The following is a 57671-nucleotide window of genomic DNA, read 5'->3' as shown; positions in this document are numbered from 1 at the left end:
TCAAACAAATAAATGCACAAGGTGTTTCACCCCACTTTTCATCTTTCTTCGCGACAACAGCCGCTTCTAAAATAGCGGGATGCATATACAACACGCCCTCTATTTCAACGGAGGAGATATTTTCTCCGCCAGAAATAATAATATCTTTTGAACGATCACGAATTTCAATATAACCATCAGGGTGCTTAACCGCTAGATCACCGGAATGAAACCAACCATTTGCAAAAGCTTCTTCTGTGGCTTTTTCATTTTTCAAATAGCCTTTCATCGTAGTATTACCACGAAACATTATTTCACCGATAGTTTCACCATCAGAGCGAACGGGTTCCATGGTGTCGGGGTTAAGTACATCAACTTCTTCCTGAGTAGGATACCTTACACCTTGACGTGCTTTTAATGCCGCACGTTCATCAGCACTTAACGCATTCCATTCATCTTTCCACTCACTAACTACACAAGGCCCATATACTTCAGTTAAGCCATAGCTTTGTGTAATTTCAATACCTAAACTTTCGATACCTTTAATGACGGCCGCAGGTGGTGGAGCGCCAGCCGTCATGGCTTTAATATTTTGAGGCAATTGGGTTAGTAAGCTTTGATCAGCATTTAAAATCATATTAAGTACAATAGGCGCTCCACAGAAGTGACTCACCTTATGTTCGATCATCGCATTGACAATTGCGCCAACCTCAACCTGTCTTAAACAAACTTGCGTGCCCCCAACTGCCACAATAGTCCAAGGAAAACACCAGCCATTGCAATGAAATAAAGGCAAAGTCCACAGGTAAACTGTATTACTATCTGTTGGCCAAATAAAATTATGTCCAATCGCATTAAGGTAAGCCCCGCGATGAGAATAAACGACACCTTTTGGATTGCCCGTTGTACCTGAAGTATAATTTAGCGCTAATGCTTGCCACTCATCATCAACGTGAGATTCAACAAAGTTTTCATCTCCTTGCGCTAATAAGTCTTGATACTCCATGGTACCAATTCGTTCACCACCAGGACCTTCAATATCATCAATATCAATAACGAGAGGTTGTCGCTTAGAAAGTGCCAATGCTTGTTTAATAACACCAGAAAACGCAGTATCAGTAAGCAAGACATCACATTCACCATGATCCATAATAAAAGCAATGTTTTCAGCATCAAGGCGAATATTAATCGCATTTAGCACGGCCCCAGTTAAAGGCACGCCATAGTGGGCATCAAGAAAAGCAGGAATATTTGCCGCCATAATGCTAACGGTTTGTCCCGGCTTTACGCCATGTTTAATTAATCCAGAGGCTAAACGACGAACATTTTTTCGATACTCATCATAAGTAATTCTTTGCTTGCCATGAATAATCGCTATTTTTTCAGGGTAAACATCCGCAGTACGATTTAAAAAATTAATTGGCGTTAATGGTTGGCTATTAGCAACAACCTTATCTAAACCTTGGTCATAAATATTACTCATGCTTTTCCTCACTTACTTATCGAAGTAACCTTGTAGATAGCAATTTAAACAATACATAATTTAGATATTGTTTAAACCAGTAAAGTACGGTCACCTTAATTATATTTAGCCTACACATGAAAATAATAATACGCGGATAATAAAATTAAAAAATCATCCTTTGGTCTACATCCGTGGTATTTAATACTGTTATATGAATGCCGTGCAAGATTTGTCATTTCAGAATACTTTTAAACACGTTATAATATTGAGCTAAATTTCGCCTAATCGTTAAATAATATCAGAGAAAGCATTCACTCTATTAATATAAGGTTAGGTTTAAAATCACATCATCAAAAGGCACTAAGTATATGAAAGTTGGAATTATCATGGGGTCAAAGTCGGACTGGCCGACAATGCAGCACGCTGCTGATATGTTAGATTTATTTAACGTTCCTTATGAAACAAAAGTAGTTTCAGCACATAGAACGCCTCACTTACTTGCTGAATATGCTGAAAGCGCCAAAGCCCGTGGCATTCAAGTGATTATTGGTGGCGCTGGTGGCGCTGCACACTTACCCGGTATGACCGCTGCATATACCAGTCTGCCTGTTTTAGGTGTGCCTGTTCAATCGAAAGCCTTAAGCGGCCAAGACTCTTTACTCTCTATTGTTCAAATGCCAAAAGGAATTGCTGTTGGTACTTTGGCAATAGGTACAGCTGGCGCCGCAAATGCAGGTCTATTAGCCGCACAAATCATCGGCCTCACTGACCCTGCTGTGCAAGCGGCGGTTGAAAAATTTAGAACTGAACAAACACAAACCATTCTTGACAACCCAAACCCTGCACAATAAGGCTAACTAAATGAATGTTTTAGTATTAGGTGCAGGCCAACTGGCTCGAATGATGGCATTAGCAGTCAAGCCCTTGAATATTAATATCAGAGCTTTCGACGTTAGCTCTGGCAATGTCGTCGATCCACTAACAAGTAACATTATATTTAATGACTTAGCTCAAGGTATAGAGTTTGCTGACTTTATCACCGCAGAATTTGAGCATATCGACCACCAAACACTTGCTACGTGCCAAGCTTCAGGAAAGTTACGACCTGCAAGCCAAGCGATTAAAGTTGGTGGCGATAGACGTTTAGAAAAAAGCTTGCTAACTCAGTGTGCTGTAGCCAATGCACAACACAAAATTATCGAAACTAAAGCCGACTTTGATCAAGCTTTGAATCAACTATCTTTTCCTTTAATTTTAAAAAGTGCTCTCGCTGGCTATGACGGTAAAGGCCAGTGGCGCTTAAAAGATAAAACCACAGCTGAAGAGGTTTGGCTTGATATTAAAGCTTTTTTCGATGGTGGGGAGCAAGGCGTAAAACATGCGGTTATCGCAGAACAAATGGTGCCATTTGATCGTGAAGTCTCTTTAGTAGGTGTTCGCGACAGTCAAGGTAATACCCTTGTTTACCCTCTGACTCAAAATCATCACAGTAAAGGCGTGTTAAGTGTATCTATTGCCACTCACGTAAATGAGATATTACAAACACAAGCGCAACAAGTATTTGACAGCATTGCTAAAGAATTAGATTACGTTGGTGTGTTAGCGATTGAATTTTTCCAAGTTGGTGAACAATTATTGGTTAATGAAATTGCTCCTCGTGTGCATAACTCTGGGCATTGGACACAACAAGGCGCAGATACTTGTCAATTCGAGAATCATTTACGCGCAGTTTGTGACTTACCATTAGGTAGCACTGAATTAATTCGCCCAACCGCTATGATCAATATCTTAGGTGAAGACAGCGTACCTAACGAGATATTAAACGTCGCAAGCACAAAATTACATTGGTATGGAAAAAGCAAACGAGCAGGTCGTAAGATGGGACATATTAATGTTTCAGGTAAATCTGAAGCGCAATTAGCCTCACGATTAATGCTATTAGCTAATTTATTACCAGAAGCAGCATTTGATGAACTTAAGCCTTATATCGCCGGCTACCAAAACAGTTTAAGCAGCTAAAATTAATGATTAAAAAGCCAGAAGTAAAACACTGGCTTTTTATTTAGCCATAATAGCAACCGTTATATTTTTTGAAAGTGTCCGCAAGATTTAGCAGCGCACTGTAACTTCTCACCAGCTGCCATTTGTCTTTTTAGCAACAAACCAAAGCCACATTTTTCACATTCACCGGCTACAGGTTGATGATTCACAGCAAACTTGCATTTAGGATAACTATCGCAAGCATAAAATGTTTTACCGAATCGACTAGTTTTTGACTGTAGGTGCCCTTTCTTACATTGCGGGCAAGTAACATCTTGCTCTGCTATAGCATTATCATCTTCATGAACAATATGATGACAGTCTGGATAGTTAGTACAACCAATGAACATGCCATAACGACCTTGCTTAACCGCAAGTTCATTGCCACATTCAGGGCATTCACTTCCAACAAGTATTTTATCATCAACCCGTTCGTGTTCGACAACAGGCCGAGTATATTGACAGTTTGGGTAACTAACACAACCAAAAAATGAGCCTGATTTACTGTGCTTAATAACTAACTCAGAGTCACATTGCGGGCAAGTTTCAGTCGTTTTTTCTAAGGCATGTTCATGGCGTGAAAATAGCGGTTTTTCGGGGTTTGACATAATAAATGCACCTAAAAAATTAAGTGCATATTATGCCATATTTTAATCATATAACTGTAGTGTAATTTTCAAGCAAGTTAATGGCTGCGTAACGCTAGTGTAATGGTCCTTCCCGCTCATCAAATATTAAATCTTCCATTTGAGAGTAAGCACTTTCTTTACCTGGAACATTAAATAGCACCATTAGCACTACCCACTTTAAATCATCAATAGAGAAAAACTTAGTGTCTAGCTCCATTACTCGGTCGATAACCATTTCACGGGTAGTAAAGTCTAATAAATTCACTTGTTCTAGAAACATAAGAAAACCCCGACATTCTACATCGAGAATTTGACTTTCTTCACTGGTATAAATTCTAACCGACTGGTTGCCCACTCGGGTCAAATATGGATAAGTTTCAGTATCTTGTAAGGCCGCAAGTTTTTCCAGCCATGCAAGAGCTTTATATATTTCATCTTGGTGAAAACCAGCACGGGTTAATTCATCCGTCAGTAAATCATGATCTACCATTACTTCGGCTTCACTATGAATATAATTTTCAAAAAGGTACATCAAAATATCAAACATAACTAGCCCCTATTTAATTTAAGGTAGCCCCCTGGCACCGCAGATACAAGACCTTTCAATTCAAGCACTGTTAATCGAGTTAGTACTACATTTATGGGTAGTTTACTCCGAGACACCACCATATCTACCGGGGTGACTTCGTATCCCACACTAGCTAACATTGGATCGTTAAACAAGTCCTGTGGTTCATTTTTTTCTATCGAACTAGCTTTTTCATTGTTTCTACCTAAGTTTAGACTATCACTAATAACATCTTCAAACTCTTCTTCTATATCGGCAATAGTCTCAACAAGTTTAGCACCTTGTTTAATTAACCAATGGCAACCCTTTGCTTGCAAGTTATAAATTGAGCTTGGTACCGCAAAAACCTCTCTCGCTTGCTCTAACGCGCAGCGTGCAGTGATCAACGAGCCACTCTTTAATGATGCTTCAACCACTAAAACGCCTAAACTTAAGCCACTGATCAAGCGATTTCGTTTCGGAAAATGCCCAGCTTTAGGTGCTATACCAGGAGCAAACTCACTGATAATTAACCCCTTATTTTCAATAATATCTTGTTGTAGTTTTCTATGTCGAGCGGGATAAGTCATATCTAAGCCTGTAGCAACAACCGCAATGGTATAACCGGCTTGATGCAAAGCGCCTAGATGCGCCTGAGCATCAATACCTAGCGCTAAGCCACTGGTTACTACAAATTGTGCCGTTAATTGCCCAGCTAATTTATGGGCAATTTCTCGGCCAGAGACGCTAGCATTACGACTACCAACAATGGCTATTTTGGGAAGTAATAATAATTCGACATTGCCACGGACAAATAACACTAACGGAGGATCATAGATTTCTTTCAATAATGAAGGGTATACAGGATCATCATAAGCAATGACTTTACTTTGACAACGCTCTGATTCAGCAATTATTTTAGTAAAACTATGCCAGTCAGGTGAACTAATCGCCGCACGTTGCGGCCCAGTAAGGCCCGATTGACTTAAACTGACCTGCTGAGTAAATAATGCTTTTAAGCCAAATTTACTCACTAAAGCAATTTTTTTATGACTCGCTAGTCGTGGAATAGCTTTTACCGCTAGCCAATAATGCAAAGAAGTTAGCTCAGTTACTGCCTTATTATTGCTAGTATCTGTCACCGTCTTCTCCTTAAAAGTGACTAGCTATAAATATTATGGTGCTATAACGCCATCAAGCACACGTAATGCTTTTTCTGAGCGAATAACTAGCGCCATACTTACACTATCGTAAACTTTAAAAACCATCACTTGACCAATATTCTCAGTAGGCATGTCATAATCAGCACGATTATCACCACCTATTCGATTCCAACGCGAAGTATTATGCGTATATTCAGGACCACTATCAGTGTTGAGTACAGCTGGACTTTTTCGACTAACAGTCAATACATCGCCAGCTTGAACCGCTTGTTTCGTTCCTTGGTTTATCATTACCACATCAAATTTAGCAAACTCGCGCAGTTTTGTGACAGAGCTAATAATAAGACCTTTAGTATTTTTAGCACTGGCCCGCATAGTAAAAACAGCAGGATACTGCTGCTCGTCATTTACTGGCACTACAAAGGCTCCAGAATGGATTTCACGTTTTACACCATCAATATAAAGCGTACTTGGCAGCTTCTTGCTTATATCGCCACGTTCTACTGCTTTCCCAGTACCAACAAGTACGATGTTATAACCTAGGTTCTCTGCTGTGACGGGGTCAACAATAGCGCTACCTTTATGATAAATAGCATAGCTCTGACCAATAATAAGATCATTGTTTACATAAGCTTTAAAGCCATCGAGGCTAGATTTATAACCTTTATCACTACCAATAATATAGGGAAGATGTTCCAAATCAGCTAATGTTTTTACACTGTCATAGCGAATATAAGGCGCAATAGCCTGCAGAGGCAAGGTATTAATTGGCATTTGATTTTTTGATTGCTGACGAACTTTAGGTGACCATTTTAGCTCAGGCTTACCTTTGACTAACATGGGTTGACCTTGTGCATCAAAAACTAAACGTAGTTCATCACCAGGGTAAATTAAATGAGGGTTGTTAATTTCAGGATTAAGGCGCCATAATTTTGGCCACAACCAAGCTTGGTTAAGAAAAATACCAGATATATCCCAAAGGGTATCACCTTTTTTTACAATATAGGACTTTGGAGCATCAGGCTTTAATGTTAACTCATTAGCCAATAAAGACAGCGACATAAAAATGCCAAGTATTAGCGAAAAAATTCTTATTAGCATGTTAATCTGCCTATTATTATAGGTTTTATCCTAAACCACTATGATTAATTTCAATTAATGGCTAAAATTGAAACATAACACTCTATGCGATATTTCGCGAATTCTTTTGAAAATTTATGGCTATTTTACCTGTATTACGATTTCCTGATGAGAGATTGAGAACTAAAGCACAACCAGTAACTGAAGTTAACGATGAAATCCGTACTATTATCAATAACATGTTCGAAACCATGTATGCTGAAAATGGTGTTGGCTTAGCGGCAACTCAAGTTAATATTCACCAACGAATTGTTGTTATCGACGTCTCAGAAAACAAAGAAAAACCTTATGTTCTGATTAATCCTGAAATCACCCGCAAAAGTGATGAAACGCTGATTAATGAGGAAGGTTGTCTATCCGTACCTGGCTGTTATGCGAAAGTCGACCGTAGTGTCGATGTTACCGTTACGGCGCTTGATGAAAATGGTAAAGCATTCAGCTTAGATGGTGAGGAGCTATTAGCTATTTGTATTCAACATGAACTTGATCACCTTAATGGTGTGCTATTTGTTGATTATTTATCGCCACTTAAACGTCAGCGCATTAAAAAGAAACTAGAGAAAGAAGCGCGTTTAGATAATGCAAACGCGTAAAAACTGTCTTTTAAATAACTCACTTGTATTCAGGAAACTCCATTGTCCAACGCTGTAACTAAACCATTAAATATTATTTTTGCTGGTACCCCAGACTTTGCCGCCCAACATTTGGCAGCACTATTGCAATCAGATCACAATGTAGTTGCGGTATATTGTCCGCCTGATAAGCCAGCCGGTCGTGGTAAAAAGCTAACAGCTTGTGCAACTAAACTTTTAGCCTTAGCGCACGATATTCCAGTTGAACAACCTGAAAACTTTAAAGCGCAAGAAACACATACGGCATTAGCAAGTTATCAAGCAGACGTTATGGTTGTAGTCGCATACGGTTTATTACTCCCAACAGTGATACTAGAAACGCCAAGATTAGGCTGTATTAATGTTCACGGTTCTATTCTACCTAAATGGCGCGGAGCTGCACCCATTCAACGCTCTTTAGAAGCAGGTGATGCTCAAACGGGCGTAACCATAATGCAGATGGATAAAGGTTTGGATACCGGCGATATGATATTAACCTCAATATGTGATATCACGCAGGAAGATACCAGTGCGAGTTTATATGACAAGCTAGCCAAGCTTGGACCTCTTGCATTAATAGACACCTTAACCCTAATGGCTAAAGGTTCTTACACACGCCAGCCACAAGACGACAACCTAGCAACCCACGCCGCTAAACTAGACAAAGCAGACGCAGAATTAAACTGGCAATCACCTGCTAAGGTACTAGATCGTAAAATTAGAGCCTATATACCTTGGCCCGTAACACAATTTACTTTTAATGATGGTAGTAAGCTGCATCGTATACGTGTATGGCAAGCCAGTGCACTTGATATCAAGCATGAACAAAGTGTAGGTAATATTCTTAGCGCAGATAAACAAGGTATTGTTGTCGCAACCCTTGACGGCGCTCTTAGGTTAGAGGTTATTCAATTACCAGGGAAAAAAGCCATGGCTGTTGCCGATTTATTAAACGGGAAAGCGGATTGGTTTGCGCCAGGTGGCTCAATAAATGGTCTAGAAACAACACAAGGGCAACAGTAATTATGGCTGCAAACCTTAGAGCATTAGCTGCCCGATGCACTTTTGCCGTGGTCGATAAAGGTCGGAGTTTAGCTGACGAGTTACCCCAGCAACTAGCTAAAATCGAGGGTAAAGATAAAGGCTTACTGCAGGAACTTTGCTATGGAGTATTAAGGCATCTACCTGAATTAGAATATGACGTTCGTGAATTCATTAAAAAACCATTAACCGGTAAACAGCGCGTTGGTCATTTTTTAATGTTAGTGGGTATATACCAAATAAAATATACTCGAATTCCCGACCATGCTGCATTTAATGAAACAGTTTCGGCCTGTAAACCTTTGAAATGTGATCACTTAAAGGGTGTGATTAACGGCGTATTACGAAACTTTCAACGTCAGCAAGCCGCTCAAGATAATCAAGCCAGTTCTAACAAATTGCCCGACGCCGTAGCTTTTAACCACCCTTCTTGGTTTATTAAAAAATTACAAAGCGCTTACCCTCAACAGTGGCAAGCAGTATTAAACGCCAATATGCAGCGTCCACCTATGTGGTTACGAGTAAACCAGCTACACCATAGTGTTGATGAGTATTTAGTTTTACTTACTAATGAAAAAATTGAACACTTGCTAGTTGATAAAATATCTGGGGCTATCAGACTAACAGAAGCTATTGATGTCAATAAGTTACCTGGCTTCCAACTTGGTTGGGTATCAGTTCAAGATGGAGCAGCACAACAAGCTGCTCTTTTACTTGCTTGCCAACCTGGTGATAATGTCCTTGACTGCTGTGCTGCTCCTGGCGGAAAAACCTGTCATATTCTCGAGTACAGTCCTCAAATAAAGTCAATGACCGCTATTGATATAGAAGCCTCGCGCCTAGTGCGAGTGGAAGAGAATTTACAACGATTAAACTTACAAGCCAATGTAGTCGCTGCTGATGCGGCAACACCTGAGAAATGGTGGGACGGAAAATTATTTGATCGCATACTACTTGATGCACCTTGCTCTGGTACCGGGGTAATTCGACGTCACCCTGATATAAAATGGTTACGAAAAAGCCAAGACATTAGCGCCCTAACCGAGCTACAGCAGGATATTCTCAAAAACATATGGTCTTTGTTGAAGCCTGGTGGTACTTTGCTATATGCAACATGTAGTATTTTACCTGAGGAGAATAGTGAACAAGTTCAGCGCTTTATTAATGACAACCCTGATGCTGAGCATATCGCTATAACCGATCAGGTTAATGATATTGGCTGGCAAATATTACCCAATGACAATTCAATGGATGGTTTTTATTACGCTAAGCTAATTAAAAAATCACTGTAAAAACAACAATAAAAGCAATATTAAATGAAAATAATAATTATTGGTGCAGGACAAGTTGGTGGAACATTAGCTGAAAACCTCGTTGGTGAGCAAAACGACATCACTCTGATTGACACCAACAGTGAAACTCTACGTGAATTGCAAGATAAAATGGATTTGCGTGTTATTACTGGCCATGGCTCTCACCCAGATATCCTTAAACAAGCAGGTGCCGAAGATGCCGAACTTATTGTTGCGGTAACCAATGATGATGCGACCAATATGATCGCCTGCCAAATATGTTATTCGTTATTTAATACCGCTAATAAAATTGCCCGAATTCGCTCAAGTAAAATACTAAAGTATCAAAAAGAGCTTTTTCAAAATAAGAACATACCTGTTGATCATGTTATTGCACCAGAGCAACTCGTAACACGTGATATTGCCCGACTGATTGATTACCCCGGAGCACTGCAGGTATTAGAGTTTGCTGAAGGTAAAGTCAGCTTAGTTGCCGTAAAAGCTTATTATGGCGGCTTATTAGTCGGTCATGCCCTATCTACGCTACGTGAACATATTCCGAATATTGATACTCGTGTTGCAGCCATTTATCGAAACGGTAAACCAATAAGGCCACTTGGTACGACGGTTATTGAAGCTGATGATGAAGTGTTCTTTATTGCCGCGAGCATTCATATTCGAGCAGTAATGAATGAATTGCAAAAACTAGAAGCGCCCTATAAAAAAATAATGATCGCTGGCGGTGGTAATATTGGTGCAGGCCTAGCTCGGCTACTAGAAAAAAATCACCAAGTTAAATTAATAGAACACTCAGCTAAACGTGCTGCACATTTAGCTTCTGAATTAAATGATACCTTAGTTTTTGCTGGTGACTCTTCTGATCAAGAATTATTAATGGAAGAGCACATTGATCAATTTGATGTTTTTATTGCTGTGACGAATGATGATGAAGCAAATATTATGTCATCACTACTCGCCAAACGTTTAGGTGTACGTAAAGCCATGGTGCTAATTCAGCGAAGTGCATACATTGATTTAGTGCATGGTAGCAATATCGATATCGCAGTGTCTCCACAACATGCAACAATTTCAGCCTTATTAACCCACGTTCGCCGAGGCAATATTAATAATGTTTACAGTTTACGTGGCGGTGCAGCAGAAGCGCTAGAGATTGTTGCTAAAGGTGATGAAAAGTCATCTAAAGTTGTTGGTAAAAGTATCCAGCAAATTAAGTTACCACCTGGGACAACTATAGGTGCAATTGTACGTAATGATGAAGTGCTAATTGCCCATTCACATACGAAAATTGAAGCTGAAGATCATGTGATATTATTTTTAGTGAATAAACGTTATATCAACGATGTTGAAGCCTTATTCCAATTAGATGCGATAACATTCTTCTAAGCATTCAACCTGACTAACAGCCCGAACAAAAAAGATTATGTTCGCCAAAATGCTGGTGTGAATAATACCAGCAAGGTGAAAATTTCTAAGCGCCCAAATAGCATTGCAACAACTAACACCCACTTGCTAAAGTCGGTAATATCAGCGAAGTTTGCGGCAACCTGCCCTAAACCAGGACCTAAATTATTTAGACAAGCGGCCACAGCAGTAAATGCAGCTATATCATCCATACCGGCAGCTAAAAGCAATAGCATACAAATCACAAAAACAGCGGCATAGGCAGAAAAGAAGCCCCAGATTGCTTCAACAACACGGTTGGGTAAGGCCTTTTTACCTAATTTAATTGTAAATACCGCTTTTGGGTGTACTAATTTATTAAGTTCTCGAACACCTTGAAGGTAAAGGAGCAGAACTCTGATCACTTTCATACCACCACCGGCACTCCCCGCACAACCCCCTATAAAACTTGAAAATATTAATAATATCGGCAACAGCGTAGGCCAATTAGCAAAGGAAGCTTCATTAGCTGATGCTGCGGAAAACCCAGCAGTAGTACCAATAGATACCGCATGAAAAAGTGCTTGCTCAAAATTCTCAAAACCAGATTGATAAACATTAAAGCTCATCAAAACAACAAAGCAAATCAGTGTTAACACCAACTGAATACTTAAAAAGGCTTTAAATTCTGAATCATAAAAATAACTTCGTAAAGATCGACTGTTAACTACCGCAAAATGTAGGGCAAAGTTTACCCCTGCAACCAATAAAAAGAATACACAGATAAAGTTAATTAATGGACTGTCAAAGTAACCCATACTCAAGTCATGAGTTGAAAAGCCACCAATCGCGATAGTAGAAAACGCATGACAAATAGCATCAAAAAGATTCATGCCTGCAGCCCAATAACACAAAGCACAAGCAACAGTTAACGTTACATAAATCATCCATAAGTGCTTTGCAGTATCAGCAATGCGCGGGGTCATTTTGGAGTCTTTTACTGGGCCTGGCATTTCTGCACGGTATAATTGCATACCACCAATACCGAGCATAGGTAAAATAGCCACAGCGAGAACAATAATCCCCATGCCTCCTAACCACTGCAATTGCTGTCGATACCACAACACAGCATGCGGCAAACCATCAATTTTAGTTAAAATCGTTGCTCCAGTTGTTGTCAGCCCTGAAAAGGACTCAAAAAATGCATCGGCAACAGACAGATTAGGCTCATCTAATAGCAATAGTGGCACCGCAGAAAAGCTTGCCAAAACAGTCCAAAACAAAACAACAATTAAAAAGCCTTCACGTGCTCTCAAATCACTTTTTTCAGCACGATAAGGATACCAAGCCAGTAATCCCGCGATCAGACAAAAAACAAAGGACATTAAAAAAGAAACACCGCCACCATCACGGTAAACGAGAGAAACAAAAGCTGGCGGTAACATTGTCACACTTAATAAAGCGACGAGTAAGCCTAATATTCGGATGATATTTTTAAATTGCACGGTAGTTTATTGTTGCTTTTTAGTTGTCGGTTGTAGTGTTAACTGCCCAGCAGACATTGTTTGTAATTGCTGCTGGAAAAGCGCAAGCTTTTCGTCTGGTAATGACAATGTTAAGACAATGTTTTCATTGTAGTCTTGTTGAATAATCTCACCACCAAACTGCCCTAGATAGTACAAAACATCATTCATCTGGTTATATTGACACGCTAGTGTTTTACGTACCATAGGAATTTTAATTTTTGTCGGTAAAAGCGCCAATGCTTGCTTAACACTGCCACCATACGCTCGCTGTAATCCGCCAGGGCCAAGTTTAGTGCCTCCAAAATATCGCACAACAACAGCGCAAACTTCCCCTATTTGACTGCCTATTAGCATACTTAACATCGGCTTTCCCGCAGTACCAGATGGTTCACCATCATCAGAAAATCCATATAACTGACTATTTTCAGGTCGGCCAGCAATAAAAGCATAACAATGATGACTGGCCTGTGGATGTATAATTTGTAAGCTTTTGATAAAAACCTTAGCATCAGCGGCACTGGTACAAGGGTTAAGGTAGCAAATAAAGCGACTGCGTGTGACAATTGTTTCATCAATTACCGCTTCAGCCGCTATTTCATATGGTGTTGACACTTATTTATTCGCTTAATTTAATTCAAAGTCTCGTGTCATGTTTTCATTGTGTGATTGGTGAACAATAATATTATCTTCAATTCGAATACCGCCATATGGACGCATCGTATCTACTGCTTGCCAGTTAACCATTTTACCATTCGTAGATTGTTTTAAATCAGCAAGCAATGAATCGATAAAATAAAGTCCAGGTTCAATCGTAAAAACTTGGTTACTTTCTATGATACGTGATGTTCGTAAAAAGGCATGCTGCTCAGGGGTATTTACGTGAGTACCACGTTCGTCAGCCATAAAGCCACCAACATCATGAACTTGCAAGCCTAAGTGATGCCCTAATCCATGTGGGAAGAAAGTTGAAATTATGCCGCTATCGACCGCCGTATCAACATCGACATTAATAAAATTAAACTCTTTTAGTACTTTGCCTATTTCACGATATGTTGCAATGTGCAGATCAACGTAACTAAGCCCAGGCTTTAAGCCATCAACCGCATTTAGCATCAAACTGTCCATGCGAGTAATTAGTTCAGCAAACCTATCGCACTTAAAAGAGTAAGTACGTGTTATATCCGAAGCATAACCATGAAAATTGGCGCCAGCATCTAATAAAAAAGAACGATGCGCTTGCGGTACATCACGATCTAACGCGGTGTAATGTAAAATAGAAGTGTTTTGATTCAAGGCAACAATATTGCCATAAGGTGTTTCGCTTTCAACATGTTGTGTCGCTTTAAGGTAAGCATGTTGAATATCGTACTCTGAAGCGCCATCAAAAAAGGCAGCCTTTGCTGCTTTATGGCCTTTAACTGCAATAGCGTTAGAACGACGCATGCACTCTTGCTCATATGATGTTTTATAAGCACGATGGAAGTGTAAATAATTGATCAAGGGCTCAGGGTTGATATGTTCAAAGCCTAACGCTTTTGCCACTTCAATATGAGCACCAATATAAGCAAAGCTTTTTTTGTCATAAGGCAGTAGCTTATCAACCTCGCTAGCTTTAGCCAGAACTTTAATATCAAAAAACTCATTCCAGTAGCTATCAGCTAACTCAATAACTTTATGCCAAAAATCAACCGGTTGGTAATAAATTAGCGTTGGCTTATCGCTGCCATTCACCAATAGCCAACAATTAGGAATATCAACTAAAGGTAACCAAGCTTTAAAGTGAGGATTAACACGAAATGGATAGCTGTTATCGTCTAAAAAAGCCTTAATCTCTTGGCCAGAATGAATAACTAAACCTTCAAGGTTCTCTCTTGTTAATACAGCTTTAGTTCTTTTTTGTAATTCAGCAACATGAGCTGGATAGTGACTCGCTAGTGTATTCATCTGGTAACTCTCTAAATTTCTTGTTGTTTTAATTATACCGCGTTTAGCGCGATATGATAATCCTTATACCTAGGATACTTCAATATGAAGTGGCACCAATATATATTTGCTACTCATTTATATTCATAGCAATAATTTGATCAAATAACGAAGCCGTCTGCCCTACTTTGTGCTGATATATTTGTTGATATGCTAGAACACTTTTAACGTATTCTCGTGTTTCCTTATAAGGAATCGTCTCAATCCAAACATCTGCAGGTAGCGATTCAGCATTTTTTAGCCACGTTTTCACTCGATGAGGACCAGCATTATATGCTGCGGTTGCAAGCACAGAATTGCCATCATGACGATCTAATAGCTTTCGTAAATATTTAGTACCTAATTTGATGTTATTTTTAGCATCAAACAAATATTGATTCGAAACTGTTTTACGCGCTAATTGCTTTGCCGTACCAGGCATTATTTGCATCAAACCTTTAGCACCTGCAGATGAATTAGCATCAGACATAAATGAACTTTCACGCCGAGCAATAGCAAATGCCCATGCTGAGTTAATTTTTTGATCGCCCGCATAATGTTTAATCTCATCTTCAAAGCCTAATGGAAAACGTAAATCAACATCATCAAGATAGCCAACCTTGGCTAAGGTAAATATTGCTCTGTCATACCACTGCATCTCATTTGCAATTTTCGAAGCGACTAACTTATCTCGTTTATTGAGTTTAGATAACCAATAGTTCCATTCTTGACGTGCGTGATGAAACCGACCAATAGCAAACAACTCAAAGGCTCTTTTCGCTTCAGGGCTTTTAATAATCAATGCTTTTTCATCGGCACTAACATTTAGGGGCATATTCTGAAAGTTAGCCGGCTTATTTAAGTAACTGGCCGCTAAAAAACCATAGTAATGACGACTTTCAGCCAGTTCATTTAAAAGTTTATTTCCGACTTCTAACTCACCTGTTGCCAGTAAACTTCTGCTATACCAATATCGCCACTTTAAACTTTTTTGGGCAATTTCAGGTAATGCCTCCAATTTGGCTTTAATATTTTGCCAATTTTGATCCCGTAATGCATCAGTTATGTACCACTGGGTTAAGTTACTATTAAAGTGTTTGTCAGCAACTTGCTCTAACCAACCGGCTGCATCGACATGATTTTTACTCGCTAATGCCAAAGCAAACTTTAAAGTAATTTGCTGTTGCTGATGCTCTGTAAATGGTAGTAACGTTTTGGCTAAAGCATAAGTATCGATAGCCTGTTGTGGTGCGCGCCATATTAAACGCTTTAAACCGTAAGCAACAATCTCAGCTTCTCTTGGAGTTTTATGCTTAAATTTTGCCAACCGCTTTATATAAGCAGGATTGCGACGTACTTTATGCCAAAGTTCAGCTAAGTACTGCTCATTTTTGGGTAGCAACAGAGTTAAATAAGGAATTAAGGTGTGCTTACCGCCATCAGCGGATAATACGATACGTTGCCAAATAATGTCATTCGTGCGATAGCCCGCTTGTTGCCACTTTTTAAAGAGTGGATCACAAACTTTAGGTTGAGACTTACCAACCAGCCAAAGTGGTGTAACTTTTGGTAGTATTTTTTCGGCAACAACGCCAGACTTTAATTGAAATAAGTAATGTTGACAGGTTAACTCGACATTACTGGTTGCTTTAAAAAAGCGTTGAAAAAGTACCGACTTATTACGCTTAGCTAAATAGTTAAGCCATTTTTTTCTCAATGGCCAATCTAATGGTGTGCCTTCATACTTGTTTAGAAAATCGTTAATTTCCGCCGTTGATGACAAATTAATTTTTGTCATCAAACGTTTCTGATCTAAATAAGGTTGCAGAGGGTAATAGTGCAGTTGATTATATAAGTTTTCATATGTTGCAGAGCCACTATTCCACACTTGCTTTTCTGCTTGCAAAAAAGTTTTTCGCTGTAAGTTTTCATCATTTGCAAAACTTGCTGTGCTCGCCAACAGAGCACTCAGTAATATATTTTTTAGAAATCGGAAACTACCTAACGGCATTGGGTGACCTTGAAAAAATAAGCGTAGTTCAATTATTCACTCCTAACGTGACAAAGCAAGTCTATTCACCATATTTATCTATTAAATTGTTAATACAGTCACTTAATTATCCTCATATTGGGGTTGCGCTAGTGTAAATAGGCTTTAAAATTAGCAGCAATATATTCTCTAGCAAGTTAACTTTAATAACTATGACACTTCCAGACACTGATCATCAATTAGATGCAATAGGATTACGCTGCCCAGAGCCGGTAATGATGGTACGACAAAAAATTCGTCAAATATCAGTTGGTGAAACGCTGTTAGTTAGCGCTGATGACCCTTCAACCGCAAGAGATATACCAAGTTTTTGTCGTTTTATGGAACATCAACTCATCAGCCAACAGGTGAAAGAGTTACCTTTCCAATACGTTATCAAAAAAGGCATGGCTTAACCCACTCAGACTTTCTCTTATCCCCATAGCATTTGTTACTATTCAATCTTAACAAATGCTCTGCTGCTTCAAATAACAACTCATATATAATTAAGTATGTTTTGCTTTTGGCATATTATCATCTTAGTTTTCGTCATTTAGGTGAAACTTTTCGATGTTAGCCACACTGTGTTAGTAAACTTTAAACCCTAACTAGGCAAACTATCGGCGCTACATAACACCTCTTGCTATTATCCTGAAAATATCACAAAAAAAAAGGAATGCCTGAGCATTCCTTTTTGTCGTATTAAGCTAAAAAATAACCTTATATTATAAAATAGCTATAATAATACCGCTGTAACTGATCTTTATTGCAATAATGAAATATCCGCAATAGCAAAAAAACTATCACGAATTTCACTTAACAAGGTTAAACGGTTAGTTTTTACCGCTTCGTCATCAGCCATTACCATAACGTTATCGAAGAAGTTATCAATTGGTTGCTTTAATGTTGCAAGCTCAGCCAATGCATTCTGATAATCTTTAGCAGCCATCAATGGTACTACCTTCACCTTAACTTTAGCGAAGCTTTCAGCAAGCTCTTGTTCAGCAGCTTCAGATGCTAATTCTTCTTTAAATTCAGAATATAACTCACCTTTAAACTTCACTAAAATATTACCTACACGCTTGTTAGCTGCCGCCAATGTTGCTGATTCAGCTAACGTTTTAAAATGGGTAACAGCGTGAATACGCTTATCAAAATCTAGTGGCTTAGACGGTGCGTTGGCTAAAACAGCTTGAATAACATCAATCGCTATTTTTTGATCTTGATAATAGGCACGGTACCGGCCAGAGATAAAATCTAAAACTTGTTTTGCAACATCGTCATTCGATAATTTATCTTGATATAAATCGACACTTTTTGTGATTAATTCGGCAATATCAAGATTTAATTGTTTCTCAATAATTATTCGAATCAAACCAATTGCAGCACGACGAAGTGCAAATGGGTCTTTATCACCTTTTGGCGGTTGGTTAATACCAAATATTCCGACTAAAGAATCGATCTTGTCAGCGATTGCAACAGCACAGCCAATAGTTTGCTCTGGCAAAGAATCACCCGCATAACGTGGGCGGTATTGATCTTCTAATGCTTGGGCAACGTCAGCATGTTCACCATCATGTTGGGCATAGTATTTACCCATGGTGCCCTGAACTTGTGGAAATTCAAGTACCATATCTGACATTAGATCGGTTTTACTAAGCAAACCAGCACGGTAAGCTAGCGCTTTATCATCACCTGTTTTCTCTGCAACAAATTCGCTCAAGCTGGCAATGCGCTCTGACTTCGCCTTGACAGTACCAAGCTGCTTTTGGAATAAAACTGATTCTAAACTTGTTAATCTAGACTCAAGTGTTTGTTTTTTATCAGTTTTAAAGAAAAATTCAGCATCAGCCAACCGAGGACGAATAACTTTTTCGTTGCCTTTGATAACTTGGCTTGGATCTTTACTTGCAATATTTGAAACAAAAATAAACTTATTCAATAACTTACCTTCAGTATTTGTTACTGGAAAGTATTTCTGATGATCTTTCATTGAGTATATTAGTGGTTCAGCTGGAACATTAAGAAACTCTTCATCAAAGCTTCCGACTAACACAACAGGCCATTCAACTAATGAGGTTACTTCATCAAGTAACTCTTCATCTGGTAAAGCAATACCGTCTATTTCTTTCGCTGCATTATTAATTTGTTCTAAAATCGTTTTTTTACGTTCTTCATAATCAGCAACAACATACGCATCACGTAATATTGCTTCATAATTATCAGCATGATCAATGTGCACTAAACCTTCGTGATGAAAGCGATGACCAGTGACAACATTATTGGCACTTACGTTTAATGTTTCTCCGGCAATAATTTTTTCACCGTAGAGCATAGTCAATGTATGTACAGGACGAATGAATTGTGTTCTTCCTGATCCCCAACGCATAGGCTTTGGTACCGGTAATTTTGCTACCGCTTGATTAACCATGTCAGGTATTAACTGCTCAATATGTTTACCTTGCTCTACTGTTTTATGTAGTAACCATTCACCTTTATCGGTAACTAAACGCTCAGCTTCTGCAACAGTAATGCCATTTGATCGTGCCCAGCCTTCTGCGGCTTTACTTGCTTTACCTTCAGCATCAAATGCTACATTAACAGCTGGTCCACGTTTCTCAATTGCTTTATCTGCTTGGCTAGCAACTAAACCATTTACTTTAACCGCTAAGCGTCTAGGTGTCGCATACCAATGAATGTCAGTATACGAAAGCTTTGCTGTATCTAATTGTGCTTTAATTTGATCATGAAAAGTTACCGCTAATGTTTTTAACGATTTTGGGGGTAACTCTTCCGTACCCAATTCAATTAATAATGTTTCTGTTGTCATTATGATTGCCCCTCAACTGAAGTGCCTTTGGCATCATTATTTTTACAAAGCGGAAAGCCCAGTTCTTCACGTGTTGCATAATAAGCTTGTGCACATGCTTTAGATAAAGTTCTAACACGTAAAATATAACGTTGACGTTCTGTTACTGAAATTGCATGACGAGCATCCAGTAAATTAAAAGCATGAGAAGCCTTCATAACTTGTTCATAGGCAGGTAATGCTAAACCTTCTTCAATTAGCTTTTGACTCACGGCTTCGCATTGGTCAAAGGTTTTGAATAGATCGGCAACATCTGCGTGTTCAAAGTTATATGTGGATTGTTCTACTTCGTTTTGGTGGAATACATCACCATAAAGTACTTTACCCATTGGGCCATCAGTCCAAACTAAGTCATAAATACTATCTACATTTTGAATGTACATAGCTAAACGCTCAAGGCCGTAAGTAATTTCACCGGTAACTGGTGCACATTCAATACCACCTACTTGTTGGAAATAAGTGAATTGACTAACTTCCATACCATTTAACCAAATCTCCCAGCCAAGTCCCCAGGCACCTAAGGTTGGTGATTCCCAGTTATCTTCAACAAATCGAATGTCGTGTACTAGCGGATCTATCCCCATCTCTTTCAAAGAGTCCAAGTATAATTCTTGAATATTATCTGGTGATGGTTTCAACATTACTTGAAACTGATAGTAATGTTGTAAGCGATTGGGGTTTTCACCGTAGCGGCCGTCTGTAGGACGACGACATGGTTGAACATACGCACTACTCATCGGCTCAGGTCCAATAGAACGTAAAAAAGTCATTGGGTGGAATGTCCCAGCCCCTACTTCTAAATCTAATGGCTGAACTATTACACAGCCTTGACGTGACCAATAGTCTTGCAACTGCAATATTAGTCCTTGAAAGGTCTTTACATTAAACGTACTCATAACAATCCGATTCTATGGTTATATTGTGTCAAATAAGGCTAATTATACCGACTGTCAGTTTATTAGCCTAGTGTACTTGCCTAGATGTTTGAAATTTATTCCATTAGGTATACCCATAACATTCAAGACCTACATTTCAACTAAAGACTTCACCTTGAAATGGTTTGGATATATACAATGGCTACAAACAAAAATGCCCGATTTGATGATCGGGCATTTATATTTTAAATTTTAAAAAGCTAGACGTCTAAGTTAGCTACTTTAAGTGCATTTTCTTCTATAAAGTGACGACGTGGTTCTACATGGTCACCCATAAGTGTATTAAACAATTGATCAGCTGCGATAGCATCTTCAATAGTTACTTGTAGCATTCTACGTGATTCTGGGTCCATAGTGGTTTCCCATAATTGATCTGGATTCATTTCTCCAAGACCCTTATAACGTTGAATGTATTGACCACGTTTTGATTCAGCCATTAACCAATTCAGCGCCTCTTCAAACTCAGTGATAGGTTTAACCTTTTCACCACGTTTAACATAAGCTCCTTCGTCCATTAAACCATTGATAGCTTTGTTCAAGCTTTGTATTGCTGCAAACTCTTTCGAATCAATAAATTCATAATTACAATCATAAAGAGTATCAATACCATGCTTACGAACATTGAAGCTTGGGTAATAAACATTTCGTTCTTGGTCTTGTTTCACTTCAACAGTATAGATAGAACCGTTACCATCTTGGTCTTCTAACTGTTTAAGTAAATTGGCTGTCCATTTTTCAACTCTAGCTTTATTTTTGAAATCTTCGGTTTCAATAATTTCACCGTAAATCATTTTTTCTAAAATATCGGCAGGAATCAAACGAGAAACGCGTTTAATTGTTTCATGTGTTTTACGGAATTGTTTAACTAGCTGTTCTAAAGCTAAGCCAGATAATGCTGGCGCTGATTCATTAACATGTATTTCAGCATTTTCTAATGCAAGTGTAGTTAAGTACTCTGTCAAACCTTCATCATCTTTAATATAACGCTCTTGCTTACCTTTTTTCACTTTATAAAGTGGTGGTTGAGCAATATAAATATAACCACGTTCCATTATTTCAGGCATCTGACGATAAAAGAAAGTTAGTAATAGCGTTCTTATGTGAGAACCATCGACATCAGCATCGGTCATTATGATGATGCTATGATAACGCAATTTATCAGGGTTATATTCGTCACGACCAATACCACAGCCTAGTGCTGTAATTAGCGTTCCCACTTCTTGTGAAGATATCATTTTATCAAAACGCGCTTTTTCTACGTTCAGAATTTTACCTTTCAATGGTAGTATTGCCTGGTTTTTACGGTTACGTCCCTGCTTGGCTGAACCGCCAGCAGAGTCCCCTTCCACAATATAAAGTTCAGATAAGGCAGGATCTTTTTCCTGACAATCAGCTAACTTACCAGGTAAACCTGCAATATCTAACGCGCCTTTACGACGTGTCATTTCACGAGCTTTACGTGCAGCTTCACGAGCACGTGCAGCATCAACAATTTTCATAATAATGGTACGGGCAACGGCTGGCTTTTCTAATAAGTATTCGCCTAACTTCTCACCCATAGCTTGTTCTACTGCAGTTTTAACTTCTGAAGAGACAAGTTTATCTTTTGTTTGTGATGAAAACTTAGGATCTGGTACTTTTACAGAAATTACAGCAGTTAAGCCTTCACGAGCATCATCGCCTGAAGCATTAGTTTCTGTATTTCCACCTTTCTTGGTTTTGTTTAAACCTTCTTTAACCATATAACTATTCAAGGTTCTGGTTAATGCAGTCCGGAAACCACTTAAATGCGTTCCGCCATCTTTTTGTGGAATATTGTTTGTAAAACAATGGATGTTTTCTTGGAAGCCATCATTCCACTGCATTGCTACTTCTACAACAATGCCATCTTCACGCGCTAAATCGAAATAAAATATTTCCTCATTAACTGGTGTTTTATTGGTATTTAAATAATCGACAAATGCTTGAATACCACCATCAAAATGAAAGTGCTCTTCTTTACCTTCCTCACGCTCATCAATAAGACGAATTGAAACACCTGAGTTCAAAAATGATAATTCTCGAATTCTTTTCACTAATAAGTCAAAGTGAAATACTACATCTGAAAAGGTTTCTTCGCTCGGCCAAAATCTTACTTCTGTACCGGTTTTATCACTTTCGCCAACTACCTTTAGCGGCTCTTGTGGTATGCCAATGTGGTAGTGTTGCTCGAACAACTTACCATCACGTCGGATATTTAGCTTTAACTTACTACTTAAAGCGTTTACAACCGAAATACCTACACCATGTAAGCCACCTGATACTTTATATCCAGAGTCTTCACCACCAAACTTACCACCGGCATGAAGTACTGTCATAATAACTTCAGCAGCTGAAACACCTTCTTCAGGATGGAGCTCAGTTGGAATTCCTCGTCCATCATCTCTTACAGATACCGAACCGTCTGAGTGAATTTTAACAATAATATCACTACAGTGGCCTGCAAGAGCTTCATCAATTGAGTTATCCAACACCTCAAATACCATGTGATGTAGGCCTGTGCCATCATCGGTATCACCTATATACATCCCTGGTCTTTTGCGAACTGCATCTAAGCCTTTAAGTACCTTTATACTTGCCGAGTCATATTCATTTTCTATTGTCATAGCTTGTAGCCTACTCACTCATTACTGATAGTTTGCCATGTTTCACGTGAAACATTTTGTAGTTTTCTTCTTGTGGAACAAGTTGTTCCACTGCCGTTTTATCTATTGCGGTTATAATTACCTGACATTCAATTGCTGCTATTGCGTTGTTTAATAACGCCCTAGAATGAATATCGAGCTCTGCTCCCACATCATCAATTAATAAAATTGGTTTTACTCGGTTTACTCTTTCTATAAGTTTTGCTTGGGCAAAAGTTAAAGCGAGTAAAAACAACTTTTGTTGACCACGAGATAGTTGATTATCTAGTGATGTGCCATTCATTAAAAACCTTACGTCAAATTTTTGTGCACCAAATAAACTGTAGCCCAGGGCCAACTCTTTATCATGATACTGACCTAAAACATCTAATAATGTCTTCTTCGAATTCCATCCCTGCAAGTATTGAATGACTATATCATCAGATACTGAAGGTAACATTATTTTCAACCAAAAACTTAACTCATTGGTCAACTCATTGACATATTCTGCTCTATGACCAGCGATTTGTTCAGAGCTTTCAGCAAATATTTCTGTCCAATAATTTAATGTTGCCAAATCAGTTTTACTCCTTAAACAAGCATTACGTTGTTTAAGTATGCGAGAAAACTCTCGCCAATGATCTGCAAAGGAATGTTTCACGTGAAACAATCCTAAATCAATAAATCGTCTTCTTTGCTTAGGGCCACCAAAAAAAACAATAAAACTTTCAGGTGTAATAACTTGTACAGCAACATTTTTAGCGAGTGAAGAAAACTTAGTTTGTTTTTCTCCATCGATTCTGATTTCACTATTATTAGCGCTGCTGTTAAACCCTTTCCTGACACCAAGTTGGCAATCTTTATCTGTTCTTACACTAACAGTAAACGTACTTTTTTCATGCTGTAGTAGATTATCTACTTTAGTGCTACGAAAGGATTTCCCATGACCTAAGTAAAAAATGGCTTCCAGTACACTGCTTTTTCCACTTCCATTATCACCAATAATAAAATTAACATCGGAATGAAAATCGACGGTAACGCTTTCTATATTTCGAAAATCTTGAATGAATAATTTACCAATGCTCACTTATTAAAATCTACAAACGCATTGGCATAACAACATATAAAGCTTCACCAGACTCTCCACCTTCGATTACAACACTGCTATTTGCATCGGCTAAGGTAAATTTAACGTCGGTTTCTTTAATGGCATTAAGTACATCTAAAACATAACTAACATTAAAACCGATTTCGACTTCTTCATATGGAAAGTCTATGCCGATAATTTCTTCTGCTTGTTCTTGTTCAGGATTGTTAGCGGTAATTTTTAACTCTGTGTTACCAAAATTAAGTCGAACACCTTTGAACTTTTCATTAGATAAAATAGAAGCTCGAGATAAAACTTGTCTTAGCTCGTCTTTATTAGCGTTAAGAATTTTGTCACCATTACGTGGTAAAACTCGACGGTAATCAGGAAAACGGCCATCAACAAGTTTACTGGTAAACGAAAACTCATTATCAATAATACGGATATGGTTTGCACCTAAAAATACTTGCACAGCTTCATCAACTGGATCAAGCAAACGAATTATTTCCAATATCCCCTTGCGCGGAACAATAACTTGCCTAGCCGGTAACTCAAGTTCTTGATTAGAAATTTTACAAATAGCTAAGCGGTGGCCATCGGTAGCAACAGAACGTATTTCATGACCTTCTGTTTCTATCGACATGCCATTCAAATAATACCGAACATCTTGGTTAGCCATCGAAAAATGTGTGCTTTCAATTAAGCGTAATAATTCAGACTTTAACAGTTTAAATTCAACATCGCCTTGCCACTCTTCAATATTAGGAAAATCACTGGCTGGTAATGTTGAAAGCGAATACTTACTGCGGCCAGTACTAATTTTTATAACATCATTGATCGCTTCAAAAGTTAACATTGAATCATCAGGCAAACTTTTACAGATATCGAGCAATTTACGCGCAGGAATAGTAATTTTTCCGTCTTCAGCATGATTATCTACAGTCGCATATGCCACCATTTCTAGTTCTAAATCAGTGGCTGTTAAGGTAAGTGACTGCCCACTTACATCAAAAAGAATATTACCTAAAATAGGTAGTGTACTCTTTCGTTCTACAGCACCAGAAACCAATAATAAAGGTTTCAATAGTAATTCTCTATTCAATGAAAATTTCATTTCTGACTCGCTTTTAACTTACTTATTATTATGATGACAATGTTCTGGTTAAATTTGAATAATCTTCTTTTATATCGTGAGATTCTTCGCGTAATGCTTTCACTTTACGACACGCATGTAATACCGTTGTATGGTCTCGCCCACCAAAGGCATCACCAATTTCGGGTAAACTGTGGTTAGTCAACTCTTTAGATAATGCCATTGCAATTTGACGAGGTCTAGCAACTGAACGGTTTCTTCTTTTAGAAAGTAAATCCGCTACTTTGATTTTATAATATTCAGCTACGGTGCGCTGAATATTATCTATGGTGACTAATTTATCTTGTAACGCTAATAAATCACGTAATGCTTCGCGAACAAAATCAATGGTAATTGCCCGACCGGTGAAATTAGCATTCGCTATCACACGGTTTAAGGCGCCTTCTAATTCACGCACATTTGAACGCAGACGTTTAGCAATGAAAAAAGCAACTTCATCAGCTAAATTAATATGACTTTCTTGTGCTTTGCGTTTTAAAATTGCGACTCGAGTTTCTAGCTCTGGCGGTTCGATGGCAATAGTTAACCCCCAACCAAAACGAGATTTTAGACGATCTTCAACATCAACTTCTTTTGGATATCGATCACTCGTTAAAATTATTTGCTGATTACCTTCTAGTAACGCATTGAAAGTATGGAAGAACTCCTCTTGCGTACGATCTTTACCAGCAAAAAATTGAATATCATCTATCAGCAATGCATCAACAGAACGATAATATTGTTTAAACTTTTCCATAGCATTATTTTGTAATGCTCTTACCATATCTTGCACAAAACGCTCTGAGTGCATGTAAGCTATTTTTGCATTAGGTTTATTAAGCAAAATACCATTACCAACAGCATGTAATAAATGGGTTTTACCTAAACCAGTTCCCCCATAGATAAATAGAGGGTTATAAGCGGCCCCCGGATTATCTGCAACTTGTGATGCTGCGGCACGCGCTAACTGGTTTGATTTACCTTCAACAAAATTATCGAAAGTATACTTAACTCTAATATTAGTGGTTTTCGGTAAATTACTTTCAGGAGCGACAATTTCTTTATTTGAACTTTTTGTATTGGGTTGCAGTTGACTAATACTATTTTGAATATTACTTTTTTGTGCTGGAATACTACCGACGTCAAAACGTAATAAAGGTGGATTAGCAGTATCTTGCATACCAACAAGTTCATTTATGCGATTGACGTATTTATCTCTAACCCAATCCAAAACAAATCTATTTGGCGCATATAAAGTCATAATATTATCTGCAATCACACACTGAAGTGGACGAATCCACATACTAAACTGTTGTGCGGGTAACTCTTCTTGAAGAACAGACAAACATTTTTGCCAAAGTGTATGATCCAACAACCGACTCCTGATAAATACTATGCTTTACGTAATTACTTACCAATCAATAAAAAGAAAAAGTAAAATAGAATAGTAAAAAATTAATTTTTATAATTACCCTATTATCACTATAGTTATCCACAACATCAATATTGACTTTTCGATAAATGCGTTTAATTGACATTTTTTTTTACTAAGCTCAATTAAAACAGGCATCATACAAGTTTTTAATAGCAAAATAATGCTAAAAAGCTTTCGATATACCATTTGATTATTATAGAAAATGCAGCTTATTCTGACTGCGAAAATTTAAAATTGTTATAAAACTGTGGATATTTTTCCTGATCAGAACGATCCGTAAACGATCTTTTTAAAATAGCTAGATAATAACCATTGACAAAGTTTGCTTCTCTATATAGAATTTCGCCTCATTTTTAGACCCAGTGTGCTCATGAAGGCTGTTTTGCCAGGGCAACAACAACAGACGGATTAGCGTAATGAAAAGAACATTTCAACCTAGTGTATTAAAGCGTAAGCGCAACCATGGCTTCCGTGCTCGCATGGCTACAAAAAACGGTCGTGCTGTAATTGCACGTCGTCGTGCTAAAGGCCGCGCAAGCCTTAGTGCTTAATCTTTTAACTTGCAACTTAAGTTAAAGGAATAGTAGCCGCTATGGTTACTTATGAATTTAATCGGGAGTCACGTTTGTTGACTCCCGGTCAATTTCAAGCTGTATTCTCAAAACCTCTGCGTTTTGGTTCTAGCCACATTACAATTCTCGTCACACCAAATTCTGATAATAATAACCGTCTCGGTCTAGCCATTGCTAAAAAACGGGTTAAATTAGCTGTACAACGAAATCGTATTAAACGACAAATTCGAGAAAGCTTCCGTTTAAATCAACATAATCTCCCCCATATAGATATGGTTGTTATGGTAAAATCAGGCACTGACAAGCTCGAAAATAAAGAAATTAATCAGCAATTGGAAAAAATATGGCGAAAAATAATTCAGCGCCACAAAAAATAGCAATTACCTTAGTAAAAGCTTACCAGCGTTGGCTTAGCCCATTGCTTGGTCCCCATTGTAGATTTGATCCAACATGCTCTTTTTATGCTATAGAAGCAATAAATCGCTTTGGTGTGATAAAAGGTTGTTGGTTAGCAGGCAAACGTATACTAAAATGCCACCCACTTAATGCGGGAGGACATGATCCCGTGCCACTATCAAAAAAAGAGAAATAAGACATTATGGAATCCCAACGCAGTTTTCTTTTTATTGCGCTAATGGTTGTTACCTATTTGCTATTTAATCAATGGCAAATGGACAATGCTCCAGTTATTGAGCAGCCAGCAGTAACTCAACAAACAACTCCAAGCAATAATAACGGCGAATTTGTTCCTGAATCATCAGCAACAGCAACGTCAATTAGCAATGAAACAGCGCCAGTAAGTGCTAGCCTAATTTCAGTAAGCAATAATGTTTTCTCACTAAAGATTGACACTAGAGGTGGTGACATTGTTGAAGCCAAGTTACTCAAGTACGATACTGAGCAAGGCAATGGCATACCATTTACTATTTTGCGTAACGACCGTGATCGTTATATTGCGCAAAGTGGTTTAACCGGTGCACAAGGTTTAGACCGTGTAATTCCAGGACGCCCTATTTATCAAACATCAGCGACTTCATATCAAGCCAACACAAACGAACCACTAGTTATAGATTTAAACTATGTTGACGCTGCAGGGTTATCTGTTACTAAGCGCTTCACTTTCGGCTACGACAGTTATGCTGTAAATGTTGAGTACATTATTAAAAACAATGCGAGCAACCCAGCAAGTGTTCAAATGTATGCACAACTTAAACAAACAACGTTAATTGATACTGGCAGCGGTTTAATACCAACCTATAAAGGCGCAGCTTATTCAACAACCGAAGATGTTTATGAAAAGTATAGCTTTGACGATATTTCAGAAACTAACCTCAATGTTGCAACGCAAGGTGGCTGGGTTGCCATGTTGCAGCACTATTTTGTTTCTTCATGGGTTCCTGAAAAAACGGCTAATAATCAACTGTATACTAGTTATTCAAGTAATAAAGATGCTGTTATCGGCTTTAAAGCACCAGCAATAACTATTGAGCCAAACACTACAGCAACAACATCAGCAACCTTTTATGTTGGACCGAAAGATCAAGATGTACTTGAAAAAATAGAAGAGAACTTAGATCTAACCATAGATTACGGTTTCTTATTTATGATCAGTCAACCACTATTTTGGTTACTAATTAAAATCCAATCAATTGTTACTAACTGGGGTGTAGCTATCATTATTATCACCTTAATAGTTAAAGGTGGTATGTATCCGCTAACGAAAGCACAATATACTTCGATGGCTAAAATGCGGGCTTTACAGCCCAAAATGACGCAATTAAAAGAACGCTTTGGTGACGACAAACAAAAAATGTCACAAGCAATGATGGAACTTTATCGTAAAGAGAAAGTAAATCCAGCCGGTGGTTGCTTACCTTTAATAATCCAAATGCCAATCTTCTTAGCATTATATTGGGTATTTTTAGAAAGTGTTGAATTACGTCACGCACCATTTATGTTGTGGATACAAGATCTATCCGCACAAGACCCGTTCTACATTCTACCTATATTAATGGGTATCAGTATGTTCATTATGCAGAAAATGCAACCGATGACAGTACAAGATCCTATGCAACAAAAAATAATGCAATACATGCCAGTCATGTTTACCGTATTCTTTTTCTGGTTCCCTTCAGGATTAGTACTTTACTGGTTAGTGAGTAACATTATTTCAATTGTACAAATGAAAATAATATTCTCGGGCATCGAAAAAGCCAAAGCGAAGTAAAACTATTCTCATCTGTGAAAAAGGTAGCTTAGGCTACCTTTTTTATATCCAAAATTTAGTATTTTCTATTTCTTTAATCGCAAATCTCGTTTGTAAAAATAAAACAAAAGCTCAGTGTGCATTTCACGCAAGTAATTAACGGTTTATAATATCGCCAATTAAAAGAATTTACCGTTAACTGAGAACATGCCATGTCTAACCTTGCTTTTTCATCAAGCCAAAAAGAAACAATCGCAGCACAAGCCACAGCACCTGGTAGAGGTGGTGTAGGCATCATCAGAGTTTCAGGTCCTGAAGTAAAAAATGTCGCTCAGGCAATTTTAGGTAAAGTCCCCGAATTACGTAAAGCGGAATATTTAACATTCAAAGATAAAAATAGTCAGGCACTCGATCAAGGCATTGCCCTTTATTTTAAAGGTCCTAACTCTTTTACTGGTGAGGATGTTCTAGAGCTCCAAGGTCACGGTGGTCCAATAATATTAGATATGTTACTTAAAGAAATATTGGCATTACCTAAAATTCGTATGGCAGGCCCCGGCGAGTTTAGTGAGCAAGCTTTTCTCAACGATAAGCTCGATTTAACCCAAGCAGAAGCTATTGCTGATTTAATCAACTCAAGCTCTGAGCAAGCAGCTCGTTGTGCTTTACATTCTCTGCAAGGTGATTTTTCAAAACTGGTTCATCAAATGGTCAATGACACAATCCACTTGCGCATGTATGTTGAAGCAGCCATTGACTTTCCTGAAGAAGAGATAGACTTTCTTGCCGACGAAAAAGTTGTCAATAACCTTAAAGCTATTATCAAGCAAGTAGCTGAAGTTAAAAATAAGGCACAGCAAGGCAGTATTATTCGTGAAGGTATGCGAGTAGTTATTGCCGGTCGCCCTAATGCGGGTAAATCAAGTCTATTAAATGCATTAAGCGGTAAAGAAAGTGCAATAGTCACTGACATTGAAGGTACGACCCGTGATGTATTATCAGAACAAATTCATATTGATGGTATGCCATTACATATTATTGATACTGCAGGCTTGCGAGAAAGTGCTGACAAAGTTGAACAAATAGGCATCGAACGTGCTTGGCAAGAAATTAAACAAGCCGATCGAGTATTATTAATGATCGACTCTTCTCTAGATGAAAATATAGATCCGAAAACGGTGTGGCCAGATTTTTTTGATAAATTGCCCAGCAATATTGGCTTAACCGTTATACGAAATAAGGCTGACATCAGCCAAGCAAAAACTGGTTACAGTGAATTAAACTCCACGCCAACAGTAACTTTATCCGCTAAAACAGGCTCAGGCGTATCAGAGCTAACTGAGCACCTTAAACATATCATGGGTTACCAAGGTAGTACTGAAGGTGGCTTTATGGCGAGACGACGTCACTTAGTAGCACTTGAGCAAGCACATCAGCACTTAGAAATAGGATTAGAACAACTTGAATCTTATGTTGCTGGAGAAATACTGGCTGAAGAATTACGTTTCTGCCAACAAGAGCTCAATAAAATCACCGGTGAATTCACTAATGATGATCTCTTAAGCGAGATTTTTTCATCATTTTGTATCGGAAAATAGTCATAAAACCTTTCTCTATATCTAAAAATAACCACAAATAGGAACATAAAATGAGTTCATTTCAAATCATTGTTGGCAGTATGTTAGGTGGCTCAGAATACGTAGCAGAAGCCTGTGAAGAAACATTAACAGCTCTTGGACATCAGGTTGAAATACATTTACAGCCTGAATTTGAGCAAATTTTAATCGAAAATCAAAATTGGTTAATTTGTACATCAACACATGGTGCTGGTGATTACCCTGACAATATTCAAGCATTTGTTTCCGATCTTGAAAAAAGCGATCAAGATCTATCCTCAATCAAATTTCTCACGATCGGTATAGGTGATTCAAGCTATGATACTTTTTGCTATGCGGCAAAAAAAATAAATACATTATTAAATTCAAAAGGTTGCACTGAACTCTTGCCCTTAACTACCTTAGATATGAGCCAAGAAATAGATCCAGAAGAATGTGCCCAACTCTGGTTAAATGAAAATAAAGATCATTTATAACCTACTTACCCATAAGTTACTCACATTACATCAGGTAAAAAACATGAAATGTGGATAACTATAAGGAAAAGCTATTAATTAACTATTATTATTCAGTGTGTATAAATTAACTTTAATTTACTTGTGGATAACTAGCTATTTTGATCAAAGCTTATAAGTGAGTTGATCAATGTTTGATCACAAGGCTACGCCATAGTTAATAAACTGTTTTATATCAATAAAAGTGACTTATCAACAGAGAAACAGGATCCTAATAAGTAATAATAATAAGATCTTTAAATAGATCTTTATATATTATTTAAGGATCAAGCTAAGATCTTTTCCTTAATTTGATCATTCCCCTGAGACAAAAAAAGCGCTAAAATATCGCTCTTAAATTTCAAATACAAAATAACCTAAGGTCAATAATTTATGTGGTATCAAGAGTCTTATGACGTAATCGTTGTTGGAGGTGGTCATGCAGGTACAGAGGCTTCACTTGCAGCAGCACGCATGGGCTGTAAAACATTATTGTTGACCCATAACATCGATACACTTGGTCAAATGTCATGTAACCCAGCCATTGGTGGCATTGGTAAAGGTCATCTGGTTAAAGAAATTGATGCGCTTGGTGGTTTAATGGCAACAGCAGCAGATCATGCTGCGATACAATTTAGAACTTTAAATGCCAGTAAAGGTCCCGCAGTACGTGCAACTCGTGTGCAAGCGGATCGAAACTTGTATCGTAATTTCGTACGAAATTATTTAGAAAACCAAGAAAACTTAACTATTTTCCAACAACCTTGTGATGATCTTATCTTAGAAAACGATAAGATCGTTGGTGTTTCAACGCAAATGGGCTTGAAATTTAAAGCTAAAAGCGTTGTTTTAACTGTTGGTACATTTCTCGCTGGCCAAATTCATATAGGTTTAAATAATTACCAAGGTGGACGAGCTGGTGATCCTGCGAGTGTGAACCTAGCTGCACGTCTGCGCGATATGCCATTTCGTATTGATCGTTTAAAAACAGGAACACCTCCGCGTTTAGATGCGAGATCTCTTGATTTTTCAGTGATGGCTGAACAACCTGGTGATGATCCTCGACCGGTGTTTTCTTACATGGGCACTAGCAATGATCATCCAGCACAAGTTTCTTGTTATATTACTCACACTAACAAAAAAACTCATGAAATTATTCAATCAGGTTTAAGTAGATCACCAATGTACACGGGTGTTATTGAAGGTGTAGGTCCACGCTACTGCCCGTCAATTGAAGATAAAATTCATCGTTTTGCTGATAAAGACAGTCATCAAATATTTGTTGAGCCAGAAGGACTAAATACTCATGAAATTTATCCTAATGGCATTTCAACAAGCTTGCCATTTGATGTTCAAATGGATCTTGTTAGATCTATCAAAGGGTTTGAAAATGCTCACATCACTCGACCAGGTTATGCGATAGAGTATGACTTTTTTGATCCTAGAGATTTAAAACAAACCTTAGAAAGTAAGTTTATTGAAAATTTATATTTTGCCGGGCAAATTAACGGTACTACGGGTTATGAAGAAGCAGGTGCACAAGGTTTAATTGCTGCAACTAACGCTGCTGCAAGAGTCCAAGGTAAGGAAGAGCTTGTACTAACCCGAGATCAAGCTTACATGGGCGTACTGATAGATGATCTAGCAACTTTAGGGACTAAAGAACCTTACCGTATGTTTACCTCTCGTGCAGAATACCGCTTATTATTACGTGAAGATAATGCTGATATCCGTTTAACTGAAAAAGGCCGATCTTTAGGTTTAGTTGATGATCTGCGTTGGCAACGATTTAATGAAAAAATGGAAAATGTTGAAACTGAGCGTCAACGTTTACGATCTACTTGGTTACAAAAGGATCATCCTAGCGTTAGTCAAGTAAATGAATTACTGAAAACACCACTAAGCCGTGAAAATAATTTGGAAGATCTGGTTCGACGACCTGAAGTTAGCTATGAAGATCTTGTTAATATTGAAGGTTTAGGGCCAAAGTTAGCTGATAAACAAGCTGCAGAACAAGTTGAGATCCAAATTAAATATGCTGGATATATTGACCGACAGTTAGATGAAATAGCTAAAAAGAAACGCCATGAAAATACTTTAATACCATTAGATTTTGATTTTACCCAAATATCAGGTTTATCAAATGAGGTTGTTGCTAAGCTTTCAGACACTCGCCCTGAAACTATTGGTAAAGCATCGCGTATTTCTGGTATTACTCCAGCCGCAATTTCGTTATTATTGGTTTATCTGAAAAAACATGGCTTATTACGCAAAATTGCATAATAAATCAGCATAAGTGAAAGACTCAACCTAATGACATTATCCGAACAGCTTATTGCGCTGATTAAAGAAACCTCACTTGAGGTTTCTCCAGAGCAAATATCGTTACTTATTCAATATGTTGAACTATTAAATAAATGGAATAAAGCCTACAATCTTACTTCTATACGTAATCCAAAAGATATGATCGTAAAACATATTATGGATAGTTTAATGGTTGGCCCCTTGCTTAAAGGTCAATCATTTATAGATGTAGGTACTGGGCCAGGACTACCAGGGATCCCGCTGGCTATTTTATACCCCGAGCGTAGTTTTGTATTACTTGATAGCTTAGGTAAAAGGATCACTTTTTTAAGACAAGTTGTTTTTCAATTAAAATTGACTAATGTTACGCCGGTAAAATCACGTGTTGAGCAGTATCACCCAGAACAACCGTTTGACGGTGTGCTTAGTCGAGCTTTTTCATCATTAATTGATATGGTAACTTGGTGTGAACATTTAGTGAGCGCAGAGCAAGGGCGATTTTTAGCCTTAAAGGGACTTTATCCTGAAGACGAGCTTTCTGCATTACCAAGCAATATTTCACTAACCAATAGCTATACTATTGTTGTTCCTCAATTAGAGGGCGAACGCCATTTGATTGAATTAGCTAAATCATAAATAATAATAAACTTTTGCTGAGAAAGTAATTGAGGCTCCTGTGGGAAAAATAATAGCGGTTGCAAACCAAAAAGGCGGTGTCGGCAAAACGACAACCTCTGTCAATCTTGCTGCTTCTCTTGCAGCAACTAAACGTAAAGTTTTATTAATCGATCTTGATCCTCAAGGTAACGCTACTATGGGTAGCGGTATTGATAAATATGAAGTACCTGCAACTTGTTTTGAGTTGTTGATTGAAGAGAGCCCTTTTGAAGATGTCGTTTGTAAAGATACAGCGGGTGTATATGATCTTATTGCTGCTAATAGCGACGTAACTGCCGCCGAAATTAAGCTAATGGAAGTTTATTCGCGTGAGCATCGTTTAAAGAATGCTTTGGCGAAAGTAAGAAGTAACTACGATTTTATAATTATAGACTGTCCACCATCATTAAATATGTTGACTGTTAATGCCATGACTGCCGCAGACTCTGTGCTAGTACCTATGCAATGTGAATATTATGCACTGGAAGGTTTAACGGCGTTAATGGATACCATTTCACAATTAACATCAGTAGTGAATGATAAGCTTCATATTGAAGGTATTTTACGTACCATGTACGATCCTCGTAACCGTTTAGCAAACGACGTTTCAGAACAATTAAAACGCCACTTTGGTGATAAGGTTTATCGTACGGTTATCCCCCGTAATGTCCGTTTAGCTGAAGCACCTAGCTTTGGTGCTCCAGTAATGTACTACGACAAATCTTCTACAGGGGCAAAAGCTTATCTTGCCTTAGCCGGTGAAATATTACGCCGAGCAGAACAAAAAAAACAACCTACTCCGCCAGAAGCTGCAGAGTAAGCAAGGAAAATCATGAGTCAAACAAAACGTAGAGGTCTAGGTCGTGGTCTTGATGCTTTATTAACGAAGCCTGAAAATGAATCTGCAGAAAATACTGAAGGATCAAAAGAGTCTTCAAATAAAAATGCAGAATTACAAAATTTACCAATAGAACAATTGCATCCAGGTAAATATCAACCACGTAAAGATATGTCAGCTGAAGCATTAGATGATTTAGCGAACTCTATAAAATCACAAGGCATCATTCAGCCAATTGTTGTGCGTCCTGTTAGTGAACATAGTTATGAAATAATTGCTGGTGAACGTCGCTGGCGTGCTGCGCAACTCGCTGAATTAGACACGGTTCCTTGTTTAATTAAACAGGTACCTGATGAAGCCGCTGTTGCTATTGCATTAATTGAAAACATTCAACGTGAAGATCTTAATGCAATGGAAGAAGCTATTGCATTAGAGCGTTTATTAATTGAATTTGAGTTGACTCACCAAGAAGTTGCCGATGCTGTGGGGAAATCCAGAACTGCTGTAACTAACCTATTGCGCTTAAATAATCTTAATAGTGAAGTGAAAACTTTACTTGAGCATGGTGATATTGAAATGGGTCATGCGCGAGCATTGTTAGCTTTAGATAATGACACTCAAACCACTACTGCTCGTATTGTGGTGGCTAAAGAACTTAACGTTCGTGAAACTGAAGCATTAATTAAAAAGGTACAACAACCAGTTAAAGAAGTTGAAGAGAAGCCTGTAGATCCGAATACTAAAGCTTTAGAGCAAAATCTTTCTGAAAAACTAGGTTCTAATGTTACGATAAATCATAATAAAAAAGGTAAAGGTAAGTTAGTTATTTCCTACAGTGATTTATCTGAGCTTGACGGTATTGTTTCTCGCTTTAATTCTTTTTAATTCCCCTCAAGATAATAAGCAACTTTGATTAACAGAGTTGCTTACTCAATTCAATTTATATGGTGACTTTAGTTATTCTAAGAGAAAGTTTTCATCATAGATTATACATTAGTCGTAATTTTGACATTTAGCGTTACATTTCGCACATTATCTGGGCAATGAGTGCCCTATTTTGTTGCATTGGCGCTGTAATTAAGTATACTTGCGTCGGCTTTTTAAAGATGAATATTTATCTTTAAAAAACTGTAAGTAATACGAAAAATATCGTACGGAGTGTCTGGTGGCTTTAATTCTAAACAATGCGTTAGCTAAACCAGGAAAGCAATTTGCTTTTAAGCAAATATTAATTTCGATAATGATTGTTTTAATTTGCAGTGTAGCAACATATTTTATTTGGGGATTATCTTACGCAATTTCAGTGTTAGCTGGAGGTGCAATAAGCATAATCCCTAATTTTGTCTTTGCTCATAAAGCATTTAAATATGCCGGAGCAAGATCGTCCGAAAAGGTATTAGATTCCTTTTACAGTGGCGAAAAATTGAAAATTGTATTAACGGCCGTTTTGTTTGCGCTAGCCTTCAAATTTTTAGCGATAGAGCCAATAGCTTTTTTCAGCAGTTTTTGCGTAGTAGTGGCGTTGCCATTATTAACACCATTTTTGTTTAAACTTTAATCATTGGGATAATTAATATGTCTTCAGGTGCGGAAATTACCAGCCAAGAATATATTAAACACCATTTAACCAATTTGTCTGTCGGTGAAGGGTTTATGACCGTTCACATAGATACACTTGGTTGGTCGGTGTTTTTAGGTTTGGTTTTTATCATGTTGTTTCGTTCAGTCGCTAAAAAAGCAAGTACCGGTGTTCCTGGTAAGTTGCAATGTGCTGTTGAAATGATTGTAGAATTTGTCGATGACAGCGTTAAAAGTACCTTCCACGGTAAAAACCCTGTCATTGCGCCATTAGCGTTAACCATTTTTGTTTGGGTATTGCTGATGAATGCGATGGATTGGGTGCCGGTTGATTTAATACCGCGTATCTTTGAGTTGTTCGGTGTGCACTATATGAAAGCCGTACCAACAACCGATCCAAATATGACTTTTGCTTTAGCATTAGGTGTATTTGCACTTATTATTTACTACTCAATTAAAGTAAAAGGTATTGGTGGCTTTATTAAAGAGCTAACGACTCAGCCTTTTGGTCATTGGTCATTGTACCCAGTGAACTTTATATTAGAGATGGTTACTTTACTTGCTCGTCCGTTATCACTAGCACTACGTTTATTTGGTAACTTATACGCAGGTGAATTAATTTTCTTATTAATTGCAACAATTGGTTTATTCCAATTGCCAGTACACTTTTTATGGGCTGCTTTCCATTTATTGGTTATCCCATTACAAGCGTTTATCTTCATGATGCTAACGATTCTATATTTGAGTCTTGCACACGAAGATCACTAATTTGTAGGGAACAAATTAGCACGAATTTATTCGACCCTTCGGGGTGTAAGGCAGGATGCCTGAAATACTAAATTTTTAGCCCTTGTTCCTGACAAGGTAACAAGGGCTTTAATAACAGTTTCAACCTTAATTTTTAACTTTATAACTTTACTTAAATAATCGGAGATAAATATGTTATATATCGCTGTTGCTTTATTAATCGGTCTAGGTGCTCTTGGTACTGCGATTGGTTTCGGCTTACTTGGTGGCAAATTTTTAGAGTCTGCTGCACGTCAGCCTGAATTAGCACCACAACTTCAAGTAAAAATGTTCATCGTAGCAGGTCTTATTGATGCTATCGCAATGATCGGTGTTGCTATCGGCTTATACCTATTATTCGCAGTTGGTGTTCCAGCTTAATTTAAACGCGAATTTGAATAGGAGATACATAAATGAATCTTAATATGACCTTAATTGGTGAATTAATCGCATTTATCGTATTCGTAATTTTTTGTATGAAGTATGTATGGCCACCAATTATTGGTGCCATCGAAGCTCGTCAAGCAACTATTGCTGATGGTCTTGCTGCTTCTGACCGTGCCGCTAAAGATCTTGAGCTTGCTCAAGAGAAAGCTACAGCACAATTAAAAGACGCCAAAGCGCAAGCAGCTAGCATTGTTGAAGCTGCTAAAAAGCGTGAAGCTCAGATAGTTGAAGAAGCTGCAGTAAAAGCACAAGCTGAGAAAGAAAAAATTCTTGCTTCAGGTCATGCAGAAATAGAAACAGAACGCAATCAAGCAAAAGAAGAACTACGTCAACAAGTTGCTATTTTAGCAGTTACTGGTGCAGAGAAAATTCTTGAACGTTCAATCGATGCCGCTGCACATAGCGACATTTTAGATAAACTTGTAGCTGAACTTTAGAGGGAACTGAGCTTATGTCTGAATTGACAACCATCGCTCGTCCCTACGCTAAAGCGGCGTTTGATTTTGCTATTGAAGCAAACGCAGTAGAAAGCTGGTTAGAAATGCTAGTTTTCGCTGCTGAAGTTGCTAATGATGACACCATTAAAGAGTATCTCTCTGGTGGTGCATCTGTTGAACAAGCACAAGACATTTTTTTAAAAGTTTGTGATGTACAACTTGATAGTAATGGCCAAAACCTGATTAAGGTGATGGCTGAAAATCAACGTTTATTGGTGCTACCACAGGTTGCTGCTCAGTTTAGTGAATTAAAAGCTGAACATGAGAAAACAATTTCTGTGGATGTAACTTCCGCTGTTGTATTAACAGCTGAACAACAAACTACATTAGGCGCTGCGCTTGAAAAGCGTTTGGCTCGAAAAGTTAAACTTAATTGTAATATTGATGCAAACGTAGTCTCTGGTTTAGTAATAAAAGCTGGTGACATGGTAATAGATGGTTCAGTACGAGGTAAATTGAACCGCTTAGCAACAACAATGCAATCCTAACGGGGAACAGAGCATGCAACTGAATTCCACTGAAATCGCTGAACTGATCAAGAGTCGTATTGAACAGTTTGACGTAGTTAGTGAAGCTCGTAATGAAGGTACTATCGTTTCTGTAACAGATGGTATCATTCGTATTCATGGCCTTGCAGACGTAATGCAAGGTGAGATGATCGAACTTCCTGGCAATCGCTTCGCTATCGCTTTAAACCTTGACCGTGATTCGGTCGGTGCGGTAGTTATGGGTCCTTATGCGGATCTAGCAGAAGGCGTGAAAGTAAAATGTACTGGTCGTATTTTAGAAGTACCAGTAGGACGTGGCTTATTAGGCCGTGTTGTAAACACTCTTGGTGAGCCAATTGACGGTAAAGGACCAATCGAAAACGATGGTTTCTCTCCTGTTGAAATGGTTGCACCAGGTGTAATTGATCGTAAATCTGTTGATGAGCCTGTTCAAACAGGTATTAAATCAATCGATGCAATGATTCCAATTGGTCGTGGTCAACGTGAACTTATCATCGGTGACCGTCAAATTGGTAAATCTGCTATCGCATTAGATGCCATCATCAACCAAAAGAACACGGGTATTAAGTGTGTATACGTAGCTATCGGACAAAAAGCGTCGACAGTTGCTAACTTAGTACGTTCTTTAGAAGAGCACGGCGCGTTAGATAACACTATCGTTGTTGTTGCATCAGCTTCTGAAGCCGCTGCTCTTCAGTACTTGTCAGCATACTCTGGCTGTACTATGGGTGAATACTTCCGTGATCGCGGTGAAGATGCACTAATCGTATATGATGATTTGTCTAAGCAAGCTGTTGCTTACCGTCAAATTTCATTACTTTTACGTCGTCCGCCAGGTCGTGAAGCCTACCCAGGTGACGTTTTCTATCTTCACAGTCGTTTACTTGAACGTGCTGCTCGTGTAAACGAAGCATACGTTGAACGTTTTACTAACGGTGAAGTTAAAGGTAAGACGGGTTCTTTAACTGCTTTACCTATCATTGAAACGCAAGCGGGTGATGTATCTGCATTCGTACCAACTAACGTAATCTCAATTACCGATGGTCAGATTTTCTTAGAATCTAACCTATTTAACTCAGGTATTCGTCCTGCGGTTAACGCTGGTATTTCAGTATCTCGTGTTGGTGGTGCTGCGCAAACTAAAATCATCAAGAAATTAGGTGGTGGTATTCGTTTAGCATTAGCACAATATGCTGAATTAGCAGCCTTTGCTCAATTTGCCTCAGACTTAGATGACGCGACTCGTGCTCAATTAGAGCATGGACAACGTGTAACTGAGTTGATGAAGCAAAAGCAATACAGCCCATTGTCAATTGCTGAAACAGCTGTATCTTTATTTGCCGCAGAAAAAGGTTATTTAAACGATATCGCGATCGACAAAGTTGTTGATTTTGAAGAAGCATTACGTACATACGTAAACAATGATCACGCTGAATTGATGGCTACTATCAATGAAAAGGGTGACTATAACAAAGACATCGAGTCTGGTTTAGCTAAAGCTATTGAAGCTTTTAAAGCGACCCAAACTTGGTAATTGAGTTAACCTTTTCGGGAGAATAGTCATGTCCGGCGCTAAAGAGATAAAATCGAAGATTGGAAGTGTAAAAAACACACAGAAAATCACCAGCGCGATGGAAATGGTTGCAGCTAGCAAAATGCGCAGAGCGCAAGATAGCATGGCTGCCTCTCGTCCATACGCTGAAAATATGCGAAATGTGATCGGTCACATCGCGCTTGGTAATCTAGAATATCGTCATCCTTATATGGTTGAACGTGAAGCTAAGCGTGTAGGTTATATTGTTGTCTCAACAGACCGTGGTTTGTGTGGTGGTTTAAACATTAACTTGTTTAAACAAGTATTAGCTGACGCTGGTAAACACCAAGCAGCTGGCGCTGATGTTGAATTTGCCGTAGTGGGTTCTAAAGCTACGTCATTTTTCAATAATATGGGCGCTAAAGTTGTTTCACAAACTTCAGGATTAGGTGATAACCCTTCATTAACTGATTTAATCGGTAGTGTGAAGGTGATGTTAAATGCCTATGATAATGGTGAGATAGACAGATTGTTCATTGTATATAACAAGTTTGTTAATACCATGACGCAAAAACCGACAATCGATCAACTTTTACCTTTGCCTAAGTCAGATGATGACGCAATTAAGCATCGCTGGGATTACATTTACGAACCTGATGCTCAAGCAATACTTGAACATTTATTAGTTCGTTATACGGAGTCTCAAGTATATCAAGGTGTGGTTGAAAACCTCGCATGTGAACAAGCTGCTCGTATGGTTGCAATGAAAGCTGCAACAGATAATGCGGGTGACTTAATTAACGATTTACAATTGGTATATAACAAAGCTCGTCAAGCAGGTATTACTCAAGAATTGGGTGAAATTTGTGCAGGTGCGGCAGCGGTATAAGCAAAGGTTCTTTGTTTATTTTATTAGTAAATAAGAGCACAAGATTAGAGGATTAAACATGAGTACAGGTAAAGTCGTCCAAATCATTGGCGCAGTTGTGGATGTAGAATTCCCACAAGATGCTGTACCTCAGGTATATGACGCATTAAATGTAACTGAAGGTGATCTAGCTGGTTTAGTACTAGAAGTACAACAGCAATTAGGTGGTGGTGTAGTTCGTGCCATCGCTATGGGTTCATCAGACGGTTTGCGTCGTGGTCTGAACGTATTAAACACAGGTGATAACATCCAAGTTCCAGTAGGAACAAAAACATTGGGTCGCATCATGAACGTATTGGGTGAGCCTATCGATGAAGCTGGCCCAATCGGTGAAGAAGAAAGATGGTCAATTCACCGCGAAGCTCCAGCATACGCTGAGCAAGCGATGTCTAATGAGCTTCTTGAAACTGGTATCAAAGTAATCGACTTGGTATGTCCATTCGCTAAGGGTGGTAAAGTTGGTTTATTCGGTGGTGCTGGTGTTGGTAAAACCGTAAACATGATGGAACTTATTCGTAACATCGCGATTGAGCATAGCGGCTACTCAGTATTTGCTGGTGTAGGTGAGCGTACTCGTGAAGGTAACGATTTCTACCATGAAATGAACGACTCTAACGTACTTGATAAAGTATCGTTAGTTTACGGCCAAATGAACGAGCCTCCAGGAAACCGTCTTCGTGTTGCGATGACTGGTTTGACTATGGCTGAAAAATTCCGTGACGAAGGTCGTGACGTATTATTTTTCGTAGATAACATCTACCGTTACACACTTGCGGGTACTGAAGTATCAGCATTGTTAGGTCGTATGCCATCAGCGGTAGGTTACCAACCTACACTTGCTGAAGAAATGGGTGTTCTTCAAGAGCGTATTACCTCGACGAAGAAAGGTTCAATCACTTCAATCCAAGCGGTATACGTACCAGCGGATGATTTGACCGATCCATCTCCAGCAACAACCTTTGCTCATTTAGATGCAACAGTTGTACTATCTCGTGATATTGCATCACAAGGTATTTACCCAGCAATCGATCCACTTGACTCTACTTCACGTCAATTAGATCCATTAGTTGTTGGTGCTGAGCATTATGAAACAGCTCGTGGCGTTCAATCAACGCTACAACGTTACAAAGAACTTAAAGATATCATCGCCATCTTAGGTATGGATGAGTTATCTGAAGAAGATAAGCAAACAGTATCTCGCGCACGTAAGATCCAACGTTTCTTATCTCAACCGTTCTTCGTTGCTGAAGTATTTACAGGTTCTCCTGGTAAGTATGTATCACTTAAAGACACAATTGCTGGCTTTAAAGGTATTCTTGCTGGTGAATTTGATGATTTACCTGAGCAAGCTTTCTACATGGTTGGTTCTATTGAAGAAGCAGCTGAAAAAGCTAAAAACATGTAATGAAGCTTGGTGATTAACATAAGTTAATCACCTATTAGGAGGTCACATGGCAATACTTTCTGTAAATCTTAATGTGGTAAGTGCTGAAGAAAGCTTATTTTCTGGTAGCATCGAATCATTACAGATCACAGGTAGCGAAGGTGAATTAGGTATTATGCCTGGTCACGCACCTTTGCTGACCTCACTAAAACCTGGTATGGCAAGAATCGTTAAGAAAGGTGGTGATGAAGAAATCATTTATCTTTCTGGCGGTATGTTAGAAGTTCAACCTAATAACGTAACAGTACTTGCAGATATCGCAGTACGTGGCGGTGATTTAGATGAACAAGCCGCACTAGAAGCTAAAGAACGCGCAGAGAAGCACTTGAATGAACACGGAAACGATGTTGATTATGCTGAAGCTGCAGCTGAATTAGCTCGCGCTGTTGCACAATTGCGTGTTATTCAAGCGTCAAGCAAAAACTAGCTAACAGTAAGTTTTAGTGATCAAAAAAGCGACTTTTACTTCGGTAATTAGTCGCTTTTTTATGTCTGAATATTTTTACTTTTAAGCTGTTACTTGCGCTTTTTTAAGCATACTGAACAGCTCATCTTTTAAATGTAAACGAGCTACTTTTTGTTGCTCTAAATATTCATCACTGGTTGGCTCTACCCCAACTTCTATACGATGTACTTGCTGATTTATTTGATGATACTCTTTAAATAGGCGTGCGAAATGTGCGTTGTCCATTTTTAATTGGCGAATTTCTTGTTCAAACTCTGGAAACTCATGGTGCAAATCGTGTTTATCTAACATGTCTTTTCTCCTATTTAGCGCAATTAATGCAAGTGTCAATATATGGTAAGACCTTTAAGCGTTCAGGACTAATAGCTTGCTGGCAAAGCCGACATAAGCCGTATTCATTATTATCAGAACGGGTAATAGCTTGATTGATTAAATTTAATTCTCGTTGTGCTTCAAGATGAATTTCACTGAGTACTTCGTTGTTTTCATTTTCACTGGTTTGTTCTGCAAAATCTTGTGAACGGCCTTTACTAAAGTCAGCTTCTATAGCGCTGATGCGCTGTTCAAGTTCAACTTTCTTATCTAATAAATTCCTTATAATATCTTTATTCATCAGCTTTCTCCTTGGGCTTTATTTCATTCTATGCCTCTGATGAGTCGCTGTTTTGATCTAGCGCAATATTGTATTGAGCATAGCACTTTATTTTCATCAAGCATTTGAGTGTTGATATCGTTGGGTAGTTTATGAAGACAGCTTCGTTGTTTGCACAAAACAGACTATTTTCTAAATGATTAAATAAACAAAAAATTTATAAACCTTTTAATAAAAACTCAGTATTAATAACTATAAGAAGAAACTTAGCGAAAAGTTTACATTAGCAGAGCATTGAACGCGGGAACTTATATCAGAAATGATTAATGAAAAGGACGTAATGTTGCAAGTACAAGCGGGCCAATTAGATAAATTGGCTGTGTTGTATGAAAGCAATAAGGTGAAGTTGTTTAATTACTTTCGTAAGAAGGGTAATAGTCGTGCTCAAAGTGAAGACTTAGTGCAGGAAACTTTTATGAAAATATTAGCTTATCGTAGCAGTTTTAATGGCTCTAGTACCTTTAGCAGTTGGATGTATGGCATTGCTAGAAATACCGCTGCTGATCTTTACCGAAAGAACAAGGGTAATGTTATTCACGAAGATATTGATGATCATGAAGTTGTTTCAGAGCATTGTGCAACGGAGCAAGCGGTATCAAGCCAGCAACAGAATATTTTTGATGAATCATTGGCCAGTATTTCAGCTGAGCATCGAGAAATTATTATTTTAAGCCGTTTTCAGCAACTAAATTATCATGAAATATCGTCGTTACTTGACTGTAATTTAAATACTTTAAAGTCAAAAATGCGTAATGCTATTAGTAAATTGCATGAAAAATACAACAAATTGTCAGGTGAGGTACAGTGATGAATCATCAAACTATTATTGATTGGAAGCTCTCGAATATTAATAAAAACGTCACAGCTGAATTAGTACTTACTGATGAAATGCAGCAATATATTGAGTTTCACCCTGAGCTAGTTAAAGAATTAGCCTTTATTGATGCATTTTGGCAGCAAGATAACCAAGAGTTACCGTCTAGTGAACTTGATCAGCGTTTTTATAACATGTTGTCACAAGCACAAAATGCACAGCAAAATATCGATACTAATCAGGCAGCTAAACAGTCTAAACAAGTCCATATTTTTACAGTCATAAAAAATTGGCTTAGCACTAGTACGATTAAGCCATTTGCTCAGTTTGCAACTTTAGGTTTAGTGTTTTTATTGGGTTTTAATGCCAATGACAGTCGTGATGAAATAGGTCAGCAAGGCCAAAATTTAGCTGCTAACTTGGCCGCTAAAAATGGTATTGATAATTTACAGCAAGAAGTTTCCTCTTTGAGTGCGATGCTAGCCCTGTCGATGTTAGATAAATCTTCTGCGGCCGAACGCTTATCTGGTGTTGCTTATAGCCAACAAACTGATTTAACTGACCCATTATTGATGAAAACACTGATGTCGACCTTGGAACATGACCGTTCCACAGCAGTAAAGTTAGCTATTATTAATACCCTAAATAACCTCCCTGATATTAGCGAACAAGAGCATCAACTCTTAGCGTTCACTATTAAAGAAAACAATACATTAGTAAAAATAGAACTGTGTCGCTTGTTATTCAATATAGGCTCAAGTGTAACTAAAAATGAATTATTAAAAGCACTGAATGAAAGCGAATTAAATCCAGATATGGCGGAATTTTTACAGAGAATTAACGCCATTTCCCATATCTAAATAAATTTATTTTGGAGTATAAAATATGAAAAAATTAAACCTAACGTTACTTGGTCTAACACTGTCGGCGTTAATGCAAAATGCGCACGCTATTGAGAAAACATACAGCCTACCACTATCTAATCCAGGAGAACCGGTTTCATTAGAGATCGAGGTGCACACCGGTGCAATTTATATCGAAGGCTTTGATGGTGAATCAATTGAAGTGACCGCGACGATGGAAGAAATTGCAACCAATGAGCTTAATAAAGTTGAACGAATCATTAACGATGTTACTGCTGAGTTAAGTGATGGCAGAGGCAATAACATTGAGAAAATTGGTGAAATAATTAGCGGTCATACTAATAAGCATAAAAGAAAACTACGCTCGGCTGAAGGATTGAAATCAGTAAAAAATAATTCTATGCAGTTAGAAATTGAAGAAGAAGATAATGAAGTTGAAATATCGAGTGAATACAGCACACAAAATGTAATTTTGCATATAAAAGTACCCAAACGTACCCGTTTAGACATCGAATTGTACAAAGGTGGTGATGTTGAAATTAACAATATATCGGGTGCAATTGAAGCTGAAGCCTTCAAAGGCAGTATTATCGCAAACGGTGTTTCTGGCCCTATGGTCGCTGAAACACACAATACCGATATTGTGGTGTCGTTTGATGTATTAAATCAGCAAAATCCAACGTCGTTGACTAGTCATAGCGGTAACATAGATATCAGTATCAATAAAAATACCTCAGCAAAAATAAACGTGCAGAGTTACAAAGGTGAAATATTTTCGGGCTTAGCGACAGAATTTTTTGCCTCAGAAGATGTTCAACGTAAGAACAAAGGTGGTAAGCAGAAAATTGTCATTGGCGGCATGATGAGTGCAGAAGTTAATGGTGGAGGCCAAGATATTACGTTAGCGACCTATAACGGCAATGTTTATGTGCGAACGAAATAATAACTTGTTTGAATTGATATTACGTTTAAAAAGTATGTGTTAATTGCATATTCGCTAAAAGGCATTAATTGAATGGAGTCTTGATAACTTAAGGACGGTAAACCTTTGGTTTATATCGTCATTGAAATATAACGCTATTGTTTCTTTTAGCGATAAAAAACCGATATTTATCCAATATCGGTTTTTATTAATTTATTGCATTTTACTTTGCTAAATTACTCGCAAAAAACAAACTCTTTTGGTGGTGTAGCACCCATTAAGTGCTGCACAAAGTAATCCCAGCGCTTACGCATCATATAAGGCTCTCTTGCAAAGCCGTGGCCGCGATTAGGTAGCATTAGCATGTCGAAGTCTTTATTGGCTTTAATCAACGCTTCTGCGACCACTAAGGTGTTATATGGCGGTACATTCGTGTCAGTTGTGCCATGCGCTAGCAGCAACTTACCTTTTAGGTTTTCAACGATAAGCTGATTAGCTTGGCTGTCATAATTCGTTGTACCATCTTCATTTTTAACTAATAACCCGTGATATTTTTCACCCCATTCATCGGCGTAGTTTCTATTATCATGATTACCGGCTTGAGATACGGCGACAGAATAAAAATCAGGATAAGTTAACAAAGCACGTGTTGAAGCAAACCCCCCACCAGAGTGTCCCCAAATGCCAACTCGAGTGCTATCAATCCAACTATGTTGTGCTGCTAATTGTTTAATTGCTGCCACCTGATCAGGAATGCCGCTATCGCCCATATTTTGATAATAAAACTCATGAAAACTCTTTGAACGACCCGGTGTTCCTAGTGCATCAATTTCAATAACAATAAAACCAAGTTCAGCAATAGCTTGGTTGTCGCCACGAGCAGTTCTAAAGTGGCGGCCCCTTATACTACCAACTTGTGGGCCTGGATATAAATAATTAACCACAGGGTAAGACTTGCTAGCGTCAAAATCGCTAGGTTTGTACATTAAGCCATAGATGTCATGTTGGTTATTTCGGTCTTTAACGATAAATGGCGTAGGGGCTTGCCAGCCGGTAGCACTTAACTTGCTAATATCCATTTGCTCTACAACAAAACCAGATTTACTACTAGTACTGCGAATAAAGCTAGTTTCAGGTTGGTCTGGTGTAGAAACTCTATCTAAAAAGTATTCAGCGTTTTTGCTTAAGCTTATACGGTGATGTTTTTTCTCAGGCGTTAACAGTGTTAAGTTCGAACCATCCTTGTTAATGCTATAAAGGTAATGAAAATAAGCATCACCGCCCTCTTTGCCAGCACCGGTAAAAATAAGTTTGCCCGTATCTTGGTTAACATTGAGTAACTCTAAAACCGTCCAATCACCTTGAGTAATTTGGTTTTTAATTTTACCTGTTGTCGCATCTACTAGGTATAAATGTCCCCAATCAGAGCGTTGAGAAAACCAAATGATTTCATTACTTTTATCAAGATACTGCCAGCTAATATCACTAACACCTGATTCAAAAAAACTTTTTTCAGTTTCACTGAAAATGGTTCGTACCTTACCTGTTTTAGCATTAGCTATTTTTAGGGTAGCGGTTTTGTGATCACGTGTTGATGAAACAAAGGCAAAGTGGCTACTGTCAGCAGACCAATCAATATCTAACAACTGCCCATCTCGGCCCGCAACATGATCAGTTATCGTTGAGCGATGATCATCAGCAGGCATATCAAGCGGTATGACTTTAGCTTGTTCAACATCGATAACAACACGGTGAATTTTGAAAATGTTTTCATCACCCGGCAATGGGTATTTCCAAACATCAATATTAGGGTGCCCTACTGCCGTTGATACTATGCCCATTTCACCGACATTACGGCCATCATGTTTAAAGGTGGTTAACTTTTTAGAATCAGGAGACCATTTTACTACCGGCTTTTTACCCCGTATCCAACCGGCATTATTGGTGGCATAACCAAAATTATCTTCGCCGTCAGTGGTTAACTGCTTTTTGCTATTATCACTGAGTTTACTTAGCCATAAGTTGTTGTCTTGAATATAAACGGCATGTAAACCATTAGGAGCGACTAATTCATTATCTTTAGCGGTGTTTTTAACTTGATCACATGAATAGCGCTCAATATCACACTGATATAAATCATCTTTTATTTTTATCGAAATAGTCTGGTTATTGATTAAGTCAAAAGATGTAAAAGGCAGCTTTTCAGCTTTAATGTCTTGTTTGGTGCTGGCAGATAGCGCCGTGGCGAGTTTTTGATGATCGAACGCCAAATTTTTTTCTTTTGTCACAGCATCAATAATAAAAAACGCTTCACCTTGTTTGGTATGGCTACGATAAGTTAATTGGCTGTTGTTAGTCCACACCGGATGATCTAGCGTGCCGGTAACCAATTTATCTGTGTGTTTACTAAGTTGTTGCTCTGCTTGATAATATTTATCGATGCTCAGCGATTGAGCATTCACAGCAAACGCTATATTAGATAAGCAGGTAACAGCTAGTGCTGGGGTTATATATTTTATTATAGAGACCATGAACAACCTTGATTTATCAGTTATAAAATTAGGATTTTCAATATTCTATCATTTCTTTCCTTTGTGCTGCTGTAATTATCGACCAGTAGACAACGCATGGCGATAACTAACGGCAGCTTGATGTTAGTTTATTGCTGTATCGCACTAATGAACGTTCGCCGTGTTGTACGGCAGTTTTGTTTTTACAGTAGATTAACTGTTATTAATATTGTTGGTACCAAGAGCAAGACTTATGCGCAAAGCAGTAAACAAAAACAGCTGTAACTTACTTTTTAACTATTTTTTATCACGATTTAGACTAAAGTCTATCGTTTTTAGTGGTCAATGTAGACTTAGGTCTAATTTATAAATCTGCCCTGACTCTCTAGTGTTAACAGTATAATAAATATTCTGTTTGAAAATTAAACAAAATAATAAAAGAGATTGATATGACTAATCAGAGTAATCAACAAGCACAATTATCTTGGTTGCAATCAAGCAGTGGTGAGTGGTTGTATTTTCTTGATGAAAACCTTGCCAGTGAAGATTTGAGCTCAGTAGTTGAACAAGATTATATTTGGTTAGTTTCTCAAGAGACATCTGCTCATAAAATAAGTGGTTATCGTATTGCTAATGAAACCATCGAAGCCTTTATCAAACAGCTAGCAGGTGTTGAGCAGGTTGTTGTATTTGGTGTTCCTCATGAGCAAAAAGGTAATGCTATTCATATTTATATTGAATTAAGTAGCAAAGCGATTGAGCTAGCAACACTATCAAATGCAATTAATGCCAAACTTGCCGGCTGTTTGGGTGAGTTTGCGCGCGCAGAAGTGATTAAATATGTTGAACAACTGCCAATGGCTAAAAATAAAACCATTACGAGAAAAATATTGAAATCACAAAATATAACCATGAATTACGCAGCATAAAATTATAAAAATAACGATAACGATAACGGTTGCTCGCTGCGATAATAAGTAAACACGTTATCAAAACTAATAAAACGATAAAAATGCCAACGAGTATAGTGGTTTTACTCTAAGGTTAATAATGCTTATCGAACGACAGAAATAAACTGCTGTATTCGATTGGGATCACACATGGGGAAAGTAAAATGTTTAATAAGAAAAAGCTTCTATTAGCAACAGGTTTATTAGCTATGGCTGGCGCAGCAAATGCTAGTTATGAAATTAAGTTATCAGATGAGGACACCATTACGTTTGGTGGTTATATTAAATTAGATACCCGATATGTTGACGGTAACATTAATAGTATTACTAATGATTACTGGGTTGGCGCTGGTAATGTTGGTGATATCTCACAATTTAGCTTTCGAGCGACTGAGTCTCGCTTTAATACTAAGTATGTTCATGGCGATATCACTGGTTTTATCGAGATGGACTTTCATGGCGGCGGCGGTAATGAGATAGTTTCTAACTCTTCAAATCCAAGATTACGCCACGCCTTTATTAAATATAAAAATATCCTTGTTGGTCAAACATGGTCAACCTTTGTTAATACCAGTGCTTTAGCTGAAGCTGCTGATTTCGGTGGACCACTCAATGCTGCGGCCTTTATTCGACAAGGCCAGATTCGTTATACCCAAGGTAATTTCCAAGTAGCGGTAGAAAATCCAGAATCAGATAAGGGGGATCCAAGCCAAGATTCTATGCCTGATATTATTGCCAAATATACCTTTAAAGGTGATTGGGGTAATGTTTCTATTGCGGGTTTAGCTCGACAGTTAAACACGCTTGGTGGCAACTCTGAGTCAGCATTTGGGTACGGTATTGCAGGTAAAATTAACACCTTTGGTAAAGATGATTTACGTTTTCAATATCACGGTGGTGAAACCGGTCGTTACGTTGGTGTTGTTGCTGCTCGTGATTTAGTTGGTGAAGAAGTTGAAGAGACTACTTCGTATATGGTCGCTTATCGCCATTTTTGGACAGAAGACATTCGCAGTACCGCCTTTTACGGTAATACCACAACAGATGTTTCTGACGCTGATCGGACTCATTGGGGGGTAAATGTTTTTAAAAATTATACTAAAGAACTTTCGTTTGGTCTTGAGGTAGGTAATTTTGAATCAGCAGATCAAGATGCAGACTCAGATTATGTACAGTTTTCAGCTAAATATGTTCTTTAGTGTTAAATTGAGTATTGTTACGGTCTAGCCGTTAATACTATAAATTGCTTGCGTTAGTTAACCTCCAACCGAGGTTGTTTTTGGGGAAGTTATTACTTCCCCTTTTTTATATTTAATATCAACTAAGGTTCTAATAAGGTGTGATCTTAGCGATAAAATAGCGTTAGCTAGCTATAAGTGCTGCAGCAAAACCAATAAATACCCCGCCAGTTGTTTTACCTACCCAGCGTTGGCCAATGGCAGACAAGAAATAGTGACGAAACCTAAAAGCAACCGCAACATAAACAGAAGTAAAAACAAAAGCATTACACAAGCTTGTGCCAGCAAGCAGTAAGAATTGTGGCAAAATGGCCTGTTCAGGCTGTATAAACTGTGGAAACAACGCTGAGAAAAACACTAAAGCTTTCGGGTTACCAAGTCCTAATAAGAGGCTTTGTTTAAATAAAGCACGTTTAGCTGGCGTTTGACTACTTTTATCCGCAAATGCCCACTGACCTTTACTACGCCACATCGCGATACCAATATAAACTAAGTAGCCGGCGCCAGCGTATTTAATAAATGAAAATGCTAATTCAGATGCCATTAAAACCAAACCAAGGCCGGATGCTGAAATGAGCGCTAAAATCATTACAGCACTAACATGACCAAAAACCCCCGCTAAGGCTTTTTTACGACCGAAGTTTATACCATTACTCGCTGCTAGGATTACCGAAGGACCAATACTGATTGAAGCAAGCAGTGAAATACTGAAATAAAGATAATAATTGTGAAGTTCCATGCTACTCCGATGGAGATTTTGCTGAGGTTTTTAAAGGCGGCTATGGTAACGAGCGAGCCTAAAAGTGCAAGTTTTAGATAGCGTTAAATAACATTTTTTTGATGTGCATACCGTGGCATCATAAAAAAAGCCGCTAGTAAGCGGCTTTTAGGATATTTACCCAAAGGGATTAGCTGATTATTTCTTCAACTTGGCAAAAGCATCAGCAAAAGCATTACCCATAGCCGCATTATTTTCTATTTTAGGTTTTTGTGCTCTAGAGTGATTTTTATGTTGCTTATTTTTGCTGTCTTTAAACGTTGTTTTTGGCGCTTTTTCAGTTAGTTGACTATTAGCTTGTGGCGTAGCTTCATCTAAACGCATGGTTAAACTGATGCGCTTTCGCTGAGGATCTACTTCAGTGACCTTAACTTTAACCACTTCACCGGCTTTAACAATTTCATGTGGATCGCTAACAAATTTATTGGTTAGTGATGAAATATGCACTAAACCGTCTTGGTGAACCCCAACATCAACAAAAGCACCAAAATTAGCAACATTCGAGATAACACCTTCTAAAATCATACCGACTTTTAAATCTGCGATAGTGTTGACACCTTCTTGAAACGTTGCTGTTTTAAATTCAGGGCGAGGATCTCGACCAGGCTTTTCTAACTCGCTAATAATATCTTTAATCGTGATGGCACCAAAGGCTTCACTAGTCAGTGTTTCGATATTAATGCTTTCAAGTGCGGATTTATTACCAATAAGGTCAGTAATTGTATTGTTACTCTGTGTTAAAATCGCTTCTACAACGGGGTAGGTTTCTGGGTGAACACCAGAGCAGTCAAGAGGATTACTACCTTCAGTTATACGCAAAAAACCAGCGGCTTGTTCAAAGGCTTTTGGTCCTAATCGTGCGACTTTTTTTAGTTCGTTACGGTTATTGAAACGACCGTTTTCATTACGAAAGTTAACCACGTTGTTTGCCATGGTTTTGTTTAATCCTGACACCCTTGCAAGCAAAGGCGCAGAAGCACTATTTAAATCAACGCCAACTTTGTTTACACAATCTTCAATGACATCATCTAAGGTTTGGCTCAGTTGGCTTTGGCTTACATCATGTTGATATTGCCCTACACCAATGGCTTTAGGGTCAATTTTTACCAGTTCTGCGAGTGGATCTTGCAGGCGTCTGGCAATAGATACAGCACCGCGTATTGATACATCAAGATCTGGAAACTCATGTGCGGCCAGCTCAGATGCCGAATATACTGAAGCACCTGCCTCACTCACCATGACTTTTGTCGGCTTATTTTTTTCTAATTTAGTAATAACATCGGCGATTAATTTGTCACTTTCACGAGAACCTGTACCGTTACCTATCGCAACTAACTCTACTTTATGTTGCTGGCATAAGTTAACTAAGGTACGTACTGATTTATCCCAATGATTTTGTGGTGCATGTGGGAAAATTGTTGCGGTTTGTAATAATTTACCTGTGGCATCAACAATGGCAAGCTTGCAACCCGTTCGCATACCAGGGTCTAACCCTAAAGTTGTTTTCGGACCTGCCGGTGCAGCCATAAGTAAGTCGTTTAAATTGCGTGAAAATACTTTTATTGCTTCTACTTCTGCTTGCTCACGCAGGCTACCAAGTAATTCTGTTTCTAAACTTTGGCTTAGTTTTAATTTCCAGGTTGAGCTAACCACTTTAGTTAAAAACTCTGCCGCCGCTTGCCCTGTTAAGCGCAAATTGAAGTGCTCGGTAATTATTTGTTGGGCACTTGAAAATGCGCCCTCTTGCCCTGGGTCAACATCAATACGTAATGTAAGAAAGCCTTCATTACGGCCTCGTAACATAGCTAACATACGATGTGAGGGCACAGTTCTTAAAAGCTCTGAGTGCTCAAAATAATCTCTGTATTTTGCCGCTTCGCCAGCTTTACTCTTAACTACTTTGCTGCGAAGGTGAGCTTGTTTGAGTAAATGACGGCGTAATTTTTGGATTAAATTAGCGTCTTCAGCAAAACGCTCGACTAAAATAAAATGAGCCCCTTCAAGTACAGACTTTTCATCTGCAAATCCGTGCTCTTTATTAATAAATGCTGCGGCTTCACGTTCCGGAGAAAGCTGCCAATTATTATATATATTATTAGCTAATGGCGCTAAGCCTGCAGCTATAGCAATTTGTCCTTTGGTTTTTCTTTTTGGCTTAAAAGGTAAATATAAATCTTCAAGGCGGGTTTTATTATCGGCCTTGTTCAGTTCAGTTGCTAAGGCTGGCGTTAGTTTCCCTTGTTGTTCAATGTTCGCAATAATAACATTTCTGCGAGCGGCTAAATCTCTTAAGTAGGTTAAACGCTGAGCCAAGTGGCGTAAGTGGTTATCGTCAAGCCCTTGTGTCGCTTCTTTACGATAACGAGCGATAAAAGGCACTGTTGAGCCTTCGTCTAATAAGTTTATCGCGGTATTTACTTGACTCGTTTTTATATCAAGTTCTTTGGCTATTTGCTCAGCAATTGGCGTCATTTATCGGGGATCCTAGTGCAATAAGAAATGGGTATGCTTACCGTATTTTTAGTGCGCATAGTATATACCCAAAGTGTATTGATATGCGATACGCAAGTATTTACCCTGAACTCTGGATAAGCAGCATTTGCTCAATCCTCCCTTTTAAGCCATTATCTGCGTTAAAACGTCGATAAATTGCGCGTTATTGATAAACGCTTTGCCTTGGAAATGGCATAAAATGAAGCATTGATGATGTCTATTAGTGATGTTTACCTTGCTATAGCATTTACTTTGCTACCTAAGCTTTTGATTCACTTGAATATCAAGCACTCATTATCCAGAGTTCAGGTTATTTAAGCTTTTAGCTAAAACAACGTGGATTAATTTAACTGGATATCTTGATAGTATTTTACGCGCTTGGCATTTAAAATAACGCTACAATGTTGTTATTCATCACCTAATTAAATAAAAAACGGAATTATTATGGCTCTCTCTGTTGTTGTTTTAGCCGCGGGTAAAGGTACTCGCATGCGCTCTTCATTACCTAAAGTACTTCATGCTGTTGCTGATAAACCTATGGTGGCACATGTTATTGATGCTGCACGTCAAGTTGAAGCAACAAACACTTATGTAGTATATGGTTTTGGTGGTGATGTTTTAAAAAGTAAAATTACTGGTGATGATTTAACTTTTGTTGAACAAAAAGAACAGCTTGGTACTGGTCATGCGGTTGATATGGCATCACCATTTTTAACCGATGACGAAGATGTTTTGGTGCTTTATGGTGATGTACCCTTAACGAAAGTGAGTACATTACAGCGTTTAATTGCTGCAAAACCAGAAAATGGTATGGCGTTATTAACGGTGCATTTGGCTAATCCAACAGGTTATGGCCGTATTATGAGGGATAACTCGGGAAAAGTTGTTGGTATTGTTGAACAAAAAGACGCTAATGCCGAACAGTTACTTGTTAACGAAGCCAATACCGGGATTTTGCTCGCCAATGGTGGTGACTTAAAACGTTGGTTATCAAACTTATCCAGTGATAATGCACAGGGTGAATACTATCTAACAGATATTATTGCAGCATGTCACCAAGAAGGTAAGTTAATTACTACCGCTCATCCTGATAGCGAAATTGAAGTGGAAGGTGCTAATAACCGCGTACAATTAGCTGGCTTAGAGCGCGCATATCAATTAAGAAAAGCAGAAGAATTAATGATTGCTGGTGCGACTCTTCGTGATCCAAACCGGGTCGATATTCGCGGTAATGTTGTCGTCGGACAAGAAGTGGTTATTGATATAAATTGTATTTTTGAGGGTAATGTTGAAATTGCAGACAATGTTATTATTGGTGCGAACTGTATTCTTAAAAATTGTCGTATTGGCGAAAATGCTGAAATTAAGCCAAATAGTATTATTGAAGATGCCGTTATTGGTGAATTAGCATCTGTTGGTCCTTTTGCGCGTATTCGTCCAGGCTCAGAATTAAAGCGTGATGCTCATGTTGGCAACTTTGTCGAAATGAAGAAGTCGACTTTAGGTGAAGGAGCAAAAGCGGGTCATTTATCTTATTTAGGAGATGCTGAAATTGGCCCTAAAGCTAATATCGGTGCCGGTACTATCACGTGTAATTACGATGGCGTAAATAAATCAAAAACCATTATTGGTAAAGGGGCTTTTATTGGCTCAAATGCCTCATTAGTGGCGCCGGTAACCATTGGTGAAATGGCAACCACAGCAGCAGGCTCTGTTATTGTAAAAAATGTTCCTGATAATGAGTTAAGTGTCGCTCGAGGTAAACAACGTAATATTCCTGGTTGGCAGCGTCCTATTAAAAAATAGCGGATAAATATTATGCACTTAAGCCGGGTAGTGGTTATGTTTTTGTTAGTATTTTTACTAATAATTAACGCTGCTCGGGCTGAAAATGTATTAACTGCGGTAGCTGCTGAGCACAAAATGCTGCAGTATACAGAAAGTGGTGAAGTACATGGCCCTAGCGCTGAAATATTTAAATTATTACTGAAAAACAGTCAGCTGAACGCAACTCTTGAGTTCTTTCCATGGTCTAGAGCATACCAAACGGCTTTAAATAGAGAGAATACACTTATTCTTAGCATGGTGCGCACAAAAGAACGTGAGCATAAGTTTCATTGGTTAATTAAAGTCAGTGACCTAGTTCGAGGTTTTATGTCATTAAAATCTCACCCTGACAATCAGATCACTGACATAGCCGATGCTAAAACAAAAGTTATTGCGGTGTTACGTGGGAGTTATAGTTACCACTCTTTAATTAATTTAGGCTTCAGTAAAAAAAATAATATTTATGAAGTAGCATCGTTAGAACATGCTATTGAACTGTTTTTGTCTGGCAAGGTCGATTTAATTTATACGGATCCCAATGTATTAAATAATCATCTGATTAAACAACAACAAAACCCGCAAGCATTAATTTCGGTGCATATTTTACCGCAAACTCGGCGCGAAAGTTATATCGCCAGCAATATCAACACAAGCGCTAGCATATTAAAAAAATTGAAATCAGCGGCATATAAATTACAGGCGGATCCAGATTATCAATACTATTTGGCGTATAAGCCTCTAATTAAAGAGTAATACTAGATAAATATTGTTTTTATTTTCAGCTTTTGTTTTAATAGCTAAG

General features: G+C 38.2%; 53 protein-coding genes (1 of these 53 running past the window's edge). 33 read left to right on the top strand and 20 right to left on the bottom strand.

Going from position 1 to position 57671, the window contains the following annotated elements:
• Window positions 1–1462: the 5' portion of an acyl-CoA synthetase gene (locus tag B0169_RS03250; protein WP_077284491.1), read on the bottom strand. Its footprint begins 173 nt before the window's first position; the window shows 1462 of its 1635 coding nt (coding positions 1–1462); it begins with the start codon at window positions 1460–1462; its stop codon lies beyond the left edge, outside the window.
• A 350-nt stretch (window positions 1463–1812) separates the two neighbouring features.
• Between B0169_RS03250 and purE the strand changes: the two genes are divergently transcribed.
• Together purE and B0169_RS03240 are read left to right on the top strand one after the other, a co-directional pair.
• Window positions 1813–2295: a 5-(carboxyamino)imidazole ribonucleotide mutase gene (gene purE, locus B0169_RS03245; protein ID WP_077284490.1), complete on the top strand. Its 483-nt coding sequence runs from the start codon at window positions 1813–1815 to the stop codon at window positions 2293–2295.
• Between the two features lie 10 nt (window positions 2296–2305).
• On the top strand, window positions 2306–3463 hold the full coding sequence (locus tag B0169_RS03240; protein ID WP_077284489.1) for a 5-(carboxyamino)imidazole ribonucleotide synthase: 1158 nt from the start codon (window positions 2306–2308) through the stop codon (window positions 3461–3463).
• Window positions 3464–3525: 62 nt separating this feature from the next.
• Here B0169_RS03240 and B0169_RS03235 read toward each other — a convergent pair whose 3' ends face one another.
• From B0169_RS03235 to B0169_RS03220, 4 genes are all read right to left on the bottom strand, one after another.
• Entirely contained in the window at window positions 3526–4092 is a 567-nt protein-coding gene (locus tag B0169_RS03235; RefSeq protein WP_077284488.1) for a DNA topoisomerase family protein, read from the bottom strand.
• Between the two features lie 94 nt (window positions 4093–4186).
• Window positions 4187–4660 (bottom strand): DUF494 family protein, encoded by a 474-nt coding sequence (locus B0169_RS03230; protein WP_077284487.1) that lies wholly within the window; start codon window positions 4658–4660, stop codon window positions 4187–4189.
• A 2-nt stretch (window positions 4661–4662) separates the two neighbouring features.
• Window positions 4663–5802 carry a DNA-processing protein DprA gene (gene dprA, locus B0169_RS03225; RefSeq protein ID WP_077284486.1) on the bottom strand — a complete coding sequence of 380 codons (1140 nt, stop codon included), beginning with the start codon at window positions 5800–5802 and terminating at the stop codon, window positions 4663–4665.
• Window positions 5803–5835: 33 nt separating this feature from the next.
• A complete protein-coding gene (locus B0169_RS03220) occupies window positions 5836–6924 on the bottom strand; it encodes a LysM peptidoglycan-binding domain-containing protein (RefSeq protein ID WP_077284485.1) in 1089 nt (362 codons plus the stop codon).
• A 116-nt stretch (window positions 6925–7040) separates the two neighbouring features.
• On the opposite strand from B0169_RS03220, the gene def reads away from it, so the two are divergent.
• From def to trkA, 4 genes are read left to right on the top strand one after another with little or no spacing between them, the layout of a single operon-like run.
• On the top strand, window positions 7041–7556 hold the full coding sequence (gene def, locus B0169_RS03215) for a peptide deformylase (protein WP_077284484.1): 516 nt from the start codon (window positions 7041–7043) through the stop codon (window positions 7554–7556).
• A gap of 42 nt (window positions 7557–7598) precedes the next feature.
• Window positions 7599–8597, top strand: a complete 999-nt coding sequence (gene fmt, locus B0169_RS03210; RefSeq protein ID WP_077284483.1) for a methionyl-tRNA formyltransferase — start codon at window positions 7599–7601, stop codon at window positions 8595–8597.
• A 2-nt stretch (window positions 8598–8599) separates the two neighbouring features.
• Complete coding sequence (gene rsmB, locus B0169_RS03205) at window positions 8600–9907, top strand: 16S rRNA (cytosine(967)-C(5))-methyltransferase RsmB (protein ID WP_077284482.1); 1308 nt, start codon at window positions 8600–8602, stop codon at window positions 9905–9907.
• Between the two features lie 24 nt (window positions 9908–9931).
• Window positions 9932–11311: a Trk system potassium transporter TrkA gene (gene trkA / locus B0169_RS03200; RefSeq protein ID WP_077284481.1), complete on the top strand. Its 1380-nt coding sequence runs from the start codon at window positions 9932–9934 to the stop codon at window positions 11309–11311.
• 35 nt (window positions 11312–11346) lie between these two features.
• Here the strand turns inward: trkA and B0169_RS03195 are convergent, their stop codons facing one another.
• The 4 genes from B0169_RS03195 to B0169_RS03180 all read right to left on the bottom strand — a co-directional run bounded on the left by B0169_RS03195 (window position 11347) and on the right by B0169_RS03180 (window position 16807).
• The gene (locus B0169_RS03195; protein ID WP_077284480.1) at window positions 11347–12813 is read right to left on the bottom strand and encodes a TrkH family potassium uptake protein; all 1467 of its coding nucleotides are present in this window, start codon (window positions 12811–12813) and stop codon (window positions 11347–11349) included.
• Between the two features lie 6 nt (window positions 12814–12819).
• Window positions 12820–13446, bottom strand: a complete 627-nt coding sequence (locus B0169_RS03190) for a YigZ family protein (protein ID WP_077284479.1) — start codon at window positions 13444–13446, stop codon at window positions 12820–12822.
• 12 nt (window positions 13447–13458) lie between these two features.
• Window positions 13459–14778, bottom strand: coding sequence for a Xaa-Pro dipeptidase (gene pepQ, locus B0169_RS03185; protein ID WP_077284478.1), 1320 nt, complete (start codon window positions 14776–14778; stop codon window positions 13459–13461).
• 109 nt (window positions 14779–14887) lie between these two features.
• Window positions 14888–16807: a transglycosylase SLT domain-containing protein gene (locus B0169_RS03180; RefSeq protein ID WP_077284477.1), complete on the bottom strand. Its 1920-nt coding sequence runs from the start codon at window positions 16805–16807 to the stop codon at window positions 14888–14890.
• 191 nt (window positions 16808–16998) lie between these two features.
• Here B0169_RS03180 and tusA point away from each other — a divergent pair, with 191 nt between their 5' ends.
• A complete protein-coding gene (gene tusA, locus B0169_RS03175; protein WP_077284476.1) occupies window positions 16999–17241 on the top strand; it encodes a sulfurtransferase TusA in 243 nt (80 codons plus the stop codon).
• 347 nt (window positions 17242–17588) lie between these two features.
• Here the strand turns inward: tusA and glyS are convergent, their stop codons facing one another.
• The 6 genes from glyS to dnaA all read right to left on the bottom strand — a co-directional run bounded on the left by glyS (window position 17589) and on the right by dnaA (window position 26883).
• A complete protein-coding gene (gene glyS / locus B0169_RS03170) occupies window positions 17589–19655 on the bottom strand; it encodes a glycine--tRNA ligase subunit beta (protein WP_077284475.1) in 2067 nt (688 codons plus the stop codon).
• Window positions 19655–20590 (bottom strand): glycine--tRNA ligase subunit alpha, encoded by a 936-nt coding sequence (gene glyQ / locus B0169_RS03165; RefSeq protein ID WP_077284474.1) that lies wholly within the window; start codon window positions 20588–20590, stop codon window positions 19655–19657. Before glyQ ends, glyS begins: the two co-directional genes overlap by 1 nt.
• Window positions 20591–20829: 239 nt before the next feature.
• Window positions 20830–23274, bottom strand: a complete 2445-nt coding sequence (gene gyrB / locus B0169_RS03160; protein WP_077284473.1) for a DNA topoisomerase (ATP-hydrolyzing) subunit B — start codon at window positions 23272–23274, stop codon at window positions 20830–20832.
• A gap of 10 nt (window positions 23275–23284) precedes the next feature.
• Window positions 23285–24379 carry a DNA replication/repair protein RecF gene (gene recF, locus B0169_RS03155; RefSeq protein ID WP_077284472.1) on the bottom strand — a complete coding sequence of 365 codons (1095 nt, stop codon included), beginning with the start codon at window positions 24377–24379 and terminating at the stop codon, window positions 23285–23287.
• A gap of 10 nt (window positions 24380–24389) precedes the next feature.
• Window positions 24390–25493, bottom strand: a complete 1104-nt coding sequence (gene dnaN, locus B0169_RS03150) for a DNA polymerase III subunit beta (protein ID WP_077284471.1) — start codon at window positions 25491–25493, stop codon at window positions 24390–24392.
• A gap of 28 nt (window positions 25494–25521) precedes the next feature.
• Window positions 25522–26883, bottom strand: coding sequence for a chromosomal replication initiator protein DnaA (dnaA, locus tag B0169_RS03145; protein ID WP_077284470.1), 1362 nt, complete (start codon window positions 26881–26883; stop codon window positions 25522–25524).
• A 479-nt stretch (window positions 26884–27362) separates the two neighbouring features.
• On the opposite strand from dnaA, the gene rpmH reads away from it, so the two are divergent.
• From rpmH to B0169_RS03050, 19 genes are all read left to right on the top strand, one after another.
• Entirely contained in the window at window positions 27363–27497 is a 135-nt protein-coding gene (gene rpmH / locus B0169_RS03140; RefSeq protein ID WP_033080930.1) for a 50S ribosomal protein L34, read from the top strand.
• 41 nt (window positions 27498–27538) lie between these two features.
• Entirely contained in the window at window positions 27539–27895 is a 357-nt protein-coding gene (gene rnpA, locus B0169_RS03135; protein ID WP_077284469.1) for a ribonuclease P protein component, read from the top strand.
• The gene (gene yidD / locus B0169_RS03130; protein WP_077284468.1) at window positions 27862–28110 is read left to right on the top strand and encodes a membrane protein insertion efficiency factor YidD; all 249 of its coding nucleotides are present in this window, start codon (window positions 27862–27864) and stop codon (window positions 28108–28110) included. Before rnpA ends, yidD begins: the two co-directional genes overlap by 34 nt.
• Window positions 28111–28116: 6 nt before the next feature.
• A complete protein-coding gene (gene yidC / locus B0169_RS03125; RefSeq protein ID WP_077284467.1) occupies window positions 28117–29745 on the top strand; it encodes a membrane protein insertase YidC in 1629 nt (542 codons plus the stop codon).
• A gap of 191 nt (window positions 29746–29936) precedes the next feature.
• Complete coding sequence (gene mnmE, locus B0169_RS03120) at window positions 29937–31322, top strand: tRNA uridine-5-carboxymethylaminomethyl(34) synthesis GTPase MnmE (RefSeq protein WP_077284466.1); 1386 nt, start codon at window positions 29937–29939, stop codon at window positions 31320–31322.
• Between the two features lie 50 nt (window positions 31323–31372).
• Window positions 31373–31816, top strand: a complete 444-nt coding sequence (gene mioC, locus B0169_RS03115) for an FMN-binding protein MioC (RefSeq protein WP_077284465.1) — start codon at window positions 31373–31375, stop codon at window positions 31814–31816.
• A 411-nt stretch (window positions 31817–32227) separates the two neighbouring features.
• On the top strand, window positions 32228–34117 hold the full coding sequence (gene mnmG / locus B0169_RS03110) for a tRNA uridine-5-carboxymethylaminomethyl(34) synthesis enzyme MnmG (protein ID WP_077284464.1): 1890 nt from the start codon (window positions 32228–32230) through the stop codon (window positions 34115–34117).
• A 30-nt stretch (window positions 34118–34147) separates the two neighbouring features.
• Complete coding sequence (gene rsmG, locus B0169_RS03105) at window positions 34148–34774, top strand: 16S rRNA (guanine(527)-N(7))-methyltransferase RsmG (protein WP_077284463.1); 627 nt, start codon at window positions 34148–34150, stop codon at window positions 34772–34774.
• A 40-nt stretch (window positions 34775–34814) separates the two neighbouring features.
• Window positions 34815–35615, top strand: a complete 801-nt coding sequence (locus B0169_RS03100; RefSeq protein ID WP_077284462.1) for a ParA family protein — start codon at window positions 34815–34817, stop codon at window positions 35613–35615.
• 12 nt (window positions 35616–35627) lie between these two features.
• Window positions 35628–36518 (top strand): ParB/RepB/Spo0J family partition protein, encoded by an 891-nt coding sequence (locus B0169_RS03095; protein WP_077284461.1) that lies wholly within the window; start codon window positions 35628–35630, stop codon window positions 36516–36518.
• A 280-nt stretch (window positions 36519–36798) separates the two neighbouring features.
• A complete protein-coding gene (locus tag B0169_RS03090; protein ID WP_235838448.1) occupies window positions 36799–37191 on the top strand; it encodes an ATP synthase subunit I in 393 nt (130 codons plus the stop codon).
• A gap of 17 nt (window positions 37192–37208) precedes the next feature.
• Entirely contained in the window at window positions 37209–37979 is a 771-nt protein-coding gene (gene atpB / locus B0169_RS03085; protein ID WP_077284460.1) for a F0F1 ATP synthase subunit A, read from the top strand.
• A gap of 171 nt (window positions 37980–38150) precedes the next feature.
• Window positions 38151–38378, top strand: coding sequence for a F0F1 ATP synthase subunit C (gene atpE, locus B0169_RS03080; RefSeq protein WP_077284459.1), 228 nt, complete (start codon window positions 38151–38153; stop codon window positions 38376–38378).
• A 32-nt stretch (window positions 38379–38410) separates the two neighbouring features.
• Window positions 38411–38881 (top strand): F0F1 ATP synthase subunit B, encoded by a 471-nt coding sequence (gene atpF / locus B0169_RS03075; RefSeq protein WP_077284458.1) that lies wholly within the window; start codon window positions 38411–38413, stop codon window positions 38879–38881.
• Between the two features lie 14 nt (window positions 38882–38895).
• Window positions 38896–39429 carry a F0F1 ATP synthase subunit delta gene (gene atpH, locus B0169_RS03070; protein ID WP_077284457.1) on the top strand — a complete coding sequence of 178 codons (534 nt, stop codon included), beginning with the start codon at window positions 38896–38898 and terminating at the stop codon, window positions 39427–39429.
• A gap of 13 nt (window positions 39430–39442) precedes the next feature.
• Complete coding sequence (gene atpA, locus B0169_RS03065; RefSeq protein ID WP_077284456.1) at window positions 39443–40984, top strand: F0F1 ATP synthase subunit alpha; 1542 nt, start codon at window positions 39443–39445, stop codon at window positions 40982–40984.
• A 28-nt stretch (window positions 40985–41012) separates the two neighbouring features.
• Window positions 41013–41873 carry a F0F1 ATP synthase subunit gamma gene (gene atpG, locus B0169_RS03060; protein WP_077284455.1) on the top strand — a complete coding sequence of 287 codons (861 nt, stop codon included), beginning with the start codon at window positions 41013–41015 and terminating at the stop codon, window positions 41871–41873.
• 58 nt (window positions 41874–41931) lie between these two features.
• Entirely contained in the window at window positions 41932–43317 is a 1386-nt protein-coding gene (atpD, locus tag B0169_RS03055; protein WP_077284454.1) for a F0F1 ATP synthase subunit beta, read from the top strand.
• Window positions 43318–43363: 46 nt separating this feature from the next.
• A complete protein-coding gene (locus tag B0169_RS03050) occupies window positions 43364–43783 on the top strand; it encodes a F0F1 ATP synthase subunit epsilon (RefSeq protein WP_077284453.1) in 420 nt (139 codons plus the stop codon).
• 81 nt (window positions 43784–43864) lie between these two features.
• Here B0169_RS03050 and B0169_RS03045 read toward each other — a convergent pair whose 3' ends face one another.
• The gene (locus tag B0169_RS03045) at window positions 43865–44113 is read right to left on the bottom strand and encodes a YdcH family protein (RefSeq protein WP_077284452.1); all 249 of its coding nucleotides are present in this window, start codon (window positions 44111–44113) and stop codon (window positions 43865–43867) included.
• 10 nt (window positions 44114–44123) lie between these two features.
• On the bottom strand, window positions 44124–44435 hold the full coding sequence (locus B0169_RS03040; protein ID WP_077284451.1) for a TraR/DksA family transcriptional regulator: 312 nt from the start codon (window positions 44433–44435) through the stop codon (window positions 44124–44126).
• A 298-nt stretch (window positions 44436–44733) separates the two neighbouring features.
• On the opposite strand from B0169_RS03040, the gene B0169_RS03035 reads away from it, so the two are divergent.
• Genes B0169_RS03035 through B0169_RS03025 form a run of 3 tightly spaced genes read left to right on the top strand, consistent with a single transcriptional unit; the run spans window position 44734 to window position 47094 of the window.
• On the top strand, window positions 44734–45282 hold the full coding sequence (locus B0169_RS03035; RefSeq protein ID WP_077284450.1) for an RNA polymerase sigma factor: 549 nt from the start codon (window positions 44734–44736) through the stop codon (window positions 45280–45282).
• Entirely contained in the window at window positions 45282–46148 is an 867-nt protein-coding gene (locus B0169_RS03030) for a hypothetical protein (RefSeq protein WP_077284449.1), read from the top strand. Before B0169_RS03035 ends, B0169_RS03030 begins: the two co-directional genes overlap by 1 nt.
• A gap of 25 nt (window positions 46149–46173) precedes the next feature.
• Entirely contained in the window at window positions 46174–47094 is a 921-nt protein-coding gene (locus B0169_RS03025; RefSeq protein ID WP_077284448.1) for a DUF4097 family beta strand repeat-containing protein, read from the top strand.
• Window positions 47095–47309: 215 nt separating this feature from the next.
• On the opposite strand, the gene B0169_RS03020 is transcribed toward B0169_RS03025, so the two are convergent.
• Window positions 47310–49604, bottom strand: coding sequence for a S9 family peptidase (locus B0169_RS03020; RefSeq protein WP_077284447.1), 2295 nt, complete (start codon window positions 49602–49604; stop codon window positions 47310–47312).
• Window positions 49605–50032: 428 nt separating this feature from the next.
• Here B0169_RS03020 and B0169_RS03015 point away from each other — a divergent pair, with 428 nt between their 5' ends.
• Complete coding sequence (locus tag B0169_RS03015) at window positions 50033–50512, top strand: AMP-binding enzyme (protein ID WP_077284446.1); 480 nt, start codon at window positions 50033–50035, stop codon at window positions 50510–50512.
• Window positions 50513–50697: 185 nt separating this feature from the next.
• Window positions 50698–51732 carry a DcaP family trimeric outer membrane transporter gene (locus B0169_RS03010; protein ID WP_077284445.1) on the top strand — a complete coding sequence of 345 codons (1035 nt, stop codon included), beginning with the start codon at window positions 50698–50700 and terminating at the stop codon, window positions 51730–51732.
• Window positions 51733–51895: 163 nt separating this feature from the next.
• Here B0169_RS03010 and B0169_RS03005 read toward each other — a convergent pair whose 3' ends face one another.
• The gene (locus B0169_RS03005) at window positions 51896–52510 is read right to left on the bottom strand and encodes a LysE family translocator (RefSeq protein ID WP_077284444.1); all 615 of its coding nucleotides are present in this window, start codon (window positions 52508–52510) and stop codon (window positions 51896–51898) included.
• 177 nt (window positions 52511–52687) lie between these two features.
• Window positions 52688–55021 (bottom strand): Tex family protein, encoded by a 2334-nt coding sequence (locus B0169_RS03000; RefSeq protein ID WP_077284443.1) that lies wholly within the window; start codon window positions 55019–55021, stop codon window positions 52688–52690.
• Between the two features lie 465 nt (window positions 55022–55486).
• Here B0169_RS03000 and glmU point away from each other — a divergent pair, with 465 nt between their 5' ends.
• A complete protein-coding gene (gene glmU / locus B0169_RS02995; protein WP_077284442.1) occupies window positions 55487–56848 on the top strand; it encodes a bifunctional UDP-N-acetylglucosamine diphosphorylase/glucosamine-1-phosphate N-acetyltransferase GlmU in 1362 nt (453 codons plus the stop codon).
• A 36-nt stretch (window positions 56849–56884) separates the two neighbouring features.
• Window positions 56885–57622, top strand: a complete 738-nt coding sequence (locus B0169_RS02990; protein ID WP_158077039.1) for a substrate-binding periplasmic protein — start codon at window positions 56885–56887, stop codon at window positions 57620–57622.
• Window positions 57623–57671: the final 49 nt, after the last annotated feature.

Source organism: Cognaticolwellia aestuarii (assembly GCF_002000025.1).
Lineage (GTDB): Bacteria > Pseudomonadota > Gammaproteobacteria > Enterobacterales > Alteromonadaceae > Cognaticolwellia > Cognaticolwellia aestuarii.
Note: the sequence above shows the minus strand (reverse complement) of the source record. Positions and strands in the feature narration are given on the sequence as shown.

Coding starts and splice junctions, on each gene's coding strand:
- purE (WP_077284490.1), top strand. CDS start 1,813: ATGAAAGTTGGAATTATCATGGGGTCAAAGTCGGACTGGCCGACAATG.
- B0169_RS03240 (WP_077284489.1), top strand. CDS start 2,306: ATGAATGTTTTAGTATTAGGTGCAGGCCAACTGGCTCGAATGATGGCA.
- B0169_RS03235 (WP_077284488.1), bottom strand. CDS start 4,092: ATGTCAAACCCCGAAAAACCGCTATTTTCACGCCATGAACATGCCTTA.
- B0169_RS03230 (WP_077284487.1), bottom strand. CDS start 4,660: ATGTTTGATATTTTGATGTACCTTTTTGAAAATTATATTCATAGTGAA.
- B0169_RS03220 (WP_077284485.1), bottom strand. CDS start 6,924: ATGCTAATAAGAATTTTTTCGCTAATACTTGGCATTTTTATGTCGCTG.
- def (WP_077284484.1), top strand. CDS start 7,041: ATGGCTATTTTACCTGTATTACGATTTCCTGATGAGAGATTGAGAACT.
- rsmB (WP_077284482.1), top strand. CDS start 8,600: ATGGCTGCAAACCTTAGAGCATTAGCTGCCCGATGCACTTTTGCCGTG.
- trkA (WP_077284481.1), top strand. CDS start 9,932: ATGAAAATAATAATTATTGGTGCAGGACAAGTTGGTGGAACATTAGCT.
- pepQ (WP_077284478.1), bottom strand. CDS start 14,778: ATGAATACACTAGCGAGTCACTATCCAGCTCATGTTGCTGAATTACAA.
- B0169_RS03180 (WP_077284477.1), bottom strand. CDS start 16,807: ATGCCGTTAGGTAGTTTCCGATTTCTAAAAAATATATTACTGAGTGCT.
- tusA (WP_077284476.1), top strand. CDS start 16,999: ATGACACTTCCAGACACTGATCATCAATTAGATGCAATAGGATTACGC.
- glyS (WP_077284475.1), bottom strand. CDS start 19,655: ATGACAACAGAAACATTATTAATTGAATTGGGTACGGAAGAGTTACCC.
- glyQ (WP_077284474.1), bottom strand. CDS start 20,590: ATGAGTACGTTTAATGTAAAGACCTTTCAAGGACTAATATTGCAGTTG.
- gyrB (WP_077284473.1), bottom strand. CDS start 23,274: ATGACAATAGAAAATGAATATGACTCGGCAAGTATAAAGGTACTTAAA.
- dnaN (WP_077284471.1), bottom strand. CDS start 25,493: ATGAAATTTTCATTGAATAGAGAATTACTATTGAAACCTTTATTATTG.
- rpmH (WP_033080930.1), top strand. CDS start 27,363: ATGAAAAGAACATTTCAACCTAGTGTATTAAAGCGTAAGCGCAACCAT.
- rnpA (WP_077284469.1), top strand. CDS start 27,539: ATGGTTACTTATGAATTTAATCGGGAGTCACGTTTGTTGACTCCCGGT.
- yidD (WP_077284468.1), top strand. CDS start 27,862: ATGGCGAAAAATAATTCAGCGCCACAAAAAATAGCAATTACCTTAGTA.
- yidC (WP_077284467.1), top strand. CDS start 28,117: ATGGAATCCCAACGCAGTTTTCTTTTTATTGCGCTAATGGTTGTTACC.
- mnmE (WP_077284466.1), top strand. CDS start 29,937: ATGTCTAACCTTGCTTTTTCATCAAGCCAAAAAGAAACAATCGCAGCA.
- mioC (WP_077284465.1), top strand. CDS start 31,373: ATGAGTTCATTTCAAATCATTGTTGGCAGTATGTTAGGTGGCTCAGAA.
- mnmG (WP_077284464.1), top strand. CDS start 32,228: ATGTGGTATCAAGAGTCTTATGACGTAATCGTTGTTGGAGGTGGTCAT.
- rsmG (WP_077284463.1), top strand. CDS start 34,148: ATGACATTATCCGAACAGCTTATTGCGCTGATTAAAGAAACCTCACTT.
- B0169_RS03095 (WP_077284461.1), top strand. CDS start 35,628: ATGAGTCAAACAAAACGTAGAGGTCTAGGTCGTGGTCTTGATGCTTTA.
- atpB (WP_077284460.1), top strand. CDS start 37,209: ATGTCTTCAGGTGCGGAAATTACCAGCCAAGAATATATTAAACACCAT.
- atpE (WP_077284459.1), top strand. CDS start 38,151: ATGTTATATATCGCTGTTGCTTTATTAATCGGTCTAGGTGCTCTTGGT.
- atpF (WP_077284458.1), top strand. CDS start 38,411: ATGAATCTTAATATGACCTTAATTGGTGAATTAATCGCATTTATCGTA.
- atpH (WP_077284457.1), top strand. CDS start 38,896: ATGTCTGAATTGACAACCATCGCTCGTCCCTACGCTAAAGCGGCGTTT.
- atpA (WP_077284456.1), top strand. CDS start 39,443: ATGCAACTGAATTCCACTGAAATCGCTGAACTGATCAAGAGTCGTATT.
- atpG (WP_077284455.1), top strand. CDS start 41,013: ATGTCCGGCGCTAAAGAGATAAAATCGAAGATTGGAAGTGTAAAAAAC.
- atpD (WP_077284454.1), top strand. CDS start 41,932: ATGAGTACAGGTAAAGTCGTCCAAATCATTGGCGCAGTTGTGGATGTA.
- B0169_RS03050 (WP_077284453.1), top strand. CDS start 43,364: ATGGCAATACTTTCTGTAAATCTTAATGTGGTAAGTGCTGAAGAAAGC.
- B0169_RS03045 (WP_077284452.1), bottom strand. CDS start 44,113: ATGTTAGATAAACACGATTTGCACCATGAGTTTCCAGAGTTTGAACAA.
- B0169_RS03040 (WP_077284451.1), bottom strand. CDS start 44,435: ATGAATAAAGATATTATAAGGAATTTATTAGATAAGAAAGTTGAACTT.
- B0169_RS03035 (WP_077284450.1), top strand. CDS start 44,734: ATGATTAATGAAAAGGACGTAATGTTGCAAGTACAAGCGGGCCAATTA.
- B0169_RS03030 (WP_077284449.1), top strand. CDS start 45,282: ATGAATCATCAAACTATTATTGATTGGAAGCTCTCGAATATTAATAAA.
- B0169_RS03025 (WP_077284448.1), top strand. CDS start 46,174: ATGAAAAAATTAAACCTAACGTTACTTGGTCTAACACTGTCGGCGTTA.
- B0169_RS03020 (WP_077284447.1), bottom strand. CDS start 49,604: ATGGTCTCTATAATAAAATATATAACCCCAGCACTAGCTGTTACCTGC.
- B0169_RS03015 (WP_077284446.1), top strand. CDS start 50,033: ATGACTAATCAGAGTAATCAACAAGCACAATTATCTTGGTTGCAATCA.
- B0169_RS03010 (WP_077284445.1), top strand. CDS start 50,698: ATGTTTAATAAGAAAAAGCTTCTATTAGCAACAGGTTTATTAGCTATG.
- B0169_RS03005 (WP_077284444.1), bottom strand. CDS start 52,510: ATGGAACTTCACAATTATTATCTTTATTTCAGTATTTCACTGCTTGCT.
- B0169_RS03000 (WP_077284443.1), bottom strand. CDS start 55,021: ATGACGCCAATTGCTGAGCAAATAGCCAAAGAACTTGATATAAAAACG.
- glmU (WP_077284442.1), top strand. CDS start 55,487: ATGGCTCTCTCTGTTGTTGTTTTAGCCGCGGGTAAAGGTACTCGCATG.
- B0169_RS02990 (WP_158077039.1), top strand. CDS start 56,885: ATGTTTTTGTTAGTATTTTTACTAATAATTAACGCTGCTCGGGCTGAA.